Source organism: Kitasatospora cystarginea, from assembly GCF_039533515.1.
Lineage (GTDB): Bacteria > Actinomycetota > Actinomycetes > Streptomycetales > Streptomycetaceae > Kitasatospora > Kitasatospora cystarginea.
Genome location: NZ_BAAATR010000010.1, coordinates 169024 through 210117 on the forward strand (window position 1 = coordinate 169024; position 41094 = coordinate 210117).

Here is a 41094-nt window from a genome sequence, read left to right on the forward strand (position 1 = left end):
AGGAAGCGCCGGCGGCCGGTGCTCCGGGGGGTGGTCGGCGTACTGATGGGAGAGTCCCTTCCCGGGTGGACTGCCGGGCGCGGCCCGGGAGGACGGAGCGGGTCGAGCATAGGGAGGCGCGGATCGAAAGGTCAACGACGCAGACCGCTCCCCGCCAACTCGCCGTCTCTGCAGTGCTGGTGACCACTCCAGCCCTGACGGTCCGTCGGAGAACGGATGTCGGAGTGGCACTCGTCGGGCCCGTGCGACGCGCTCTCGGTGACCCGGCTGACGGCGCGCCACGGGAGCAGCCGGCAGGTAACGGAGTACCCGGGTTCCGCCGATGCTGGAAGAAGCGGATCCGACCCATGGGAGAGGCAGGACGTCATGACACTGCGCTGGCTGATCACGGGATGCTCGTCGGGGCTGGGGCTGGCCCTCGCCCGGGCCGCGGCGGATGCCGGGCACCGCGTCCTGGCCACCGCCCGCAGGCCGTCCGCCCTCGACCCTTTGGCGGCGGCCCATCCGGCCCGGGTGGTCGCGGCCCGGCTCGACGTCCGCGACGCGGACCAGTGCGCGGCTGCCGTCCGGCTGGCCGTGGACGGCTTCGGCGGGCTCGACGTCCTGGTCAACAACGCCGGCTGCGGCCTGTTCGGCACGGTCGAGGAGACCTCGGACGAGGAACTGCGCGACCAGCTGGAGGCCCTGGTGGTCGGGCCCTGGCGGCTGGCGCGGCTGGTACTGCCGCTGATGCGGGCCCAGGGCTCGGGCCACATCCTCAACGTCTCGTCGATCGCCGGCCGGACGGGCTTCCCCGGACTCGCCGGCTACATCACCGCCAAGCACGCCCTGGAGGGCCTCACCCAGGCACTCGCCACCGAGGCGGCCCCGTTCGGCATCCGGGTCACCGCCCTGGAGCCCGGCCCGTTCACCACCTCCTTCGGGGCCAAGGCCGCCGAGACCCGGGCCCGGATCCCTGCGTACGAGGAGATCACCCGCCAGACCCGCGAGGGAGTCCAGGGACTGGCCGACGACCCCTCCCTCGGGCGCCCGGCGGAGTTCGCCGAGTTGGTCCTGCGTGTGGTGGCCGCCCCGCCGGCCGACACCCCCGTCCGCATCCCCGTGGGCGGACCGGCCCACGCGACCATCGCCGCCGTGGAGGACGCCGCCCGACAGGAGCTCCGCCAGGCCCGGGCGCTCTCGACCACCTGACCCACCGACCGATCAGGTCGCCCCGCTGCCCCGGCGGCCCGGGCAGCGGGGGCGAGGTCCCGGTTGACACCCCGAGGGGCCGGGCGGCCAGAGAGAAGGTGCGCCAAGGTGTCCGACGGGCTGGTCGAGGAGTCCGGCACCGCCATCGACCAGGGCATCGACCGCCTGAGGGTCTCGCTCGCCCACTGCACCGTCCCCGAACGCCTGGACATCCTCGCCGATCGCCTCCCCGGCGCCGCCCGCCACTTGGCCCACCGCGTCGACGACGTCGCCCTGCTCCTCACCGCCCGGCCCACAGGCCCGGCGGCGGACGCACGCGCGGGGCTGCCCGGCCGCCCACGCCCAGAGGCGTGACTTTCGTCGTGCGCGAGCGCGACCAAAGACAACGGCGCAGGTCGGCCCGTCCGATTACGCTCGCCCGGGTGGCGAAGACAGCAGAACTCTGGACAGCGGCACGCAAGCGTGCCCTCCCCGGCCCCTGGGGCAGACGCGAGTACCTCCGCGAGGGTACGGCCGCACTCCTGGTCGCGGTCCTCAGCGGCATCATCTCGCTGGCCGACCCGATGAACCCGCTCGGCGCGATCGCCGTCGGCCTCGCCGCCGCCGCGCTCTACCTGCTGCGCCGCGGACTCCCACTGACGGTCCTGCTGCTGACCGCGGTCGGCCTCGGCGCCTTCGGCGGCTGCATCCCGATACTGGCCGCCGCGAGCTGGTCGGCCGGCTACCGGATGGCCCGGGCCTGGGCGCTCACGGCGGCCTGCGCGTCCGTCCTGGTGCTGAGCACCGCGGTCTCACTCCGCTACAACCTCGACGGGATCCCGCCCAGGGGACTGATCGGGATCAACCTGGCGGTGTTCCTGCTGTTCGTGGTCCTGCCGGCCGTCTTCGGCCGCTACCGCGCGCAGCGCCGCACCCTGCTCAGCACCCTGCAGGAGCGCAACGACCAGCTGCTGCGCGAACGCGCCATGATCGCCCACCAGGCCAGACTGCGCGAACGCCAGCGGATCGCCCAGGACATGCACGACAGCCTCGGCCACCAGCTCGCGCTCATCTCCGTGCACACCGGTGCACTGGAGGTGGACCGCGGCCTGACGGACCGGCAGCGCGAGGCGGTGGCCGTGCTGCGCCAGGCCGCCGTGACCGCGATGCGCGAGCTGCGGGAGACGGTCGGCCTGTTGCGGGACGAGAACACGGTCGGGCTGGCCGGGTCGAGGGGCGCAGCGGGTACGGCGGGGGACACCGGGGCGGCCGGCGGGGTGGAGACGATCGAGCGGCTCACCGACGCCTCCCGGGCCGCCGGAACCGCCGTACGGGTGACCCGCTCCGGCGAGATCCGCCCGCTCGCCGCCGCCACCGGGCACGCCGCGTACCGGATCGTCCAGGAGGCCCTGACCAACGCGCACAAGCACGCCCCGAGCGCACCGATCGAGGTCGCCCTGCGCTACGAGCCGGACGCGTTGCTGGTCGAGGTGGTCAACGGCGCCTCGGCCGCAACCGCACCGGGACCGGTGGTCAGCGGCGGCCAGGGCCTGACCGGGCTGCGCGAACGCGCCCGGCTGCTCGGCGGCATGGTGCACAGCGGGCCCACCCCCGAGGGCGGCTTCCGGCTCGCCGGAGTGCTGCCGTACGAGGGGGCCGGCCGCCCGCCCGCGGACGACCCCGACCTGCCGGAGGCGCCGCCGCCGGCTCCGCCGGTGCGGCGCAGCCCGGCGCTCGGCTGCGCGGTGGTGGTGGGCCTGGCGTGTCTCGCCTTCCTGGGCCTGCTCGGCTTCGGCGGCTACGTGCTGGTCGAGGAGACCGACAACGCGACGCTGGACCGCGACGTCTACGACGCGGTTCAGGTGGGCCAGCCGGAGAGCGCGGTGAAGGACAAGCTGCCCTCCGGCAGCGACTTCCTCACCAGCGGGTACCGGCAGAAGGGGCCCGACGTCCCGGCCGGGGCGTCCTGCCTCTGGTTCAGCGCGGAGCAGCGGAGCGACGAGCCGGCGGGCGACTACGCCAGCCGGCTCTGCTTCCGCGACGGCGTGCTGATCGAAAAGGTGCACTACCGTGCCTAGGTGCAGCCAGCAGATCAGCGCATGCGTCCGGGAGGCCAACCAGTGATCCGAGTCCTCGTCGCCGACGACGAGCCGCTCATCCGCGCCGGGATCCGGCTCATCCTCACCTCCGCCGACGACATCGACGTGGTGGCGGAGGCGGCCGACGGCCGTGAGGCGTTGGAGCTGGCGCGGGCGCACGTGGTGGATGTGGTGCTGCTGGACATCCAGATGCCGGTGATGGACGGTCTCACCGCGCTCGCCGAGCTGCCGAGGGTGGCACCGGGGGCGCGGGCGCTGATCCTGACCACCTTCGGTGAGCGAGAGAACGTGCTGCGGGCGATCACCGCGGGAGGCGCAGGCTTCCTGCTCAAGGACACCGCGCCCGGCGAACTGATCCAGGCGGTTCGGGCGGCGGCCAGCGGTCATGCCTTCCTGTCGCCCGCCGCCACCCGACACATCGTCGACAGCCTCGCGGCCGGCCCGGCCGTCGCCCGCGGTGAGGCGGCCAGGCGGCGGCTGGCCGCGCTCTCGGCGCGCGAGCGCGAGGTGCTGGAACTGCTCGGTGAGGGCCTCTCGAACGCGGACGTGGGCGCCCGGCTGCACATGAGCGAGGGCACGGTGAAGACGTACGTGAGCCGGATCCTGGCCAAGCTGGAGTGCGAGAACCGGGTGCAGGCGGCACTGCTCGCCCGGGACGCCGCGCTCTGACGGACCCGCGGGCGGGAGGTCTCACGCTGACTGCCGCTCGGGCCCCGCGCTCAGTGCCAGTAGGTCTGGGCGCCGGCCCGGCTCTGGTGCCAGGCCCAGACGGCCAGTGCGGTCACCAGCACCAGCAGGAGCAGCAGGGCCAGGAAACCCGCCAGCCCGGTCCGGCCGGACGGCTCACCGGGCGCGGCCATGAGCCGGGGAGCCACCCGCCGTACGTCGTCGGCGTGGTACCGGACCACGGTGTGCGAGCCCCAGACGCTGTCGGCGGTGTCGGTACGGAACCGCACCCCGTTGGCCACCGCCGTCTCGTGCACCGGACCGACCCCCGGCCACAGCGTGCGCACCTGCGGCACCGTGAGCCAGCTGATCTCCTCGCCGTCCACACCCAGTCCCCTCCGCGCCCGGTCGCCCCTCGGACCGACGGGCAGCAGGGCCCACGGTGTCGCGTGCCGACAGCTCTCGCCCTCTCCCCGTGCCCGCCGTCGGGTGGGGGCGCCCGTGCCCCAGCCTTCGGCCGGGGGCGGGACCGTCCGTGCCCGCCATCGTGCGGCGCCGCCCCCAGCCGTCGGGCTGAGGGCGAGGGGCCCTCGGACGCACATCCCTCGTCGCGCGCAGCGCCGCTGCGCTCTCTTCCCCCAGCCTGGCGACTTGGGGGTCCCCCCCGGCCGAAGGCTGGGGGACGGGTGCCCCGCACGATGCACGCCCGGACGCGGCTCTCGGCGCATCCTCGGTCTTCGGCCGGGAGGTGCCCTTTCCTCTCTTCACGCTCCCCGCTGCCGGGCGGTCTCATCATCACAGGCCCGGCGCACTTCACCGTCAAGGGGGCGCGGAATCAAATCCTGGCGCCCCGACCACGGTCGACGGGCCGCTCACGCCCCCAAGTAGCCCTGCCTGACGGGCAGCCGTCCGTGATGTGCGTACACGATGAGGAGGACGTCCAAGGCCGGTCCGGCCGACAGGACCCTCGGGAGTGCGGATGGCTGAGCGATCGGAACAGGGCCCCGGGTGGGGACTGGCGGGTGAACTGTTCGCGGAGTTCACCGGCACCATGATCCTCATCCTGTTCGGTGTGGGCGTGGTGGCGCAGGTGCTCGCGGCGGGCCTCGGCGACCATGACAGCATCGCCTGGGCCTGGGGGCTCGGTGTCACCCTCGGCGTCTACGTCGCGGCCCGGATGAGCGGCGGCCATCTCAACCCCGCGGTCACCGTGGCACTGGCGGCCTTCAAGGGCTTCCCGTGGGCGAAGGTCGGCCCCTACGCCGTGGCGCAGACCGCGGGCGCGTTCGTAGCGGCCCTGGTGGTGCGGTGGAACTACACCGAGGTGCTGGCCAAGTTCGACCCGAATCACTCGATCAAGAGCCAGGGCGTCTTCTCCACCCTCCCCGGCAACGGGGGCTTCCCGGTGAGCGAGCTGGGCGCGCTGCGCGACCAGGTGATCGGGACGGCGATCCTGGTGCTGCTGGTCTTCGCGGTCACCGATGTGCTCAACAGCCCGCCACGGGCCAACCTCGGCCCCTTCATCGTGGGGCTGATCGTGGTCGCGATCGGTATGGCCTTCGGTACCAACGCCGGGTACGCCATCAACCCGGCCCGCGACTTCGGCCCCCGGCTGGCCAGCTACCTCACCGGCTACGGCCATGCCTGGCGGGACCAGTACGGGAACCTCTACTTCTGGGTGCCGATCGTCGGCCCGCTGGTCGGCGGTGTCGTCGGCGGTGCCCTCTACAAGATCCTGATCGGCGACTTCCTGGTCAGGGGTGGTGAACAGGAGGTCGGCCGCACCCCCGCCCCGGACACCGCCGAGTAGGTCCCGCGAACGCTTGGCCTCACCGGGCGGCTCGCCCGAGGAGCGCGAGGAAGCGTGCGCTGCCGTACCGGAGCCCCACAGAACCTGGAGCTCCAAGGCTTCATGCAGGAGCGGCTCACCAAGCACTGGAGCCTTGAGCAGATCGCCCAGATACCTCGCCAGAGATGCACGTGGTCCACGAGACGATCTACCAGGCCCTCCACGGCGATCTCGTTGCCCTGGTCCCATGCGAGGGACCGGGGAGTCCGATGGTCTCGGCTTGGCGTCAGGCGCGGTTGCAGTTGCTCGGGCAAGCGGTTGGGGTGGAGGGCATGTTGGTCCTCGCGGGTGGCGCGGGGTGATCAACGCCCAGTGCCACACCGGGACTTGTAGTTCGCCGTGAACGCGAAGCAGCCCCGCGCTCGGGGGAAACGCGGGACCGCCGATCCCAGTGCCGCCCAGCGGTGGCTCCGGGTGCCTTCGACTGCCGGACAGCACAGGCCGGACGCGGACCGGCACCGGAGGCGGTGGAGGTCCGACTTCCACTGGACGTCTCCGAGGCCGATCACGGTCGTTCGGTCAGACGGTGGCCGTCGCCCTTATGCGACGTACACGCTCTTACCGGCCGACTCGGTCGCCGTGCCGCCTGGCGGGACCACCGCGAGAACATTTCCGGAGCATTTGGCGCCCTCGTAGACGAGGACGTACGCGGTCGTCCGGTTCTCCATGGGCTGCGACCCGAGTGCCTGGTTGACGCAGACGCTCGGATTGTTGACGACCCGATCGTTACTGAAGAAGAGGAGCTGCCCGTGGGCGGCGTAGGCGGAGGTGGGTACGGCGAGGGCCAGCGTGCTGGTGGTGGCGAGAGCGGCGAGCAGGGTTGCGACGCGTCGCACGGGTGACTCCCGGGGGTGGGGTGCGGATGGGGGTTCCTGTCGCCGACAAGGTAACCGAATGATCGCTAGGCGTAACCGGCCGCCTGTGTGGTTCACCCGGAACGTCCAGCACCAGCCCCGCGGGGCCGCGCACGAACGGCCAGATCACACACGCCGTGATCACTGGAGAGCCGGATGACAGGGAAACCGTCATTTCACTCGGCGGGAGGCCGCGCGGAAAAGGACCTGCCACGAGCAGGCACCTCGCCGCGCGGCCGACCCAACCGTATGGCTCCACCAGTTCAAGCGCCTGCGGGTCCGCTGCGAGGTGCGCGCCGACCTCCACCAAGGCCTGCTTCAACTCGCTTGCGGCATCATCTGCTTGAGACGACTCGGAGCCTCATTCCGAAACGATCAGTAAGGCTGTCCGAGGTAGTGGTGAGCCGTCCGGGTTATGGCGACGGGTCCGGCTTGCGTGCGTGGTCCGAACACCAGAAGGTGCGTCGGTAGGCAGTGGGAGTGGTGTCGAGTGCGCGGCGGAAGTGCAGGCGCAGGTTGGCGGCTGTGCCCAGTCCGCAGTCGCGTGCCACCCGGTCCACCGGGTGGTTCGTGGTTTCCAGTAGTTCCCGTGCCCGGCCGATTCGGGCGCTGAGCAGCCACCGCAGCGGGGTCGTGCCGGTCTCCTCGGCGAACCGGCGGATGAAGGTGCGCTGCGACAGGCCGGCGTGGCGGGCGAGCACCGGCAGGGTGAGTGGCTCCTCGAGTCGTTGCAGGGCCCATCCCCGGGTGGTGGAGAGCGAGGCCTCGCCAGTTACTGCGACCGGAGCGGGTACGTACTGCGCCTGCCCGCCGTCTCGGTGCGGGGCGGCGACCAAGCCGCGGGCGATCTGGTTGGCCACCACCGCCCCGAGGTCGCGGCGCACGATGTGCAGGCAGAGGTCGATGCCGCAGCAGACCCCGGCCGAGGTGAGCACGTCACCCTCGTCGACGTACAAGACGTCGCGGTCGACCGTGATGGCGGGGAAATCTCGTTCGAGCTCCTCGATGTGCTTCCAGTGGGTCGTGGCGTGCAGGCCGTCCAGCACGCCCGCCGCGGCCAGCGCGAAGGCTCCCGTGCAGATGGACACCACGCGCCGACCACGGTCGCGGGCCTCGGCCAGCGCATCGAGTACGGCGTTCGGAAGCTGGAGGATCGGCTCGAACCCCGGAACGATCACCGTGTCGGCGACGCGTACCTGCTCCAATTCCCCACCGGCGATCAGTGCGAAGCCCGCGCTGGTGGTCACCTTCGCGTCGAGCGCGCACACGGTCATCTCGTACGGGGTCTCCGGTCGGGTGTTGAAGATCTGCGTCGGGATCGCCAGATCGAGCGGGGTGACCCCGTCCAGCGCCAGGACTGCGACTCGGTGCACTGCCATGGCAGGATCCTATCGAAGTCGGGTAATTTTGCCTCTCGCCAGGTCAGGGCGGTCGCGGCCACTCTGAAGTCATGAACGGATCTACCCGCGAGGTGACCACGGACCTGATCACGCTGCCCGGCACACCACTTGCCGACGCCGTCGTGAATCTCGTCCGGACGGTGCAAACGCCCTCCGTGTTCAACCACAGCGTCCGCAGCTACCTGTTCGCCAGGTTGGTGGCCGGCCGCCTCGACCTGGCCGTCGGCCGTGACTACGACGACAGCCTGCTGTTCGCCGCCTGCGTGATGCATGACCTCGGCGTCGCGTCGGACGGCGCGCACTGTCAGCGTTTCGAGGTCGAGGGCGCCGACCGGGCCGCCGAGTTCCTCGTCGGGCGCGGAGTTTCCGCGGCTGACGCCGATGAGGTCTGGCAGGCCATCGCCCTGCACACCTCCCCAGGCATCGCGGAACGGCGCGGCACGTTGTGCGTGCTCGTCCGCGAAGGCGTCGCACTCGACTTCGGCGGCCCGCTGGGCACCGGTCACGTCGAAGCCGTCACCGACGAGCAGGCCGACGCGCTGCATGCCGCCTACCCGAGACTGGAGATGATCCGCTCACTCACCGACGCGATCGTCGCGCAAGCCGCTAAGAACCCGAAGAACGCACCCCGCTACACGATTCCCGGTGAATTCCTCCGAGAACGTGAGACCTTCGGCCGGACCCGACTGGAGCACGCCTGTCGTTCGTCCCGCTGGGGCAGCTGACGTCACGGATCCCACGACCAGTCAACAGAGAGAGGGAAGCACTGCCATGACGATACACACCGTCGAGATCCCCGAGGACTCCGAAGTCTTCGGAGAGACCAGCGGCGCCTTCGCCCGCTTCGGCTATTCCGCCGCGGTCCGTGCGCACGGTCTGCTCTTCATCGCCGGAACCATCGGCCGCCGTGCCGACGGAACCATCGCGGACACCATCGAAGAGCAGACCGAGATCGCCATCCGGCGCATCGAGGAGATCCTCCGGTTGGAGAACCTCGACCTGTCCGCCCTCGTGGACGTGACCAGCTACCACGTGGACATCCACCGGCACATGCCCGGCTTCCTCGAAGCCAAGCAGCGCCTCATCAAAGCCCCTTTCCCGACCTGGTCGCTGATTGGTGTCAGCGCCCTCGCCAGTCCGGGGCTGCTCGTCGAAATTCGCGCCACTGCCGCCTATTCCGACGCATCTCGGTAGACCGCCGCTCCTGGGCCGCCCCCGGCTCAGGAGCGCCCCACCACCGACCTGAGGTCCCATCCCCGGCCCCTGCCGCCTTCGGAGCAGGCGGTCCACGCCCCGGACCGACGAAGGGCTCCCGAGCAGCCCCGGAGGGGGTTCAGGAAAAGGCTCCTGCCTTGCCGTCCTATCCAGTCCGTCGGGGCTTGGCGCCGACCTTGTGGTGGCGAACGCGCCCCTGCCGATCCCGTCACACGACACAGTCGTCCCCAACGGCCTTCGCTCCGATCATCCACCCCTAGCCCGAGTGCATGATCAAGCGGAGGCCGCCCCGTGTCCGGCGAACCCTCGTGTGAGTGATCAGGTTCGAGGCGCTGTTCGAGGCCGCTGGATACTGACCTCGGGGCTTGAAAGTGACGGCGGTGGCAGATCTTGGGAACGGCTGCGCCGGTCACTGCGACGGTCCGCCGGTAGAACGCGCCGATCCATCACCCCGAAGCGCCGAAGTCAGTAGCGGACGGGCATGCTGCGCGCGGGCCGCCGACAAAGGTCGCGCGCAGCTGCGAGGACTCCTTGGTGAACGCGACCTTCGTGCTACCTGCCGCAGCGGGGGAGGGGGGCAGAGTCCGGCCTGCGGGGCAGCGGTCAGGCGGCAGGTCACTGGTCGGCCTCAGTGGGCATCCAGGCGGCGGCCCGTTCCAGCAGTCGGTGGACGTCGTGCCGTGTCGTGGCCAGAAGGTCGTTACCAGTCGTGTCATGGTGCGCGATGGTGCCCGCACCTCAACATGGGGTGCGGGCACCATGACGGGCCATCAGCCGCGCTGCTGCTCCCAAGGCCACTTCGCATCGCGTCCGGCGTCCAGCAGCGGGATCAGCGAGAACGCCGCGTCCGTGAGGCCACCCAGGGTGTGGCGGTTCCCGCTCCCGGACGGCATCGCGCCGGGCTTGTAACCAGCCATGTTCCACATGTAGACCGGCACGCGCGCGGGGATCAGGTCGTCGATGCGGGTCTCCGGCATACCGCCCCAGTGACCGTGGCAGTTCGACGGCAGCCAGCCGGGCCGGGTCTGCTCGTCGGTGACGATGACGACCCGGTCGTGATCCCGGTAGTGCTCCTTGACCGCGGACGGGATGTCAGTGCCGTCGATACGGCCGAACTGCTCGATGAGGCGCAGCACGCTGCCGCCCCTAGGAACATCGATGCAGTTGCTGTGCATTCCGAATTCGACCAGCGTCGGGTCTGCCGCCCGGGCAGCGAGCGCTGCGCCGAACACCGCGGCCTGCTCGGCGAGCGGGATGTCGGACTTGTTCGGCGTCGAGAACCCGTAGCCGGGGAACATCGATGGCGACCGGTCGACCAGGATGAGCGTCCGGCCCGGCAGGGACGGCACATTTGCGAGGGAGTGCGCGAGGGCCTTCTCCAGGGCGTGCCCCCAGCGCAGCGAGTGGGTGTGCTTGTACGCGGCCCAGAAGCGGAACGGGAACAGCCTGGACTTCGCGACGGCCTCCGGCGCCGCGAGGGTCGCCGCGACTTGCTCGGCGACCTCGTCGGACACGCCGGCCTGGTCGAAGTTCCGCAGGTTCCGCAGCAGTGCCGTGTAGCCCATGGACGGGATGACGGCCTGCCACGCAGCAGCGTCCATCGGGCCTTGAAGCCAGTCCGCCAGCGCTTCCCAGGTGAGCCCTGCCGCCGACAGTCGTTCGATGCCTCCGGGCTCGGTGACCACGGCGCGCCGCTCCGCGATCGGCAGCGCCAGCAGCTCGCGGTTGGCGGTCAGCAGCCGGTCCCGGTCCGGGGGCAGTGCGGTGTCGGGGTTGTGGCGGCGGTCCAGGGCGTACTTGAACAGGCCGCCCTGCCACGGCTTGTCGGCGTGCGGGGTGGCGTGAACGAGGTTGAGGACGTCGCCAAAGCGGTAGCCCTTGCTGTCGGTGTCGTACTTGAGTAGGGCCCTGCCGTTGTAGAGCCGCTGTACGGCGTCGGAGATGCCGCGCTTGACGGGCTTGGGCACGTTCCGGCCGTAGCGGCTGGTCCAGTAAGCGAGGAACTCACCAGGCTCGTCGGCGCGTTGAAGGACCGCGTCGACGACGAGCCGGTTCACGCCCTGCTGCGCGGGGCGCAGGACGAGATCGTCGGCCTTGGCGTCGAGCCGGGCCTTGACGAACTCGACGGCGCCGACGAGCGATGCGGTTCGCATGTTGCCGTCCGTGCGCAGCCAGTGGAGCAGGTTGTAGGTCCACGCGGGGTCTTCGACGGCGAGTTGCCGGACGAGCTGCACGTAGCGGTCGTCGCGGTCGCCTGCCTTCTCGTAGAAGGTGTCGGTTCCGACCGTGTTCGAGACCGCGAGGAGGAAAAGTTCACTGCGCTCGTCGCGCAGGTGGCCGGGCGCGCCCTCGTAGGTGCGGGTGGCCGCGCCGGTCGTTCGGATCGGCGAGCTGACGGCCGGCCGGTTGGTGCGGGTGTTGAAGCGGGACAAGAGGAATCCCCTCGCTGCGGAGGGGAGGCGAAGCAGGGGTGCCCGAGATCAGAGTCGGCGACGGTACCCCGCGCCGGTCAGGGCGCGGAAGGGATTCGAACCCTAGTGACCAAGAAGTAACCGTGTGCCTGCGCACCGGGCACCCCGGTGCTGTGCCTCCCGAGATCAGGTGTGGGTCCGGCGTGGTTTCACCCAAAGAAGTAGCCGGACCGCAGCGCACCGGGAGGTGCGTGTGAAGTTATGCCATCCGAGATCTGAGCGACAGCGCGAGCGCCCAACCAACAGGGCAACAGGCCCAGGGGTGGGCCTGACAGGAATCGAACCAGTGAAGAACGCGCGGTCTACGCACCGGGTGGAAGTCTGAAGTTGTTTGTCCAGAGGTCAAGTTCGACTGAGGAGACGTAGGTGCTCTGCCAGCTGAGCTACCGGTCTGCGACCGGGCGGGACTCGAACCCGCGGCAACCCCATTACCAATGGAAGTAACCCCGGCCTTCGCACCTGGACAACGCCCAATGTACTCCGCTGGGGTGACAGTTCATCGGATTTATCAGTGGGGGTGGCGGTGGCGGTCTACTGCTCCGCGCTGCTGGTCCAGTCGCCGTGGACGATGTCGTGGTGCTGGTCGCCGTCGTGGGGTGGCAGGTTGCAGATGATGATGGACTAGCCGTTGAGGGTGATGCTGCCGGTCGCGGTGCAGTCGGTCATGCGGTGCATCATCCCGCTGGTGCTGCTGCTGTGCTCAACGCGCGGAGGACGGCAAGTTTGGTAGGCAGCCAGGCGTTGAAGGTCCGTGCAGAGCTGCCAGGTCGGCTGCGAGGACTGTGCACTGGTGAACGTCCTGCGGCCCCATCCGTGCAATCGTGAAGGTATTGCGAGCGCATCTCCTTGAGGTAGCTTCCGGGCATCGAGGTAACTCCTGCGGCTGTTCCCGGCAGGGGCTGCCGCGTTTTCCGGCATCGGCTGAAGGGTTCACCGAAATGACCAAGGCTCTGACTCGGATCGCCGCCACCGCCGCGGGCCTCATGCTCGCGGCCGGTGCCGCGCTCGTCAACGCACCTTCCGCCTCGGCCCTCGTCAGCGGCTCGCAGCACAGTGTGGCCACGGGCAAGTGTCTTGGTGTCTACGGGAACGTCCCCTTCGACGGCACGGCCGCCGTCATCTGGGGCTGTAACGGCAACGCCGACCAGAACTGGGAGTTGACCGGTACCGGTGGCGGCTACTACCAGCTTCAGAACGGCAACAGCGAGTGCCTGGGCATCTACTCCGGCGATGCGACCCAGTGGAACTGCAACGGCCACGACGACCAGCAGTGGTACATCGACCGCCCCGCGGGTTACTCGTCGGCCATGCTGCGGAGCAAGACCAACTGGACCCTGTGCCTGACCGTTCCCGGCAACGTTGACGGCTCCCGCGTGACCCTGGCCACCTGCGCCGGGCAGGACAACCAGCTCTGGTACTGACCGTCTCCTCGCGGAGGACCCGCCTCGAACGGCGCACCGCCACCGCCTGAACTCGGACCCGGCCCGGCAAGCACCTTGCCGGGCCGGGTCCTTCGTGTGCTCGTCCTGGTGAGGCCGCACTCGCGTGAACCGGTCCGCGACACGGCCCATCAGCTGGTCGAACATCACCTGCCATCGGGCAGGCACTACGCCATGGCCCGCGGCCACCGCACGATCTCCAGGAGTCCACACAACCCTTGATCATCTCGCGGCCGCCGCCTGCGTCAGGCGTGCAGTACTGGCCGTCGTCGCCCTGGGCCGTCGCGAAACTGCACACCAGAGTACTAATCCGCTTGCAGGACGAAGAACAGGAAGCACAGGAAGCGCGGCTGAACGTCGGGGAACAGGTCACGGGCGGCAGGACCACCGCAGGCGCGACGCCCCGGAGAACCCGTCTCGAATGCTTCGACCGTGTCCTCGCGGGCGCCCAGCCAGCGGCGAAGCATTTCGGCGCTCTCTGGGCGAGCACTGTGAGCTCGTCGTAGTCCTGGCGGCGGACGTGGCGTATGGCCACTCGCGGCCCTTGTAGGAGGTAACTGGTGACTGCCATCCGGGGATCCTATGCAGCCAGATAGCCGTCAGGGCCGGTCTGTGGGCCTGCCCCGGCTCGCCCATCCCGGCCGGCTTCCGCAGCGCCACCTACCGGGCGAGCGGGTGCGGCGGCCAGAGTGCCTGGCTCATGCTGTACCGCTGAACCCGCGTTGACACCTGACGCGCCCGCACACTGCACTGTGCGGGCGCGTCCGGCGCCCTGCCCGACCGGCCGGGCAGGGTCGCGCGTGATCAAAACAGATTGATCGAAATGATCTTCCTGGCTACGCTGCCCGAGGTAATTCCCCAACCCGGAGGCTATGCCATGGAGCTGAGTAATCGTCACAGTGTCTTGATCGGCGCCGCCACTGCGGCCCTCGCCGCCGCCGCGGCCGTGGGAGTGAGCACGGGAGCGCTGCCCACCTCGTCCCACGGCATCGTGGTCGAGGCCCACATGGCACTCCCGGACCCTGCGGTCGCGGACACCCAGCCCACGGACACCACCGACAGGTTGGTCGTCCCGGACCACGGCTACGTGCAATGAGTCGCCACCACCGCCCTGACCGCAACCAGCGGACCATGAACGGCTCCTGACGTGTGCTCAGGCAAGGCAGCCCCCTTGGCAGCAGACCCCGTGAGCCCCACCCCCAACGGCACGGCGCCGGCCGGGCAGTCCTGCGACCGGTCCGGTGCCAAGGCGGGCGACCCCGCCGTCCGGCTCATCGCCGAAACCGCCGAGCGGCTGGTCCGGCTCTGGGCCTCCCGCCCCGAGCTGCACCACGCCGGATGGGGCCGGCCGTTCCGGCCGCTCGGCGAACTGCTGCCCGAGCAGGACGTCGAATTCGCCGCACAGAACCCCCAGATGGTCCCGCTGCTCTGGTATCCCGCGCTGCGCCACGGTACTTCCCGGGCGCCCGTGATCGACGTTTTTGACCACCTGCCCGCGGAGTTGGGACCGCCGCTCCCCCGGCGCCAGGAGCTCTCCCGCATCTACAGCTGGGCGCTGGCCTCGCGCACCGCCCTGGAGTGGATCGGCGACTGCCTCGACGGGCGCGGCCTGCTGGAGGTCGGCGCGGGCAGCGGCTACTGGGCGTGGCTGCTGCGCGCCCGGGGCGTCGACGTCGTGGCCACCGACGCCGAGGCACGCGCCGAGCACAACGGCTGGACCGACCGCTTCCAGTTCACCGAGGTCCGTCCGGGCCGGGCCGCCGAGGACGCCGCCGCACACCCCGAGCGGGTGCTGGCGCTGCTCTGGCCCCCGCACCGTGACCCGATGGCCGCCGACACCCTGCGCGCCTACCAGGGCCCCGGCCTGTTCTACCTCGGCGACGGTGCTGGCGGGATCTGCGCCGATGAGTCCTTCTTCACCGAGCTTGCAGCCCGTTGGCGCCCGCTCTCCCGGTGCCCGCTGACACTGCGCTGGCTTGGCAACCGCGACACGGCCACCTTCTACGTTCGGCGCTGACCAACCGGCCCCGGGGAGACATCGGCCGCGACGGGGGCCTCACGGTGATCAACACACGGCGCCCCAACAATTCCGCCCTCCGCGATCTTGCCGCCCTTCTGGCAGATCCGCGAGACCTCCTCTTGGAGCAGGCCGCCGAGGAGTTCGAGAAGTACACCGCTCCGGCGCCTGCCCCGCTGGTCCAGAAGGACGGCGGTAACGGGGGAAGCTGCTGCTGACGCAGTGTCGGCCCAATGGGACGCCCGGCCTGTCGGCCGACTGGCCGCTGCACGGCCGTCCCCCCCCCGTGAACCAGCGGGGCGTTGCCGTACGCCAGGGACGGCCGATCCGGGCGGAGGTATCTCGGGCGGGCTGGAATGCGCGATCGGCCGACGGTCGACGGACCTGGAGCTTTACTGGGCGGGCGCTACATCAGCAAACCTGATGATCTGTCATCAGAAAGCATTTGGGTACATCACCTGTCGGGAGGGTCCCCGATGACAACGATGCGGTCACAGTGGCCCCGCCGGCGACGGCGGGGCCCGACACTACCGTGCATGGTCAAACCACCGAAACCGCCCTTCGGCTGCGGGATCCACCTCGACTCCGACGGCAACCTCACCGCCGTGCAAGGCTGGAAGACCTGGCGCACCCCCGTTGCTGGCGCCAGCGTCCAGACCCTGGACAACACCGGCAAACGCATCACGATAACCCGGCTGGCACTGATCGGGCCGTTCGCGCTGGCAGCGAGAAAGAAGACCGGCGAGCTCACCGTCGTGCTAGTCGGCGCCGACGGCGACACGGCCACGGTGAAGGTGAAGCCGGGCAAGGCGCAGGATGTGGCGGCTTGGGCGATTGCGTTCAACGCGTGGAGTGAGGCGAATCGTCTCTGAGTGCGCTCGGCCACGAGGGCACGACCAGGTGCGCCGCTGACGCTCTCTCGGTCCGCCGGAGCCTCGATCGCCCAGTGTGGTTGTCGGGCCCTGATGTGACGATGGGGGACCACTGCTCGTGGTCGTCACGATCTCGTACTACCGGCGGCGCCTGACCTGGGGAGGCACAGGCAACCTCGTTGCGGCGACCGGCCCCGCCGTACCGCTTCGGCGCCCTCGCGAGGCAAAGCGGTGACCAGCGATCGGAAGCTGCGCGGGCTCAATGGCGATGTCCTCCCTGACCTTCCGCCGGGCCTTCGCGTCCTCCGGGCCGCCCACGTCCAGCCCGTCATTCGCGAGGCCCGCGACGTCAGCGGCGAGAGTGCCGTTGTCGTCCCGCCAGTCGCTGATCGACGGCGGCTCGTCGCTCGCGTCGAAGTAACTGCCGGCTTGCTTGAACGCGTCGATGCCGGCCTGCGAGTCGGTGGCGGCTTTCTGGTACCAGGTGTGGAAGGCGTCGAAGCTGCCGTCAGTGCCGCGGGCGGTGACGACGTCGACACCCTTGTTGAACTCGTCCTGGTAGTACGCGTCGCTGGCGTGGAGGACCGTGGCGGCCTTCTTGCGGGCGTCGGCTGGGGCGCGCGTGGTGAGCCGCGTCTACAGGAGGGCCAGGTGGGGCTCGACGCCAGCCCCGTCGCAGCTGGCGTCCCACAGGCGCGCGGCAAGGGCGGGATCGGTCATGTGGGCGCGGACCGACTCCAGCCGCGGTGTGCCGCGCAGGCCGAAGGCCTTGGGCCCCCACAGCTGTCCTCCGCGCACCTGCGGGTCCAGGACGGCGCGGACGATCGGCCACGCCCCGCAGTCCTTGCCCTGGAGCAGCAGCCTGGCGGGCACGCCGCGCAACCGCGTGCCGAGGGCTGTCGCATGCACGCCCGCACGGGGCGGGGTCAGGGAATCCAGGGCGCCGCCGGGATGGGCCACCAGGCTGAGCACGGTGCTGCTACGGGCGCGCAGGCGGCGGTCGAGCTCGAAGGCGAAGGACATCTGCGCCAACTTCGACCGGCCGTAGGCGCGCTTGGGTCGGTAGTCCCGCACCGACTGGAGGTCCTCCGGGTCCAGTCGCTCGGAGCGCGCCGCGAAGCTCCCCACCGTCACGATCCGGGCCGCGGGCGCCGCGGACAGCAGAGGCGCCAGGCCTCGGGTCAGCGCGACGTGCCCCAGGTGGTTGATCCCGAACATCAGCTCGTGACCGTCCTTCGTTGTGCGCCGCGGTGGATCGTCGAGCGCGACACCGGCGTTGTGGACCACCGCGTCGAGGCGGTCGAGTCCGAGTTCGCCCGTGACGGTCCGTACGGATGCCAGGTCGGCGAGGTCCAGCTGGAGGTGGCGCAGTTGCGCGCAGGGGACACGCGAGCGGATCGAGGCCATGGCGGCGGAGGCCCTCTCCCGGTCCCGACTCCCGAGCACCACGACGGCCCCGGTCCCGGCGAGCTGTTCCGCGACGAAGTAGCCGATCCCAGCGTTGCCCCCGGTGACCAGGAAGGACTTGCCTGCGGCGGAGGGAAGCCGGTGAACGTCCCACGGCCGGCTCAGATACACGGAAGACATGACGAGAGACTCCTTCGGCTTGGGGCGGTGCGTGGTCGGCGACGCCAACCCGGCCAATGACACACCGTGCTACCCACAGATCGCTGATAGATCGCCTTCACCACCGGCAGACTTCCAACACCCCGCCGGACACACGCGACCGGCACTGTGGAGCAACGGCGCTCGCTCAACACCTACGGCGACCAACTCCGCATCGGCCGGATCGACACGGCAGGTCGAGCATGGACTCCGTGAACGTCCTGCGACCGCTCAATTGGCCAACTCGACCGCTCACTGGCCAGCTTCCCGGCGACGGGGCACAAGCGCGTAGATCACCAAGTCACACTGGAGTTAGGACGGCTCCGATGCCGTGATCACACCAGCCACCGCGAGATCATCTCACCCTCCTTTGCCGGGAGCCGGGCGATCACGGCCACCGTGCTGCGGCTCAGGCAGGTCGGCGCCGCCGGTAGTAGGCCCAGGCCAGGGCCAGCACGATCGGCCCCCACAGCATCGCCGGGCTGATGCATACCCGGGCCAGGGCCATCCACCATCCGTTGCTGTACCCCACCTCGGGCAGGACGCCCGCCCATGCGAGTGGGTAGAGGTCGAACATCGCCACCAGGGCCAGGCCGCCCAGGACCGCCGGGATCACCGCCGCGAGCGGCGCCACCCGCCGGCCGCCGACGAACGGCACCCAGCGCGGCACCACCTCACCCCAGCCGGCCACCAGCCCAGTGGTCAGCAGGCACAGCGCCTCGGTGAGCACACTGAGCCCGACGACGTAGGCCGGCGCCCACCAGGGCATAGTCGGGCGGTTCGGATCGATCATGCCCATCTGGAAGTCGACGGCGAACGGCAGTCGCCACAGGCAGTGCGGCAGCACGACGAACGGGAGGGCTTTGGCAAGCCGGAGGGCCCAGACCGGGACGGGGCGCTCGGTGTCGCCGAGCGGCAGGGCGAGACGTGTGATCGGCATGACCCCCACCATCACCGAACCTCAACGACAGTGCGTCGGCTGCACGCACGATCGGCATCCCCCACGAGAGCCACCCCTCGATCGTCCTGGCGGCTGACCGTCGGCAGAACCCGGGGGGCCATCTCAGAGGTCAGTTACGGGACAGCCCTTAACGATACGCAGTCGGGTAGCCGGCGAACCAGCTGCGCCTCTTGCAGCGTCTCCGGAATCTAAAGACATACGCGAGCAACGAACTATGCAAGGAGTCCTGACGGTGTCACAACCTGGATCCGCGGAGGTCCCCGCCTACCTCTCCGGTATCGCCCGCGCTTTCCCCGCAGTCTCCTGCGTCGTCACCGACCCGGACGGCCGGGTTCTGCTGGTACGCAGCTTCAACCGTGAGCCGTGGGGCTGTCCCGGCGGTGTGATCGACCCCGGCGAGACGCCGGAGCAGGCCGCGGAGCGGGAGCTCGTGGAGGAGACGGGGCTGCGCCTAGAGGCCGGGCGACTGCTCCACATCGCCTGGGCCAGGGGCGACGGCAGCGACCTGCCGAACATGCCAGGCGTCCAGTTCTACTTCGATCTGGGCACGGTCCCGCTCCCCCATCCGTCGCTGCGCCTCCAGCCGGACGAGATCCGCGACGCTGCCTGGGTCGCCCCGGCAGACCTTCCCGCCTACATGGGCGCCCTCCGTATCTCCCGTCTCCGCGCCGCCCTGGCCGCCCGCGCCGGTGGCGAGGTCCGCGTGCTCTCGGCCACCCGCGCCGAGCTTGACGCGGACGCGGCGGCCTATGCCGCGACGCTGTGAGCCGAGCGCGGCAGCCAGTTGCTCTGACCGGTATGGTTCGCCGGGTTGGAGTGGAGACTATGGCGACGCAGCGCCGCGCCCAGGACCAGCTCGGTGACAGCGGCGACAACGGACTTGAGCTTCATGAGTCTCCCTGTGGGTTGTTGATCAGTGCTCCGAGCCAAGCGTCATTGACAGTTACCTGTCAATGATCGGCGGGGCTTGCCGGCCGCCCATACGAACCGTGGGCGGCGTGGGGGAGTTGCGGACTCGTTCTGGGCCCTGGCAGGGCCTGTCCGGCGTTTTTGCGGCATGGATGCCCAGTTGCCGCGCGAGGATGTGATCGAGCGTCAGAAGCCACCTCAGGCCGTTCTGCCGGTCAAGCCCGCAGTTGCGCCGAGGGTAGGGGTCACGCAATCGCGAGTACCAGGCCAGCCTCGTAGTGCGGGCCATCGTCCAGGTCTTCGTCGATGAACCGGAACCAGCTGGCGAGGACGATGGTGTCTGCACCGTCGAGGTTCTTCTCGGACCATCGCGCGGCAGCAGCAGCGCGGAGATGCCGTAGGGGACGTTGAGAACCTTGTGCGGGTCCACGGCCACCGAGTCGAACAGCTCCAGGCCGTCGAGCAGATGGGTCAGGCGCGGGGTAAGCGCGCACATCAGGCCCCAGCAAGCATCCAGATGCAGCCACGCGTCCGAGTCGTGCTCGCGCACCGTCTCGGCGACCGCGCGCAGCCGGTCCACGGTCTGGGTACGGGAGTCCCCAGCGTAGGCGACCACGGCCATCGTGCGGCCGCGCTGGGCCTTCACAGCCTGGGCGAGAGCGGCGAGGTCGTAGCGGAACGCCCGCGTGTCCACCTCGGTGACGTGTGTGCCGCAGCCAATCCACCGGCTGACGTGCCGGATCCGACAGGGCTACTGGAGCAGGCGCTGTTCCATCCCGCCGAAGCAGAACCGTCCTCCGGGGACGACCTCCGCGCAGACCTGGCGGCGGCCGGGGCCGACTTCCGGGCAGCCCGCTACCAGGCCCTCGGGCAGCGGCTGCCCGCGCTGATCGGTACTGCCGAGGCTACCCGCAGCACAGCCACCGGCACGGCCGGGGAACAGGTCCACGCCGCAGCGGCCCGCGCCTACGTCCTTGCCGCCGAGCTCGCCCTCAAACAGCACGCGGACATCGCCTGGGTAGCAGCAGGCCGGGCCCTCACCGCGGCGCGGGCCTCCGGCGACCCGGTCGCCACTGGCGAGGCGGCCAGGGTGCTTGCCATCACGATGCGCCGCGCAGGACGCACCGACGCGGCCATCGACCTCCTCCGCCGCATCGCACAGCCCCTCATCGAGCAGCGCGGGGTAGAACCGCGGGCGGTCGGGGCGAGCCTGCTGATGACCGCCGCCTACACCGCTGCCTGCGGCCACCACCGCGCGGACGCACTGGACCTCATGGCTGGCGCCGAGCAGACGGTCACCGGCCTCCAAACCGGCCCGGGCCAGCGGCTGTTCACAGTGGACGCCACCTCCGAGCAACTGCACCTGTACTGGATCGGCGTGAACAACGCGCTCGGCACCCCGGACGAAGGCGTCCAGCATGCCGCCCGTATCAACCCCCGGGCGCTGCCGACCGCGGAGCGTCGCGCCCGCCTTGGAACCGACGTAGCCCGCATGTGGCACCAACTGGACGATCCACGACGGACGTTCACGGCGCTTCGCATGGTCGAGCAGGCCGCCCCGGAAGAGGTCCGCCGCCCAGCGCTGCGGGCGATGACCGCCGACCTGCTGTACAGGCCAGCACCGCTGTCGGGGGTTCGGGAGTTCGCGCGGAGGACAGGGGCGGTAGGAGTCTGAGCGAACTCCGGCCCGCCGTGGGCCAGTTCCAGAACCGAGAGCGTCGGGGAGCGCGCCGAGTGCGGCGTGCTCCCCGACCAGACAAGGACCTGCAATGCGTCTATCCGTGATTGGCTGTGGTCACCTCGGCATCCCGCATGCGGCGGCGAAAATTGGTCGTCCTGGCCACCGAGTGGCCCGAGTACCAGCAAGCCGACCCGCAGGCCCTGGTAGGCCATCCCGCCAACCCGCTGTTGGTCGACTGCCGCACCACCCTCGCCCCCGGTCTCTGGCACGCCGCGGGCTGGACCGTGCGCCAGCTCGGACGACCCGGGAAGCAGAACCGGGCCCCGCGTGGATGGGATACCGAGTACCCCATCCATGCGGAAACCTGGAGTTGAGACTCGGAGGGCCCGTTCAGGCCGCGGCCGGCTCCTTCAGGGCGTCGATCAACGCCTGCCACGTCTGCGCATGACACGCCTCGACGCGAGCCAGCTCCCACAACGGATGCGCACGCACCGCGAGAGTCGCCTCCAGGTACGCGTCCCGCAGCTGGCCGAGCTCGGCGGTCTCCTCCTCGTCCCACGGCGCGAGCGATGACATCATCCGGGTGCAACTCTCGGCGGTGGGCCTGCACCGTCGCGCAGTACTCGCCGACCGCCAGCTCTGCAGCGGTGGTAGCGCGGTGGAGTTCGACCAGGTCGTCGGGGAGAGGCAGAGCGTTCGGCACGGCGGCTGTCGTACGGGCGCCCTGGGGGGATCCCACGCAATGGAGCTGTTCGTCAGAATGGTTCGGTACCGCTGCCCTTGATCTCCAGTCGGCCCTCGCCAATCGCATTCCCAGTAGCCGTGAAATGACCCTCCCGGCCGCCGGGCAGCCGCAGGATGCCCCCATGGCTAGCTGGCAGCGCCCAGATCTCGGCGTCCCGATCGGTGCTTGCTACGGCCTGGATAGTGCCCCGCCAGGTGAACAGGTCCCCGGCGGGGTGTTCGGCGTGGAGGTCCGCCTCGACGGGGATCTCCACGCCGCCGTGGATGACGACGGCCGGGCCGTGGTAGCTGCTCATGGCTTCAGGCTATGCGCGGGCAGGCCCTCAAGGGGATCGGCTCGCGGAGGGCTACTGGGTGTCGGCCGGAGGATTGGGTGCGGCGGCCAGCGCCCGTTTGGCCCCGGCCCCTGCCGTTTTGGCGCCAGCAGTTGCAGCTACCGCGCCAGCGATCGAGGCCCAGGCCCCGGCGATCGCGGCTACGGCGCCAGCGGTGGCTGCCACGTGGATCGCCCAGCGGGTGTAGGTGTCGTTCACGGTTGGTGGTCCTCTCCGGTTGGGTGTGGACCACCTCGAAGCTCACCCCCGCGACTTTGGACTGAAACGCTTGCGCATGGCCAGCGACGGTCTCGGCGTGGTCGTGCATCATCTGGGCGTGCGTCTCCAGCGCACTCGGGTCGATCCGGAAACCCGAACCACCCCCGCCCCCGCCAAAGACACCCAAGGCAGACTCCGCAGCCTGGAAGACAAGACCGGACACGGCCCGGCCGACAACCTCGACCAGCGGATCAACCGCAGCCTCGATCACCTGCCCGATGATGTACTGCTCCAGATGCTGCTCCAGGTAGTTGACGGGCTTCTTCGCTCCCTCCTCGATCAACAGCGCCGCGGCCTCCGCCGCACCGAAGGTGGCCACCGCGGCCGCCTGGTCGGCCACGAACGCCGCGGCCATCAGTACCAGCTCGCCGATCGCCTCCACCTTCATCCCGACGATCACATCCGCAGCCACGTCCAGCGCAGTTGCCACCGTGTGGCGGGCCTGCACCAGCTCATCCATGTGACTGGCCGACAGACACGCCCACTTGGCGAGCAGCGCCTCGTGCGAAGCGCCCTGTTATGCCTCGCCCGGCCGCTGGATCGTCGCCGTCGAATCCCGGTGCGCGGAGTCGATGTTCTCCGCGAACTCCCTTACGTGCGAGGCGTACTCGCGGACCTTGTCCTCATTCACCGTGGGCCAGTTGATCCCGATGAACGACAGGAACGACTCCACCTCGCTCGGCAGCTCGATAGCCAAGCCGAAAGCACCCCCCGTTGGTGCATGGTGCACTGACCGTAACCCAGGACACCGTCACGAAGAAACAGAACAAGCTCCTCTGTATCTCGACCAGGACTACAGCGCGGCCTTGACCGCGCTACGGGGCGAGCCAAACTCTCGTGCCGTCAGCTGATATGAGGCACGCCCCCTATCACCGGTGACCTCGCCGTCCGCACCACCCGACTCAACCAGCGCGCGGCCGAGATCAGCGAACAGTACACCGGCGTGGACGAGTGGCACACGCTCACCGGCAGCCCCAGTCCCATCCCGGCCGGCGGCATCCAAGCTCTCCACTCGGTACGCCGCAACGGTCGCTGCTTCAGACGCCCGACTGCTCCTCGTCACCGTCAAACCTCGCTGATGTCTGTACACCATTCGGTGGAAGGGTGCGTGATCGGATCAACTGCCAGTGACAGAGGTGCTATCCACGTTCTACAACCGCAGTCGGAACCCGGCCCCTGCGGCGTATTTCGGAAGGAGAACCATGACTGTCTCCCGTGCGCTGGCGACCACGGCCGCCGGACTGGCCTTCACCACACTGGCTCTCATCGCACCGTCAGCAACCCCGATGGCCGCAGCGGCCGACAGCTGCCGCGGTAGCGCCTGCGATGGAAAGAACCCGAAAGCCATGGGCTGTGGAGCCGGGGCGCAGGACATCAAGGGCACTGCTGGTGTAGTAGTAGCGGGCGGTGGTGTCGGTGGTGCTCCGTTCGTTCACGGGGTCCTCCCGCCGCCCTCCAGCAGGGACCAGCCGCCGGCAGACGAAGGAACGGGCACCCCGGCCCCGGGCCGGAGCCGTACAGTCCAGCCATGACCGACACCACCGCGTCGTGGCGCGAGATCGAACGCACCACGGTGTTCAGCAAGTTCGGCCGGTCCGTGGACCGCGTCGACTTCGAGTTGCCCGACGGACAAAAGGAGGAGTTCTACCTCAAGCGCGAGCGCCCGGGCGGCGCGGTGCTCGCCCTCACCCCCGACCGGCGCGTCATCCTCGCCCGCCAGTACCGGCCCGGCCCCGCACGTGTGCTGTACGAACTGCCCGGCGGCATCATCGAACCCGGCGAGCAGGCGGCGGACGCCATCGCCCGGGAACTGCTGGAGGAGACCGGCTACCAGGGCGAACTCCACGCCGCCGGACCGTACTGGCACGACGCCTACTCCAATGCCCTGCGCATCGCCTTCTTCGCCACCAATTGCGTCAAGGTCGCGGAGCCGACCCCGGATCGCACCGAGTTCATCGACGTCGTCACCCTCCCCCTGCCCGAGTTCCGCACCACCGTGCTCCGCAGGGGCGAGATGACCGACACCGCCGCCGCCTACCTCGCCCTGGACTGCCTCCAGCTCCTGTAACCCCGGGGTGGGCAGGCGGGCCGGCGCCGCAGCTCACCCGCGTACGCCGGGAGGCCGCGATCGCCGCCTCCTTCCCGAGTGACTGCGAGCACGGCTCGCCCTGCCGAGTCCGATTTCGGCGAGGCGAGACGCTCGCAAGCTGTCCGGCGATGAGCTTGGAGGTTCGGGTCTCGTGCTCAGCCGTGCCGACACGCTATATGCGCCGCTGGTGCGCGTTTCCGAACCGCTGGCGCTGCCTGTCTGCTGAACTGGTACCAGAACGATGGCCTTCGTCAGTCGGTCGCTCCTGTTTCAGTTCTGCACATCGTCGAGTACCCCGAGATGGCGCTGCGCAAGGCAGCGGCGGAGGCGTAGGCGTAGGCCGAGCCCCACGGCGGCCTCCAGCTACTCGGGCACGGCCCTCGGCCGGCACCGCTGGCCTTCGGCGTCGTGGCCGCCTTCGCGAGTACGTCGCCCTCCTGAACCCGGACGTCGGGCCTCGCAGTCGCCGGCTGGCGGCCACTACAAGCGACGAGGCCACAGCCCGGGAGCTGAAGCCTCGTCACGGCAAGCACCGTTGCAGTACTAGTGGGCTTCGGCAGGCGTGTTTCCGGTGTCCGTGGCCGCGCGGGTGAGGGCGGCCTGGACGGTGTCGAGTTCTACGGTGAGCTGGTCGCGGAGGGTGGGCAGCAGCGCGAGGGCGGCGCGGGCGGTGTCCGGGTCGGGGTCCGGGTCGGCCTGGGCGGCGGTGATCGCGGCACGCAGCGGCATGGTGGTGAGCGCGGTCTCCCAGGCGGTCCGGTGTACGCCCTGCGCATAGCGGGCGGTCAGGAGCTCCAGTGGGTCGAGCGCGAGTCCGGCCGGCTCCCCGGGGGCGGTGAGGCGGTGGCTGGGCAGCAGCCAGGCGATGCCGTCGCGGGCGATCAGGTCGAAGGCCCGGCTCTCGTCCGGCACCGCCCACTGCCCGTCCCCGGTGGTGGCCTCGGCGAGCAGCCGCTCCAGCATCGCCTCCTCGCGCGGATCGGCGGCCCGCTCGGGATGCGGCCGGTCCCCGACCACCTGTTCCAGGTGGTACCGCTGGCCCCAGCTGCCGACCCGGCGTCGCATCGCTCCCGCGCGGGTCTCCCGGATCGCCGCGAGCGCCAGCGCCCGGGTGGTGAGGTCCCGCCGCACCAGCACCTGGGAGGTTGCGGGCGTCACCCGGGCGAGCTCGGTCTTGATCACGGCCACCGAGGGTCCGTCGTACCACCGCAGGGTCCAGCGGCGGCGTTCGGAGTCGAACCAGGTCTCGATCGGGGTCCGGTGGCGGGTGCCGAGCCGTTCGGCAAGGCGGCGCAGGCGTACCTCAAGGGAGGGGGTGGGGGTGGGCATGAACCGCACAGTAGCGATCGGCGCGGTGCGTGGCGCGTAACGCCGCCGGGCGCCGGCCGGGGTCCACCCGTGGTGATCGCTCGGACGGGTGAGGCCCGCCCGGCCGCGGCCCGGTCGCCGCTCGAACCGGTGAACCGCCTTGCGACGGCGTGACCTTGGACCGCTCCTCCCGTTGCCCCGGGTGTTGTCCGAGTGTGTATGCGATGGAGTGATTCCGTGGACCTGCCCAGTGATCTGCCCACCGATCCGTCAACCGGCCGGCGGGGGGCGAGCCGGCCGCGCGGCGGGCTCTCGCGCCGGACGCTGTTCGGTTCGGCCGCCGCGGCCACCGTGGCCGGAACCGCCGGATTCGCCGGCCGGGCGGCGGCCGCGGTGCCGGCGGCCGTACCGCGCGGTGCCGACGAGCACCAGGCGCGCGACCTGGCGCGGAAGATGCTGATGGTCAGCGACGACGAGCGGCGCGACCTGACGCTCGAGTACCTGAAGATCCTGATCGACGGCAAGCTGCCGCCCAGGGCCCCGCGCAAGAAGGTCCTGGTGGTCGGTGCCGGGGTGGCGGGCATGACCGCCGCGTACCTGCTCAAGCAGGCCGGGCACGAGGTGGTGGTGATCGAGGCCAACGCCAGCCGCACCGGCGGTCGGGTGAAGACCTTCCGGAACATCTTCGAGGACAAGCGGCTGCACGCCGAGGCGGGCGCCATGCGGCTGCCGGACTTCCACCCGATGGTGCTGGCACTGGCCGACAAGCTGGGCGTCAAGCGGCGGCTGTTCTACAACGCCGATGTCGCGCCCGATGCCAGGCCGGTGGGCGAGGTGCCGGCGGTGGTCCACCGCTCGTTCACCGGCGAGGTCTGGAGCAACGGGCCGGCCGACTCCACCTTCAAGGCGCCCACGGCCAACTTCCGCACCTGGATCCAGGTCAACGGCGCGCGCAGCACCCGGGCCGCCTACGCCCAGTCCCCGGTCGCGATCAACCGCACCTTCGGCGCCGATCTGGCCGGCACCACCACGGCGGCCGTCAACGACGCGTTCAAGAAGGTCACGGTGCCGGACGGTCCGATCGCCGACCGGCTGGCCGCCTGGACGGACATCTTCCGGAAGTACGCCGACTACTCCACCCGCCGCTTCCTGTCCGAGGAGGCCGGGTGGGACGACAACCGGATCCAGGCCGCCGGCACCCTGGAGAACATGACGTCGCGGTTGCACTACTCCCTGGTGCCGACGCTGATCGACCACGCGGTGATCAGCCCGACCAACCGCTACTGGGAACTGGAGGGCGGCACTGCCGTCCTCACCGACAAGCTCGCCGAGCAGCTGAAGGGTGAGCTGCGGATGGGCCGCCGGATGACCCGCCTGGTGCAGACGGACAGCGGGGTGCGTATCGAGACCACCGCGGAGAGCGGCGACGAGGAGTCCTGCGACGGTGCGCCGACCGCCCCCACGGAGGTCTTCCAGGGTGACTACGCCATCGTCACCATCCCGTTCAGCGCGCTGCGGTTCTGTTCCATCGAGCCGTTGATGTCGTACCAGAAGCGACGTGCGGTGACCGAGTTGCACTACGACTCGGCGACCAAGGTGCTGCTGGAGTTCAAGAACCGGTTCTGGGAGGAGGGCGGCGCCGGCTTCACCGGCGGCGGCTGCGTCTCGGACAGTGCCAGCCGGTTCACCTACTTCCCCTCGCACTCGCCGCAGGGGTCGAAGGGCGGCGTGGTGCTGGCGTCCTACACATGGTCGGACGACGCGATGCGCTGGGACTCGCTGACGCCGGGCGAGCGGTACGCCTTCGCACTGAACGACATGGAGCGGATGTTCGGGCCCCGGGTCCGTGCCGAGTTCACCGGGGTGGGCGCCACCCAGTCCTGGGCCCGGGCCCGTTACGCGCTCGGCGAGGCGGTGATGTTCACCCCCGGCCAGGTGCACGACCTGCACCCGGCAGCCAGGACCGTCGAGGGTCGGGTGCACTTCGCCGGTGAGCACACCAGCCTGAAGCCGGCCTGGATCGAGGGCGCGCTGGAGTCAGCTGTGCGGACCTTCCTGGAGGTGCATCCGCGCTAGCGGCTGCACCCGGTTGTGCCGAAGGCGGTGAGCGGGGGCGACCCCTGGCTCACGGGTCTTCTTCGGCCGCGAGCTGGCTGGTTGTACGCGGGCGCGGCGGACATGGTTCCTCCTTTCGACCGGCGGACGCATGACCGAGGCGGGCCATGCGCATGACACGCTAGCCAGGTTGAGGGCCCGTGGGGAAGAGTGCCTACTTGATCGAGTAGCCCTTCCGTAGTCGAAGGGCTACTCGCGGTAGCCCGAGTGGGGGTGCCCACGCGCCGGGTTCCGTCACTCAGGGCGGCGCTGCAGAGGGCGATGATGCCCGGGGCGCCGTCGCTGAGTCCCGTCCTGCTCCGCCAGGTGCCGTCCGCCGAGCGCATCCGGTCTCACACCGCGCCGTGTGGAGCGGGCGGTGGGGGCGGAGAGTCCATGATCTTGTCGTACCGGAATGGCAGGAAGTTGTTCTCGATCAGGAAGGAGCGGGAGTAGGTCGACTGCCGGGCGTGCGTTCCGCTGTGGGCCAGTTCCAGGACCACCGCGGCCGCGTGTGCCGCATTGGCCCACTTCTTGAAGAGGACGACGTGCTGGTCCGTCTTGTCGATCATGTCGCCGGCCCGCAACTCGTCCAGGCCGTCCAGCCGGGTGGCGAAGTCCGGAAGCGTCCAGGTGGTCTCGCCCCAGTTGTCGGCGGCGCTCGACGGCAGGTTCCAGGCCATCGAGATGTAGCCGGAGCAGTCAGTGCGGTAAGTGCCCCCGCTGTCCGTGTGCTTGACGCTCTTGCTGTACGGGACGCCCTCCGTCACCCAGGTCTGCGCCCTGGCGATCACGTCGGTGCGGGAGATCGGCTGCCCGGCTTGCCCCAGCGGGTCGGTGATCGGGCCGGACGGGAAGCCCGCGGCCGCCGCCCCCGCGGCGAGTTCCTCGGCCGTCGCGGTACTGGGGTCGGGGACCGTCGGGGTGAAGGGGGTGAGCCAGCTCGACGGCGTGCGGGCAGTTGGTGCGGGAGGCGCCGCGGTCCTGGCGGACGAGGGCCGTGCGGCCGCCGGTAACCGGGTGCCGGGCCGGCCGGTGGCGGCGTACGAGAGGCTCTGCGTGCCCGTGCCCGTGCCCGTGCCCAGGCACAGGGCGACGGCGGCCCACAGGGCGGCGGAACGGCGAGTCATCGGCTTGCGCATGGCAGCGGTCTCCAGTGACGGTGCTGACGGAGGCTCGTACGAGGCCGTGCAGGCCGACAGCGGGGTCGACCGCATGACCTCGGCTGGACGGGGCTCGAACCACCGGCCACTGACCCCTGAGCGGTATCCCGATGATCGGAGGGGTCGCCCGTGTACCCCGTCCGGCGCGCCGTCGGACGGACGATTGGCGGCGGGCAATGACCCGGACGAACGACCTGACACCGTGTCGGCCGATGGTGCAGCGGATCGGCCCGCGCCGGCCCGCGCCGGCCCGCGCCGGCTCGGATCGCCTATGCCGGCTCGGGTTTGGCGGTCGGTGCTCGCTCAGGCCGTGAACTCGATCCCTCGCAGCCCACGGGCCGCCGCGCGATCGAGCAGCACCGCGGACGCGCAGCCCGCCACCGCCCCCGACGGGCCGGCCAGTTCGGCGCGCAGCCGGCCGACGGCGCGGCGGTGCCGGGTGAAGGCGTACGCGGACACCCGGCGGGCCCGGGCGTACTGGCCCTGTCTGGCCTCGGCCGGGGTGCTGTCGAGGAGTATCAGATGCAGCCGGCGGCCCTGCCGGTGCGCCGCTCTGACCAGCCAGTCGCGGACCCAGGGCAGGGTGCCGCAGTCGTGCACGAGCAGCGGACCACCCGCCAGCAGCGCCCGGTGCAGCCGCCGGTAGTGGTGCAGCCGGACCAGCGGGCGGTAGACCGCGTACGGCAGGCCGGGCGGGAGCAGGCGGGCGTAGTGCTCACGGCTGAACTGGGAGTCGATGGCCGGCGCCTGGGCGCAGCGCCGTATCAGGGTGCTCTTGCCGCTGCCGGGCAGGCCGCTGACCACCACCAAGTCGCCGGGCGGGTAGCTCAGTACGGCCGGGCCGGCCGGGGGCGTGCCGTGCCGTAGGTCGTGCAGACCGCGCGGGCGCAGCACCCACGGCCGCTCCGGGCGGCCCGGCGCGGGCTGGGCGCCGATGCTCGCGGTGGCGGACCGAGTGAGGCCGGAGCCGATGGTTTTCCGCACTTTCCCTCCTCATCCTCCCGGATTTCTCCACTCCCCTGGGTTGTCCATGGGATTGTCAAGAGATGGTAATGGCGGGGTCTGACAGTGCTGCGGCACCGAAGGCGCAAGGGGTCGACTCGGAGCGGCTTCGGGACTCGGCTGTGACGTTTTGGCGCTCTGTCGCGTTGATGGCCTGAGGGAATGTGGGTGTACGGAGGTCCGGGATGGTCGCGAGCAACTGTGTCTGCGCCGGTGGTGGAATCGGCCGTGGTGCCGGTGGTGCGAGGCGCGCCGTGCTGGGCCGGGCCGAGGACGTGCGGTGGGCCGCCGGTGCGGTGGTGGCGGGGCTGGCAGTGGCGCACGGCTTCGGGAACTTCTACGCGCTGACGGCGCGTCCGGAGGAAGTGGTGGTCCGGCGGGTCAACCTGATGAAGGGCCGGCCCGCCGGGCAGACCGGCAGTGTGACCACCGCGCCGGCCCGGATTCCGCTGCTCTTCGACTGGGCCCGGCTGCCCGACGGGATCGGCCACCGGGAGGTGACCGCACTGATCGATGCGCTGTTCACGCTGGGCCCGTTCGGCTTCCAGGGGCCCGCGCCCGCCGACCTGCCCGGCCATCTGACGGCGGAGGAGGACGGCCGGCGCACCGTCCAGGTGATCGCCCCGGGTTACTCCTGCCCGTCGAACGAGTTCCTCTCCCGGGCGCTGGCCGGCACCCGGAGCGATCTGCTGTTCATCACCTCGGCCAACCGCTCCCGGCGCGCCACCGGCGCCGACGAGGAGCCCGCGCACTGGCGGGCGGCGGCCCTGCGGGCCGAGTTCGGCCGGGAGGCCGGGGTGCGGATGCTGGAGCACGCCGACGAGGAGGCCGCGCGCCGCAACCACCCCTTGCACGAGCCGATGTCCACCTCGGTGCTGGCCTTCCACCGGACCGACGGCGTCGACGAGCACGGGCGGCCGCGGCTGGTGCTCCAGCGGCACGGCTCGCTCCCGCTGGAGCGGATCCGGCAGGCCGCCGAGCGCTTCGGCTTCGGTCTGACGCTCGGCCCCGGCGCGCAGCGGCGGTTGTCGAGGCGCCAGTACGACGACGCCGCCGAAGGGAGTTGAACCGCCCGAAACCTCGGCTAAATTCAGCCGTGGCGCTCTTGTTGCCGTTTCATTACCTCCTGGGTGATCTTGTCCGGGCAATTCATGGCATCCTGGGGCGCTGAGACCGACAGGCAACAGGGAACGCGGGCGTCGGCCGATCCTATTCCCGAGGTCCCCGTTGCCGGCCGGTCCGAGGCCGGCCGAGCCCGGTCGGCCGGTGAAGTCGGGGGACAGGGGTAGTACGCGATGAGATTCTGCTTCCTGGTGGAGGAGCAGTACCGAAACGATGGCATGCCACTCGACGTGGTGCGCCAACTGCGGGCCTGGGGCCACCGGGTGGACGTACTGCGGCCCGGCGGTTCGCTGCTCGACCTCGGCGAGCTGATCCGGGACGGTGCCCATGACGCCTGGGTGCTCAAGACCGTCTCCGGCGGCCCTGGTCTGGGACTGTTGGAGGCTGCCGCCGGCGCCGGACTGACCACCATCAACGATGCCCGGGCGATCCGGGGCGTACGGGACAAGGCTCGGGCCGCCGTGCTGGCCGAGCTGGCCGGTCTGCCCGTCCCGGTGACCTGGGCGGCGGCCAGGACCGAGGACCTGGCCCGGATACCGGTGGACCGCTACCCGCTGGTCGTCAAGCCCGCCGACGGAAGCTCGGGCCGGGCGGTCCACCGGGTCGACGCCCCGGAGCAGTTGACGGCGCTTGAGCAGTGCCCCGGGAGTGAGGGCCTGCTTCTCGCGCAGCCGTACGTGCCCAACGCCGGTGTGGATCTCAAGGTTTACTGCGCCGGTGGTGAACTGTTCGGCACCGAGCGGACTTCGCCGCTCGCCCGGGGCGGCGGGCCGGTCCGGGAGCGGCCGGTGGCGCTGAGCCCCGAGGTCGCCGCCATCGCCACGGCCGTCGGCGAGGTCTACGGCCTGGACCTGTACGGGGTGGACGTCCTGCTCGGCCCGGACGGGCCCGTGGTGGTGGACGTGAATGACTTCCCGAGCTTCCGGCAGGTGCCGGACGCCGTGGCCAAGGTGTCCCGGGCCGTCCTTCGACTGGCGCGGAACGGATCCTCGTGGCCGTCGGCGCTGCCGGGCGCGGTCCGGATCCCCGACCAGGTGGGCGCCGTATGAGGATCGGCCTGCTGACCGCGGCTCCCGGGCACCCGCTGCTGGCGGCCACCGCGGCCCTGCTGGCCGAGGACGGGCACCGGGTGGCGCACCTGGCGCCCGACCAGGATCCGCCAGAGCCGGCCGCGCTCGCCGAGGTGTACCTGCTCAAGGCCCGCACTCCGGCGGCGCTCGTACTCGCCGAGCGGCTGGAGAACATGGGAGTGCCGGTGGTCAACTCGGGCGCCTCGACCGGCTTCTGCCAGGACCGGGTGCGGATGGCCCGCCTCGCCGAGCGGGCCGGGCTCCCTTTCGCCGCCACCACCGCACTGCCGGACCTGGCGGCGCTGGCGGGCCGAGGGCCGGTCCGGCACCCACTGGTGGTGAAGAGCCGGCACAGCCGCCGGGGCGACCTGGTCGCGAGGGTGGCGGACGACCGCCGGTTGCGTGAGCTCGCCGACCGGTGGCCCGGGGAGCCGGTGGTGGTCCAGGACCTGGCGCCCGGATCGGGCTGGGACCACAAGCTCTGGGTGGTCGCGGGAGAGGTCTTCGCGGAGCTGCGCCATTCCGAGCTCGCCGAGGGGGAGCGGCTGCCGTCCCGTTCGGTGGATGAACTTCCGTACGGCTGGCGGGAGTTGGCGCTTCACGTCGGTGAGGTGTTCGGGCTGGATGTGTACGGGGTGGACATCTTGGACGTCGGGGGCGTGCCGCTGATCGTGGATGTGAACGCCTTCCCGGGGATCCGGGGGCAGCAGGGCGCGCCGGGCGCGCTGGCCCGGTTGGCGGTCGCGGTGGGACACGGGCTGCACCGGCCGAGAACGCTCCGACCGGCGGTGACCGGGGCCGGAGAACCGATGCCGCCGCCCGGCGGGGCGGCGGCACCCAGAGGGACGGCTCAGTAGCGTGGGGCGAGCAACTCGCCGGTGGCGGCCGAGTGCACGGTGATGGCCTCGACCGGGCACAGCTCCGCCGCCTCGGTCAGGTTCGGCAGGTCGTCCGAGACGGGGCGCAGCACTCTGGCCCGTCCGTCCGGGCCGAGTTCGAGATCGCCGGGAGCGGTGCGGGCGCAGGCACCGGTGCCCACGCAGCGGGTGCCGTCCACCCGTACGGTCAGCTCCCGCTCGGCGGCGCTCACCAGGCCACCCGCAGCGATGCCGGGCTCCGGGTAAGCAGGCCCGTGCGCCAGGCGATCCCCTCGACCGGCTCGGCGAGCCGCAGGCCGGGCAGTCGCCTCGCCAGCTGGTGCAGGCCCAGCTCCAGCTCCATCCGGGCCAGCCAGGCGCCCAGGCAGTGGTGCGGTCCGGCGCCGAAGGTGAGGCTGGGGGTGCCGAGCGGGGCGAAGTGGTCGAGCGTTTCGCTCGGCGGGTAGACCTCGGGATCGTGGTTGGCGGTGCGCACGTCGGCGGCCACCACGCTGCCGGCCGAGATGGCCACCCCGCCGATCTCCAGGTCGGCGACGGCCCGGCGGAGCAGGCCGGGAATCTCGGCGGTGTCGCCGAGCGGGACGGCGCGCAGCAGCTGTTCGGCGGCGGCGGTAGCGTTCTCCTGATCCGCCCCGATCCGCGCCCAGGCGGCCGGGGACTCGGTGAGCAGCTGGACCAGCGCGTTGCCGAAGGAGGTCATCGTGGTCTCGTGCCCGGCCACCACCAACCCGCAGACCAGCACCACCAGTTGGCCTTCGGTCACGCCCTCGGTGACGTCCGCCGCCTGCAGCAGGCTGCTGACCAGGTCATCGCCGGGGTTCTTCCGGCGCTGGGCGATGAGCTGCTCCGAGAAGGCGTAGAACTCGCGCATCGCCTGCCGGACCCGCTCGGCCGGGTAGGCGGAGGTGGAGAGCGCGTGGTCGCTCCAGTAGGAGAGCCGCTCGTGGTCCACGCCGTCCAGGTCCATCAGCCGGCTGATCACCGCGATGGGCAGTGAACCGGTGAGCCCGGCGATCACGTCGACCGGAGAACCCGAGGCCTCGAGGCCGTCGATCAGCTCCTCGACCACCGACTCCACCCAGGGGCGCCAGCGCTCGATCGCCCTTGGGGTGAAGGCGCGTTGGACGGTACGGCGGAGCCGCTGGTGCTCGGGTCCGTCGATGTTGAGAAGGCCCTCCGGGTCGTCCAGGAGGTTCGGGCCGGTGGAGGTCGGCGGCGCGTCCGGGGTGTAGAGCGAGGCGCGGTCCAGCCGCGGATCGGTCAGCACCTGCCGGACGTCCGCGTGCCTGGTCGCCAGCCAGACCGGAGTGCCGTTGGGCAGCGCGGTCAGTCTGGGTGGCCCGGGCTCCGCGTGGCGCAGACAGTGCAGTGGGATCAGCGGCTCGGCGGATTCGGCCTCACCATGCTCGACGGTCATTCCGTCCTCCTCGCGGTCGGGGGAGGGCACGCCACGTCTGCGCGCCGTTACCGACGGTAACTCGCCGCGTCCCGGGCAGGAAGACCGTGAACCGGCCAAGGGATCATCGAATGTCGGCCATTCGGGGCGGCGGACCGGCCGTGGGGCCCGCTGTCGGGCAGTGGGCCCCACGGCCGGTCCGGGGAGCGGTCAGACGCCGGTCTCGGCGGGGAGCCGACCGGAGCGCACGGCGGCGAGCAGCGCCGCGTGGTCGGCCTCACTCTGGTCCGCGTAGGCCACCGCGAACGCGGCCATCGCCTCGTCCAGGGCCTCGCTCTTGCCGCAGTACCCGGCGATCACGGCCGCGTCGGCGGTGTGGGCGTGGGCCCGCGCGAGCAGCGCACCGGTCAGCCGGCCGTAGTCGTCCAGCTGCTCCGGCAGCAGGACCGCCGGGTCGACGCTGCCCTTGCGGTTACGGAACTGCCGTACCTGGTAAGGGAGTCCGTTCACCGTGGTCCAGCCCATCAGTATGTCGCTGACCACCTGCATCCGCTTCTGGCCGAGCACCACCCGGCGGCCCTCGTGCCCGGCGGCTGACACCGGGTACCCCGCCCGGGCCAGATGCGGAAGCAGGGCGGACGGCCGGGCCTCCTTGACCTGGAGCACCAGCGGTTCCTCGCGCCGGTCCAGCAGCAGCACGACGTACGAGCGGGTGCCGACGCTGCCGGTGCCGACCACGCGGAACGCCACGTCGTGCACGCTGTAGCGGGCCAGCAGCGGGTGCAGCTCGACCGGAACCGTCTCCAGGTACTCGGCGAGGGAGTTCGCGACCTCCGCCGCCCGGGTGTCCGACACCTCGCTGAGCACGGGCGGTGCGGCGGTGAACCGCCACTGGCCGTCCCGGCCCCGGACGGTGGACTCGGCGGCGAACTTGGCGCTGGTGTTGCGCAGTGCTTTGGCGCCCACACCGTCCAGCACGTCGGTCAGTTCATGTGCGTCGGCGAAGGTCACGAGCCTGTCGTCGGCGACCGCGTTCCAGGCGTCCTGGGCGGGGAGCCTGGCCAGCAGGCGCATCGTCCGCCGGTAGGAGCGGACCGTGTCGAAGGCGGCCCGGCGGCAGGTGGGCTCGTCCGTGCCCGCCTGCCGGCCCGCCAGCACCAGGCTCGTCGCCAGCCGCTTGAGATCCCACTCCCACGGCCCGGGCACGGTCTCGTCGAAGTCGTTTATGTCCATCACCAGACGGCCGGTGGCGTCGCCGTAGAGGCCGAAGTTGGCCGCGTGCGCGTCGCCGCACAGCTGCGCCAGGACGCCCGAGGCCGGTCCGGCGGCCAGGTCGCAGGCCATCAGGCCGGCCGCGCCGCGCAGGAAGGCGAAGGGGGAGGCGGACATCCGGCCGACCCGGATCGGGACCAGCTCCGGGAGCCGCCCGGCGTTGCCCTCCTCGACGGCCCGCGCCACGCTCGGGCGGTCCTCGGGAAGGGTGAGCCGCGCATGCGCCTCGCGGGGCACCTGCTCACGCAGCCGCCGGCCGCGCCGCTTCTCACCCCTGGGCGGCGGCCACGGCGCGAAGCCCGGGACCGCGAAGGTCCTGCTGCCCTCCCGCACCGTGTGCCCCTTGCTCCCCGTCCTCGGTTCGACCGTCCTCGCCACTGCCGGACTCCGTTCCCTCACACGCCATCAGTTGGCTTTGCCGCAGGTGGGAACGGTACCTGGTGGGGCTGGACAGAGGCGGCAACTGAGCTGGGGAGGCGACGTAGCGGCGGACGGGCGTGCCGGACGGGTGCGCCGGACGTGGCAGGACCGGCCGGACCCACCGGGGACGGGGAGTTCGGTAGGAGCCCGGTGGGCGCCGGAGCCCGCGACGTAGCATGCCGGTATGCCTCATGACCCGCGTGCGCTGGACGAGAACCTGCTCGACTTCTGGCGCGAGTACCACCTCTGCACCCTGACCACCCTGCGGCCGGACGGCACCCCGCACGTCGTCCCGGTGGGCGCGACCCTCGACCCGGAGACCGGCACAGCCCGGGTGATCAGCAGCCGGAACAGCCGCAAGGTCCGCAATGTGCTGGCGGCCGGGCCGGGCGGGCTGCGGGTCGCGGTCTGCCAGGTGGACCGGGCGCGTTGGTGCACGCTGGAGGGCATCGCGGTGGTGAGCGACGACCCGGAGCGGATCGCCGAGGGCGTGCGCCGCTACGCCGAGCGCTACCGCCAGCCGCGGGAGAACCCGGAGCGCGTGGTCATCGAGATCGCGGTGGACCGGGTGCTCGGGCGGGGCTGAGCCCGCGCGGAGGGGCGCCGCGGTGGGCGCTCAGTGATCGTTTATCGGCTGTTGAGAGCCGGACGCGAGGATCGGGGTGTCCACCGCCCGCAGCTCGCGAGGAGAGTGCCCGCCGCATGCCGTCCAACGACCTCACCCAGCCCGCCGATCAGACCGACGACGCCGAGAACTTCCGCAAGCTGCTGAGCGGGTTGGTCAGTTCCCTGGACACGGACCGGCGTGAACTCGCCTCCCGCGGGGAGTTGCCCAGGGCCCGGAGTGCCGTCCCGCCCCGGGCTCCCGGGCTTGCGGCGCTGGCCGGCTGACCGTGCGGGCGCGTCGCAGCGTCGTACGGAGCACGCGGCAGTGCGGCGCGCCTGAAGGTCAGGCGGACTGGAGCACCTGGTCCAGGAAGGCGTCCAGATTCACCTGGGTCCGCAGGATCTGCTCCTCCAGCGTCAGCGACTCGGTGACGCGCTCGGCCAGTTGCGAACGTTTCTTCCCCCGGACGTACAGCGAGCAGGCGAGGTCCGCGCAGACGTAGGTTCCGACGGTGCTGCCGTCGCGTCCGGCCTGGCCCGCGCGGCGGGCGGCCAGCAGAGCGACGCCCGAACCGGCGTGGGTGGTTATGCAGAAGGAGCAGAGGCTGCTCTTCAGCACGCTCCGGCGGATGCCCGTGGTGGCGCGCAGCGTGATCCCGACCAGGCCGTCGGGCCGCTCGGCGACCAGGTAGGCGCGGTCAGGGGCGCCCGGATCGCGCCAGCCCAGGAAGTCCAGATCCGCCCAGGGAAGATCGGCCGATTCACGGGGCAGCCGGAGCCTGCGCGCCTCTCCTTTGGTGCAGTTCACGAAGGAAGCGCGGATCTGTTCGTCGGTGACCGGTTTCATGTGATCGGAAGCTAGCACCGCGCCGCGCCGGCGTCGCCTGAATTTCTCCGGGGGCTGTCGCTATGCTCATGCCGGTGCGATGATCAAGCCGGTTCATGACCGAGCCGCGAGCGAGCTGCCCCAGCAGGGCAGTTGGATCCCGTCCGCGCGCCGGCCGCGCGGACGGCAGCCGAGCCCGAGGGGGCCCATGGAAAAGCGGAATGTCCTGATCACCGGCGGCTCGGCGGGCATCGGACGCGCCTGCGTGGCACGGTTCGCCGCCGACGGGCACCGGGTCTGGTTCACCTACCACTCGGGCCGGGAACGCGCCGCCGAGCTCGCCGAGGAGTTGAACCGCGAGGGACCGGGGACGGTCCGGGCCTTCCCGTTCCGCCAGGGCGAGTGGTCCGACCACGAGCGCCTGGTCGGCGAACTCCCCGGCCCCGTCGACATCCTGGTCAACAACGCGGGCGCGGGATCGGCCACCATCGAGCGCTACGCCGAGGGAGCCGCGCACGAACAGGACGCCGCGCTGCTGCGGATCAACGCGGTCGGGCCGCTCTGGCTGATCGGGCAACTGCTGCCCGGGATGCGGGAACGCGGCTTCGGCAAGATCGTCAACGTCTCCAGCGTCGGCGGGGGCATCTCCCAGTTCCCCGGCTTCCGGCTCGCCGACGGGATGAGCAAGGCCGCCGTCGGCCACCTCACCCGGCAGCTGGCCGCCGAACTCGCCCACGAGAACGTGGACGTCTTCGCCGTCTGCCCCGGTGCCACCGCGACCGGCATGTTCGAGGCCAGCACCCTCACCGGCCTCTCGTCGGACGAACGGGCCGGGCTGCTCGCCCGCCTGCCGCGCGGACGGCTGATCGAACCGGACGAGGTCGCCGAGCTGGTCCACTGGCTGGCCGGCCCGCACTCCGCGCTGCTGCACGGCGCCGTCATCGACGCCTCGATGGGACTGGGCGTCCACCCGGGACTCATCACCGCAGCCCCCACCCACCACGACGCCGGAGGCCACTGATGGTGTCACGGACCGCCGCCGCCCTCACGGCCGCCTCCCCGGCCATTGCCGAGGCCCACTTCCGCGCCGAGGCGCGGCCCTACCACCCCCGGCTGCGCCCGGACGGCTACCTCAACCTGGGCACCGCCGAGAACCGGCTGGTCGGTGACCTGCTCGCGGACCACCTCGCCCGGCCGGGCGCGCTCACCGAGGAGAACACCCGCTACGCCGAACTCCACGGAAGCCCCGTGCTGCGCCGGCGGATCGCCGAACTCCTCACCCGCACCGGCCGGTCCGCGGTCGATCCGGAGGACCTGGTGGTGGTCAGCGGCGCCACGGCCGCGCTCGACATCATCGCCACCATCCTCTGCGACCCGGGCGAGGCGATCGTCGTGCCCGCGCCCTACTACGCGGCCTTCGACACCGACCTCGGCGGCCGGTCCGGCGCGCGGGTGGTCCCCGCGCTGCTGGACGAGTCCGACGACTTCGCGCTCTCGGCCCGGGCGGTGGACCGTACGGTCACCGAACTGCACCGGCAGGGCGTGACGGTCCGGGCGGTGGTGCTGGCCTCGCCGTCCAATCCGCTCGGCCAGGTGCACAGCGCCGAGCAACTGCGCGAGCTAACCCAGGTGGCGGCGGCCCACGACCTGGACCTGGTCGGCGACGAGCTGTACTCGCACTCGGTGTTCGGCCCGACCCCGTTCACCAGCCTGCGCAACCCGGCCGTCGGCCAGGCCAGGGCGGGCCGGACCCACACCATCTGGGGCTTCGCCAAGGACTTCGGCCTGCCCGGTTTCAAGACCGGGGTGCTGCACGTGACGGACCCCCGGGTCCGCGCGGCCGCCCGCGCACTGTCCTACTTCGCCCCGGTCTCCACCGGTACCCAGTCCTTCCTCGCCGACCTGCTGGACGACCCCGAGTGGACGGCCGGCTTCCTCGCCGAGAACCGGCGCCGGCTCGCCGCCTCGTACGCGGCGACCGCCGGCGCGCTGGCCCGGGAGGGCATACCACACATCCCGGCGGAGGCCGGCTGCTCGCTCTGGCTGGACCTGCGCGACCGGCTGCCCGAGCCGACCTACGACGGCGAGCGCGAGCTCTGGCGGACCATCCTGGAGCAGGCCAGGGTCAGCATCATCCCCGGCGAGATCTTCCATCCCAACGCCCCCGGCTGGTTCCGACTCTGCCACACCCAGGACCAGGAGACGGTCGCCGAGGCGGTGGCCAGGCTGGGCAGGCTGCTCGGTTCGCGGCCTCGGCCCTGAGGCGCAACCGACCCTGGCCCCGGGAGTCAACTGCCGTGGCTCTACAGTGAACTGATGATCAGACACATCGAGTTCGACCGACTGCACAATTTCCGAGACCTCGGCGGCTACCGCACGGAGGACGGCCGTACCGTGCGCTGGGGCGCGCTCTACCGGTCGGACTCGCTGGCCAAGCTTGCCGGCGAGCCCGACCGGGAGCGTTTCCGGGCCCTGGGCATCCGTACCGTGATCGACCTGCGCTACCCCTGGGAGATCGAGGCCAGGGGCCGGGTACCGGAGGACCTCGGGGTCGCGTACCACAACCTCAGCATCGAGCACCGCCCGTACGACCAGGCGGCGCTCGGCCCCGAGACCGACACGGCGGCCTTCCTCGCCGAGCGGTACGCGGAGGTGGCCGAGGACGGGGTGAAGGAGCTCCGGCGGGTCCTGGAAGTGATCGCCGCCGACGGCGGCCCGCTGGTCTTCCACTGCGCATCGGGCAAGGACCGTACGGGAATCGTGGCCGCGCTGGTACTGGACCTGCTCGGAGTGCCCGAGGAGACGGTGGTGGCCGACTTCGCGCTGACCGGGCTCGCCACCGAGCGGCTGATCGCGGACTGGCGAGCGGCGAATCCGGGCCACGAGCTGAACTGGCCCGGGTACGGGACCGCGCCGGCCGTGCTGATGCGGCTCTTCCTCGACGGGCTGGCGGAGCGGCACGGGTCCGTGCGTGGCTATGTCGGCGAAGTCCTGGGCCTCGGGACGGAGTTCGGCGAGCGGCTACGCGAGCGGCTGCTCGTCGACTGAGCTCGGGCGGCCGTCAACGGCGGCCTCGGGGCACTCCGGAGCCGCCGTGCCGTCGGCCGGGGCCCGGGGCGGGGCTGTTCAGCGGCCCTGAGGGGGTTCTCAGGCGCCGGGGATCCGCACCCGCATGGTCAGGCCGCCTTCCGGGCGTGCGGTGGCCCCGATGGCGCCGCCGTGCGCCCGGACCACCGAGCGGACGATGGACAGGCCGAGCCCGACGCCCTTGTCGCTGCGGGTGCGGTCGGCGCCCTTGACCCG

At 71.1% G+C, this 41094-nt stretch carries 43 protein-coding genes and 1 tRNA gene (1 of these 44 only partly in view); 23 read left to right on the forward strand and 21 right to left on the reverse strand.

Annotation, left to right across the window (positions count from 1 at the left end):
- On the reverse strand, positions 1-110 hold the beginning of the coding sequence (locus ABD369_RS14135; RefSeq protein ID WP_344636714.1) for a xanthine dehydrogenase family protein molybdopterin-binding subunit. 2122 nt of this gene lie to the left of the window's left edge; the window shows 110 of its 2232 coding nt (coding positions 1-110); it begins with the start codon at positions 108-110; its stop codon lies beyond the left edge, outside the window.
- Between the two features lie 256 nt (positions 111-366).
- Here ABD369_RS14135 and ABD369_RS14140 point away from each other — a divergent pair, with 256 nt between their 5' ends.
- From ABD369_RS14140 to ABD369_RS14155, 4 genes are all read left to right on the forward strand, one after another.
- Positions 367-1191 carry an SDR family oxidoreductase gene (locus ABD369_RS14140; RefSeq protein WP_344636715.1) on the forward strand — a complete coding sequence of 275 codons (825 nt, stop codon included), beginning with the start codon at positions 367-369 and terminating at the stop codon, positions 1189-1191.
- Between the two features lie 108 nt (positions 1192-1299).
- The gene (locus tag ABD369_RS14145; protein WP_344636716.1) at positions 1300-1545 is read left to right on the forward strand and encodes a hypothetical protein; all 246 of its coding nucleotides are present in this window, start codon (positions 1300-1302) and stop codon (positions 1543-1545) included.
- Between the two features lie 68 nt (positions 1546-1613).
- A complete protein-coding gene (locus ABD369_RS14150) occupies positions 1614-3248 on the forward strand; it encodes a sensor histidine kinase (protein ID WP_344636717.1) in 1635 nt (544 codons plus the stop codon).
- A gap of 42 nt (positions 3249-3290) precedes the next feature.
- A complete protein-coding gene (locus tag ABD369_RS14155; RefSeq protein ID WP_344636718.1) occupies positions 3291-3938 on the forward strand; it encodes a response regulator in 648 nt (215 codons plus the stop codon).
- 50 nt (positions 3939-3988) lie between these two features.
- Here ABD369_RS14155 and ABD369_RS14160 read toward each other — a convergent pair whose 3' ends face one another.
- On the reverse strand, positions 3989-4321 hold the full coding sequence (locus tag ABD369_RS14160; RefSeq protein WP_344636719.1) for a hypothetical protein: 333 nt from the start codon (positions 4319-4321) through the stop codon (positions 3989-3991).
- Positions 4322-4914: 593 nt separating this feature from the next.
- Between ABD369_RS14160 and ABD369_RS14165 the strand changes: the two genes are divergently transcribed.
- Positions 4915-5745, forward strand: coding sequence for an MIP/aquaporin family protein (locus tag ABD369_RS14165; protein ID WP_344636720.1), 831 nt, complete (start codon positions 4915-4917; stop codon positions 5743-5745).
- 578 nt (positions 5746-6323) lie between these two features.
- Here ABD369_RS14165 and ABD369_RS14170 read toward each other — a convergent pair.
- Entirely contained in the window at positions 6324-6620 is a 297-nt protein-coding gene (locus tag ABD369_RS14170; RefSeq protein ID WP_344636721.1) for a hypothetical protein, read from the reverse strand.
- 431 nt (positions 6621-7051) lie between these two features.
- Positions 7052-8017 carry a GlxA family transcriptional regulator gene (locus ABD369_RS14180; RefSeq protein WP_344636722.1) on the reverse strand — a complete coding sequence of 322 codons (966 nt, stop codon included), beginning with the start codon at positions 8015-8017 and terminating at the stop codon, positions 7052-7054.
- 71 nt (positions 8018-8088) lie between these two features.
- On the opposite strand from ABD369_RS14180, the gene ABD369_RS14185 reads away from it, so the two are divergent.
- Positions 8089-8763: an HD domain-containing protein gene (locus ABD369_RS14185; protein ID WP_344636723.1), complete on the forward strand. Its 675-nt coding sequence runs from the start codon at positions 8089-8091 to the stop codon at positions 8761-8763.
- 46 nt (positions 8764-8809) lie between these two features.
- Complete coding sequence (locus ABD369_RS14190) at positions 8810-9232, forward strand: Rid family hydrolase (RefSeq protein ID WP_344636724.1); 423 nt, start codon at positions 8810-8812, stop codon at positions 9230-9232.
- A 791-nt stretch (positions 9233-10023) separates the two neighbouring features.
- Here the strand turns inward: ABD369_RS14190 and ABD369_RS14195 are convergent.
- Together ABD369_RS14195 and ABD369_RS14200 are read right to left on the reverse strand one after the other, a co-directional pair.
- Positions 10024-11685: a TROVE domain-containing protein gene (locus tag ABD369_RS14195; protein ID WP_344636725.1), complete on the reverse strand. Its 1662-nt coding sequence runs from the start codon at positions 11683-11685 to the stop codon at positions 10024-10026.
- Positions 11686-12118: 433 nt separating this feature from the next.
- Positions 12119-12176 (reverse strand) — tRNA-Ser (locus ABD369_RS14200).
- 486 nt (positions 12177-12662) lie between these two features.
- On the opposite strand from ABD369_RS14200, the gene ABD369_RS14205 reads away from it, so the two are divergent.
- The 4 genes from ABD369_RS14205 to ABD369_RS14220 all read left to right on the forward strand — a co-directional run bounded on the left by ABD369_RS14205 (position 12663) and on the right by ABD369_RS14220 (position 16052).
- A complete protein-coding gene (locus ABD369_RS14205) occupies positions 12663-13145 on the forward strand; it encodes an RICIN domain-containing protein (RefSeq protein WP_344636726.1) in 483 nt (160 codons plus the stop codon).
- An 895-nt stretch (positions 13146-14040) separates the two neighbouring features.
- Positions 14041-14259 carry a hypothetical protein gene (locus ABD369_RS14210; RefSeq protein ID WP_344636727.1) on the forward strand — a complete coding sequence of 73 codons (219 nt, stop codon included), beginning with the start codon at positions 14041-14043 and terminating at the stop codon, positions 14257-14259.
- Between the two features lie 90 nt (positions 14260-14349).
- Positions 14350-15180 (forward strand): class I SAM-dependent methyltransferase, encoded by an 831-nt coding sequence (locus tag ABD369_RS14215; protein ID WP_344636728.1) that lies wholly within the window; start codon positions 14350-14352, stop codon positions 15178-15180.
- 536 nt (positions 15181-15716) lie between these two features.
- Complete coding sequence (locus tag ABD369_RS14220; protein ID WP_344636729.1) at positions 15717-16052, forward strand: hypothetical protein; 336 nt, start codon at positions 15717-15719, stop codon at positions 16050-16052.
- Between the two features lie 636 nt (positions 16053-16688).
- Here the strand turns inward: ABD369_RS14220 and ABD369_RS14225 are convergent.
- Positions 16689-17639 carry an SDR family NAD(P)-dependent oxidoreductase gene (locus ABD369_RS14225; protein ID WP_344636730.1) on the reverse strand — a complete coding sequence of 317 codons (951 nt, stop codon included), beginning with the start codon at positions 17637-17639 and terminating at the stop codon, positions 16689-16691.
- Positions 17640-18066: 427 nt separating this feature from the next.
- A complete protein-coding gene (locus ABD369_RS14230) occupies positions 18067-18597 on the reverse strand; it encodes a hypothetical protein (protein WP_344636731.1) in 531 nt (176 codons plus the stop codon).
- A gap of 253 nt (positions 18598-18850) precedes the next feature.
- Here ABD369_RS14230 and ABD369_RS14235 point away from each other — a divergent pair, with 253 nt between their 5' ends.
- Complete coding sequence (locus ABD369_RS14235) at positions 18851-19384, forward strand: NUDIX domain-containing protein (protein ID WP_344636732.1); 534 nt, start codon at positions 18851-18853, stop codon at positions 19382-19384.
- 177 nt (positions 19385-19561) lie between these two features.
- Here ABD369_RS14235 and ABD369_RS14240 read toward each other — a convergent pair whose 3' ends face one another.
- Positions 19562-20221 carry a pyridoxal-dependent decarboxylase gene (locus tag ABD369_RS14240; RefSeq protein WP_344636733.1) on the reverse strand — a complete coding sequence of 220 codons (660 nt, stop codon included), beginning with the start codon at positions 20219-20221 and terminating at the stop codon, positions 19562-19564.
- Between the two features lie 39 nt (positions 20222-20260).
- Here ABD369_RS14240 and ABD369_RS14245 point away from each other — a divergent pair, with 39 nt between their 5' ends.
- On the forward strand, positions 20261-21202 hold the full coding sequence (locus tag ABD369_RS14245) for an XRE family transcriptional regulator (protein WP_344636734.1): 942 nt from the start codon (positions 20261-20263) through the stop codon (positions 21200-21202).
- Positions 21203-21598: 396 nt separating this feature from the next.
- Here ABD369_RS14245 and ABD369_RS14250 read toward each other — a convergent pair whose 3' ends face one another.
- From ABD369_RS14250 to ABD369_RS14265, 4 genes are all read right to left on the reverse strand, one after another.
- Positions 21599-21784: a hypothetical protein gene (locus ABD369_RS14250; RefSeq protein ID WP_344636735.1), complete on the reverse strand. Its 186-nt coding sequence runs from the start codon at positions 21782-21784 to the stop codon at positions 21599-21601.
- A gap of 179 nt (positions 21785-21963) precedes the next feature.
- On the reverse strand, positions 21964-22248 hold the full coding sequence (locus tag ABD369_RS14255; RefSeq protein ID WP_344636736.1) for a hypothetical protein: 285 nt from the start codon (positions 22246-22248) through the stop codon (positions 21964-21966).
- A gap of 4 nt (positions 22249-22252) precedes the next feature.
- Positions 22253-23005 carry a hypothetical protein gene (locus tag ABD369_RS14260; protein WP_344636737.1) on the reverse strand — a complete coding sequence of 251 codons (753 nt, stop codon included), beginning with the start codon at positions 23003-23005 and terminating at the stop codon, positions 22253-22255.
- A 57-nt stretch (positions 23006-23062) separates the two neighbouring features.
- Positions 23063-23242, reverse strand: a complete 180-nt coding sequence (locus ABD369_RS14265; RefSeq protein ID WP_344636738.1) for a hypothetical protein — start codon at positions 23240-23242, stop codon at positions 23063-23065.
- Between the two features lie 831 nt (positions 23243-24073).
- On the opposite strand from ABD369_RS14265, the gene ABD369_RS14270 reads away from it, so the two are divergent.
- Positions 24074-24613 (forward strand): NUDIX hydrolase, encoded by a 540-nt coding sequence (locus ABD369_RS14270; RefSeq protein ID WP_344636739.1) that lies wholly within the window; start codon positions 24074-24076, stop codon positions 24611-24613.
- A gap of 564 nt (positions 24614-25177) precedes the next feature.
- On the opposite strand, the gene ABD369_RS14275 is transcribed toward ABD369_RS14270, so the two are convergent.
- Positions 25178-25963, reverse strand: a complete 786-nt coding sequence (locus tag ABD369_RS14275; RefSeq protein ID WP_344636740.1) for a hypothetical protein — start codon at positions 25961-25963, stop codon at positions 25178-25180.
- Positions 25964-26179: 216 nt separating this feature from the next.
- On the opposite strand from ABD369_RS14275, the gene ABD369_RS14280 reads away from it, so the two are divergent.
- On the forward strand, positions 26180-28018 hold the full coding sequence (locus ABD369_RS14280; protein ID WP_344636741.1) for a flavin monoamine oxidase family protein: 1839 nt from the start codon (positions 26180-26182) through the stop codon (positions 28016-28018).
- Positions 28019-28389: 371 nt separating this feature from the next.
- Here ABD369_RS14280 and ABD369_RS14285 read toward each other — a convergent pair whose 3' ends face one another.
- Positions 28390-29178 (reverse strand): NlpC/P60 family protein, encoded by a 789-nt coding sequence (locus ABD369_RS14285; RefSeq protein ID WP_344636742.1) that lies wholly within the window; start codon positions 29176-29178, stop codon positions 28390-28392.
- Between the two features lie 324 nt (positions 29179-29502).
- The gene (locus ABD369_RS14290; protein ID WP_425557613.1) at positions 29503-30183 is read right to left on the reverse strand and encodes an AAA family ATPase; all 681 of its coding nucleotides are present in this window, start codon (positions 30181-30183) and stop codon (positions 29503-29505) included.
- Positions 30184-30386: 203 nt separating this feature from the next.
- On the opposite strand from ABD369_RS14290, the gene ABD369_RS14295 reads away from it, so the two are divergent.
- The 3 genes from ABD369_RS14295 (at position 30387) to ABD369_RS14305 (ending at position 33250) form a co-directional block, all read left to right on the forward strand.
- Positions 30387-31268 (forward strand): hypothetical protein, encoded by an 882-nt coding sequence (locus ABD369_RS14295; protein ID WP_344636743.1) that lies wholly within the window; start codon positions 30387-30389, stop codon positions 31266-31268.
- Between the two features lie 228 nt (positions 31269-31496).
- Entirely contained in the window at positions 31497-32372 is an 876-nt protein-coding gene (locus tag ABD369_RS14300; RefSeq protein WP_344636744.1) for an ATP-grasp domain-containing protein, read from the forward strand.
- A complete protein-coding gene (locus tag ABD369_RS14305; protein ID WP_344636745.1) occupies positions 32369-33250 on the forward strand; it encodes an ATP-grasp domain-containing protein in 882 nt (293 codons plus the stop codon). The genes ABD369_RS14300 and ABD369_RS14305 overlap by 4 nt, the downstream gene beginning before the upstream one ends.
- On the opposite strand, the gene ABD369_RS14310 is transcribed toward ABD369_RS14305, so the two are convergent.
- The 3 genes from ABD369_RS14310 to ABD369_RS14320 form a co-directional block, all read right to left on the reverse strand.
- Positions 33244-33483: a ferredoxin gene (locus ABD369_RS14310; protein WP_344636746.1), complete on the reverse strand. Its 240-nt coding sequence runs from the start codon at positions 33481-33483 to the stop codon at positions 33244-33246. The genes ABD369_RS14305 and ABD369_RS14310 overlap by 7 nt on opposite strands.
- Positions 33480-34688 (reverse strand): cytochrome P450, encoded by a 1209-nt coding sequence (locus ABD369_RS14315; RefSeq protein WP_344636747.1) that lies wholly within the window; start codon positions 34686-34688, stop codon positions 33480-33482. The genes ABD369_RS14310 and ABD369_RS14315 overlap by 4 nt, the downstream gene beginning before the upstream one ends.
- A gap of 189 nt (positions 34689-34877) precedes the next feature.
- Entirely contained in the window at positions 34878-36317 is a 1440-nt protein-coding gene (locus ABD369_RS14320) for a DUF2252 domain-containing protein (protein ID WP_344636748.1), read from the reverse strand.
- Positions 36318-36543: 226 nt separating this feature from the next.
- On the opposite strand from ABD369_RS14320, the gene ABD369_RS14325 reads away from it, so the two are divergent.
- Together ABD369_RS14325 and ABD369_RS14330 are read left to right on the forward strand one after the other, a co-directional pair.
- Complete coding sequence (locus tag ABD369_RS14325) at positions 36544-36945, forward strand: pyridoxamine 5'-phosphate oxidase family protein (protein ID WP_344636749.1); 402 nt, start codon at positions 36544-36546, stop codon at positions 36943-36945.
- Between the two features lie 116 nt (positions 36946-37061).
- The gene (locus tag ABD369_RS14330; protein ID WP_344636750.1) at positions 37062-37250 is read left to right on the forward strand and encodes a hypothetical protein; all 189 of its coding nucleotides are present in this window, start codon (positions 37062-37064) and stop codon (positions 37248-37250) included.
- Between the two features lie 58 nt (positions 37251-37308).
- On the opposite strand, the gene ABD369_RS14335 is transcribed toward ABD369_RS14330, so the two are convergent.
- The gene (locus ABD369_RS14335; RefSeq protein WP_344636751.1) at positions 37309-37812 is read right to left on the reverse strand and encodes an FBP domain-containing protein; all 504 of its coding nucleotides are present in this window, start codon (positions 37810-37812) and stop codon (positions 37309-37311) included.
- 187 nt (positions 37813-37999) lie between these two features.
- Here ABD369_RS14335 and ABD369_RS14340 point away from each other — a divergent pair, with 187 nt between their 5' ends.
- Genes ABD369_RS14340 through ABD369_RS14350 form a run of 3 tightly spaced genes read left to right on the forward strand, consistent with a single transcriptional unit; the run spans position 38000 to position 40839 of the window.
- A complete protein-coding gene (locus ABD369_RS14340; protein WP_344636752.1) occupies positions 38000-38812 on the forward strand; it encodes an SDR family NAD(P)-dependent oxidoreductase in 813 nt (270 codons plus the stop codon).
- On the forward strand, positions 38812-40053 hold the full coding sequence (locus tag ABD369_RS14345; RefSeq protein ID WP_344636753.1) for an aminotransferase class I/II-fold pyridoxal phosphate-dependent enzyme: 1242 nt from the start codon (positions 38812-38814) through the stop codon (positions 40051-40053). Before ABD369_RS14340 ends, ABD369_RS14345 begins: the two co-directional genes overlap by 1 nt.
- A gap of 54 nt (positions 40054-40107) precedes the next feature.
- Positions 40108-40839: a tyrosine-protein phosphatase gene (locus tag ABD369_RS14350; protein WP_344636754.1), complete on the forward strand. Its 732-nt coding sequence runs from the start codon at positions 40108-40110 to the stop codon at positions 40837-40839.
- A 99-nt stretch (positions 40840-40938) separates the two neighbouring features.
- Here ABD369_RS14350 and ABD369_RS14355 read toward each other — a convergent pair.
- A partial coding sequence (locus ABD369_RS14355) for an ATP-binding protein (RefSeq protein WP_344636760.1) occupies positions 40939-41094 on the reverse strand: 156 nt, incomplete at its 5' end.

Coding starts and splice junctions, on each gene's coding strand:
- ABD369_RS14340 (WP_344636752.1), top strand. CDS start 38,000: ATGGAAAAGCGGAATGTCCTGATCACCGGCGGCTCGGCGGGCATCGGA.
- ABD369_RS14165 (WP_344636720.1), top strand. CDS start 4,915: ATGGCTGAGCGATCGGAACAGGGCCCCGGGTGGGGACTGGCGGGTGAA.
- ABD369_RS14180 (WP_344636722.1), bottom strand. CDS start 8,017: ATGGCAGTGCACCGAGTCGCAGTCCTGGCGCTGGACGGGGTCACCCCG.
- ABD369_RS14345 (WP_344636753.1), top strand. CDS start 38,812: ATGGTGTCACGGACCGCCGCCGCCCTCACGGCCGCCTCCCCGGCCATT.
- ABD369_RS14210 (WP_344636727.1), top strand. CDS start 14,041: ATGGAGCTGAGTAATCGTCACAGTGTCTTGATCGGCGCCGCCACTGCG.
- ABD369_RS14250 (WP_344636735.1), bottom strand. CDS start 21,784: ATGTCATCGCTCGCGCCGTGGGACGAGGAGGAGACCGCCGAGCTCGGC.
- ABD369_RS14270 (WP_344636739.1), top strand. CDS start 24,074: ATGACCGACACCACCGCGTCGTGGCGCGAGATCGAACGCACCACGGTG.
- ABD369_RS14185 (WP_344636723.1), top strand. CDS start 8,089: ATGAACGGATCTACCCGCGAGGTGACCACGGACCTGATCACGCTGCCC.
- ABD369_RS14285 (WP_344636742.1), bottom strand. CDS start 29,178: ATGCGCAAGCCGATGACTCGCCGTTCCGCCGCCCTGTGGGCCGCCGTC.
- ABD369_RS14230 (WP_344636731.1), bottom strand. CDS start 18,597: ATGCCGATCACACGTCTCGCCCTGCCGCTCGGCGACACCGAGCGCCCC.
- ABD369_RS14330 (WP_344636750.1), top strand. CDS start 37,062: ATGCCGTCCAACGACCTCACCCAGCCCGCCGATCAGACCGACGACGCC.
- ABD369_RS14300 (WP_344636744.1), top strand. CDS start 31,497: ATGAGATTCTGCTTCCTGGTGGAGGAGCAGTACCGAAACGATGGCATG.
- ABD369_RS14260 (WP_344636737.1), bottom strand. CDS start 23,005: ATGGATGAGCTGGTGCAGGCCCGCCACACGGTGGCAACTGCGCTGGAC.
- ABD369_RS14295 (WP_344636743.1), top strand. CDS start 30,387: ATGGTCGCGAGCAACTGTGTCTGCGCCGGTGGTGGAATCGGCCGTGGT.
- ABD369_RS14225 (WP_344636730.1), bottom strand. CDS start 17,639: ATGTCTTCCGTGTATCTGAGCCGGCCGTGGGACGTTCACCGGCTTCCC.
- ABD369_RS14190 (WP_344636724.1), top strand. CDS start 8,810: ATGACGATACACACCGTCGAGATCCCCGAGGACTCCGAAGTCTTCGGA.
- ABD369_RS14305 (WP_344636745.1), top strand. CDS start 32,369: ATGAGGATCGGCCTGCTGACCGCGGCTCCCGGGCACCCGCTGCTGGCG.
- ABD369_RS14205 (WP_344636726.1), top strand. CDS start 12,663: ATGACCAAGGCTCTGACTCGGATCGCCGCCACCGCCGCGGGCCTCATG.
- ABD369_RS14350 (WP_344636754.1), top strand. CDS start 40,108: ATGATCAGACACATCGAGTTCGACCGACTGCACAATTTCCGAGACCTC.
- ABD369_RS14140 (WP_344636715.1), top strand. CDS start 367: ATGACACTGCGCTGGCTGATCACGGGATGCTCGTCGGGGCTGGGGCTG.
- ABD369_RS14335 (WP_344636751.1), bottom strand. CDS start 37,812: ATGAAACCGGTCACCGACGAACAGATCCGCGCTTCCTTCGTGAACTGC.
- ABD369_RS14255 (WP_344636736.1), bottom strand. CDS start 22,248: ATGAGCAGCTACCACGGCCCGGCCGTCGTCATCCACGGCGGCGTGGAG.
- ABD369_RS14220 (WP_344636729.1), top strand. CDS start 15,717: ATGGTCAAACCACCGAAACCGCCCTTCGGCTGCGGGATCCACCTCGAC.
- ABD369_RS14315 (WP_344636747.1), bottom strand. CDS start 34,688: ATGACCGTCGAGCATGGTGAGGCCGAATCCGCCGAGCCGCTGATCCCA.
- ABD369_RS14325 (WP_344636749.1), top strand. CDS start 36,544: ATGCCTCATGACCCGCGTGCGCTGGACGAGAACCTGCTCGACTTCTGG.
- ABD369_RS14275 (WP_344636740.1), bottom strand. CDS start 25,963: ATGCCCACCCCCACCCCCTCCCTTGAGGTACGCCTGCGCCGCCTTGCC.